At 71.4% G+C, this 45,469-nt stretch carries 50 protein-coding genes and 1 pseudogene; 19 read left to right on the plus strand and 32 right to left on the minus strand.

Going from position 1 to position 45,469, the window contains the following annotated elements; genetic code table 11:
- On the plus strand, positions 1-1,387 hold a 1,387-nt coding region (locus AB0K34_RS29095), incomplete at its 5' end, for a hypothetical protein (RefSeq protein ID WP_364552134.1).
- A gap of 100 nt (positions 1,388-1,487) precedes the next feature.
- Here AB0K34_RS29095 and AB0K34_RS29100 read toward each other — a convergent pair.
- Positions 1,488-1,802, minus strand: a complete 315-nt coding sequence (locus tag AB0K34_RS29100; protein ID WP_138641699.1) for a DUF3817 domain-containing protein — start codon at positions 1,800-1,802, stop codon at positions 1,488-1,490.
- A gap of 142 nt (positions 1,803-1,944) precedes the next feature.
- On the opposite strand from AB0K34_RS29100, the gene AB0K34_RS29105 reads away from it, so the two are divergent.
- A complete protein-coding gene (locus tag AB0K34_RS29105) occupies positions 1,945-2,637 on the plus strand; it encodes a DUF4230 domain-containing protein (protein ID WP_138641698.1) in 693 nt (230 codons plus the stop codon).
- A 13-nt stretch (positions 2,638-2,650) separates the two neighbouring features.
- Here AB0K34_RS29105 and AB0K34_RS29110 read toward each other — a convergent pair whose 3' ends face one another.
- A complete protein-coding gene (locus AB0K34_RS29110; RefSeq protein WP_301175817.1) occupies positions 2,651-3,841 on the minus strand; it encodes an acetyl-CoA C-acetyltransferase in 1,191 nt (396 codons plus the stop codon).
- A gap of 108 nt (positions 3,842-3,949) precedes the next feature.
- Between AB0K34_RS29110 and mce the strand changes: the two genes are divergently transcribed.
- The 3 genes from mce (at position 3,950) to AB0K34_RS29125 (ending at position 7,706) form a co-directional block, all read left to right on the plus strand.
- On the plus strand, positions 3,950-4,384 hold the full coding sequence (mce, locus tag AB0K34_RS29115; protein WP_138641696.1) for a methylmalonyl-CoA epimerase: 435 nt from the start codon (positions 3,950-3,952) through the stop codon (positions 4,382-4,384).
- Between the two features lie 330 nt (positions 4,385-4,714).
- A complete protein-coding gene (locus AB0K34_RS29120; RefSeq protein ID WP_138641695.1) occupies positions 4,715-6,037 on the plus strand; it encodes a DivIVA domain-containing protein in 1,323 nt (440 codons plus the stop codon).
- Positions 6,038-6,194: 157 nt separating this feature from the next.
- Positions 6,195-7,706: an AI-2E family transporter gene (locus AB0K34_RS29125; RefSeq protein ID WP_364552137.1), complete on the plus strand. Its 1,512-nt coding sequence runs from the start codon at positions 6,195-6,197 to the stop codon at positions 7,704-7,706.
- A 28-nt stretch (positions 7,707-7,734) separates the two neighbouring features.
- Here the strand turns inward: AB0K34_RS29125 and AB0K34_RS29130 are convergent, their stop codons facing one another.
- The 4 genes from AB0K34_RS29130 to AB0K34_RS29145 form a co-directional block, all read right to left on the minus strand.
- A complete protein-coding gene (locus AB0K34_RS29130) occupies positions 7,735-8,526 on the minus strand; it encodes an alpha/beta fold hydrolase (RefSeq protein ID WP_138632571.1) in 792 nt (263 codons plus the stop codon).
- A 90-nt stretch (positions 8,527-8,616) separates the two neighbouring features.
- Entirely contained in the window at positions 8,617-9,339 is a 723-nt protein-coding gene (locus AB0K34_RS29135) for an alpha/beta fold hydrolase (RefSeq protein WP_301175819.1), read from the minus strand.
- Positions 9,340-9,347: 8 nt separating this feature from the next.
- Entirely contained in the window at positions 9,348-9,656 is a 309-nt protein-coding gene (locus tag AB0K34_RS29140) for an ATP/GTP-binding protein (protein ID WP_301175820.1), read from the minus strand.
- Between the two features lie 35 nt (positions 9,657-9,691).
- Positions 9,692-11,263 (minus strand): 3-hydroxyacyl-CoA dehydrogenase, encoded by a 1,572-nt coding sequence (locus AB0K34_RS29145; RefSeq protein WP_301175821.1) that lies wholly within the window; start codon positions 11,261-11,263, stop codon positions 9,692-9,694.
- Between the two features lie 56 nt (positions 11,264-11,319).
- Between AB0K34_RS29145 and AB0K34_RS29150 the strand changes: the two genes are divergently transcribed.
- Positions 11,320-12,303, plus strand: a complete 984-nt coding sequence (locus tag AB0K34_RS29150) for an LLM class flavin-dependent oxidoreductase (protein WP_301175822.1) — start codon at positions 11,320-11,322, stop codon at positions 12,301-12,303.
- Positions 12,304-12,388: 85 nt separating this feature from the next.
- Here the strand turns inward: AB0K34_RS29150 and AB0K34_RS29155 are convergent, their stop codons facing one another.
- Entirely contained in the window at positions 12,389-12,775 is a 387-nt protein-coding gene (locus tag AB0K34_RS29155; protein ID WP_138632557.1) for an SCO5389 family protein, read from the minus strand.
- A gap of 144 nt (positions 12,776-12,919) precedes the next feature.
- Positions 12,920-13,123 carry a hypothetical protein gene (locus AB0K34_RS29160; RefSeq protein WP_301175823.1) on the minus strand — a complete coding sequence of 68 codons (204 nt, stop codon included), beginning with the start codon at positions 13,121-13,123 and terminating at the stop codon, positions 12,920-12,922.
- 198 nt (positions 13,124-13,321) lie between these two features.
- Here AB0K34_RS29160 and AB0K34_RS29165 point away from each other — a divergent pair, with 198 nt between their 5' ends.
- From AB0K34_RS29165 to AB0K34_RS29185, 5 genes are all read left to right on the plus strand, one after another.
- Positions 13,322-14,125: a transposase gene (locus AB0K34_RS29165; protein WP_301175824.1), complete on the plus strand. Its 804-nt coding sequence runs from the start codon at positions 13,322-13,324 to the stop codon at positions 14,123-14,125.
- Positions 14,126-14,269: 144 nt separating this feature from the next.
- Positions 14,270-14,950 carry an endonuclease NucS gene (gene nucS / locus AB0K34_RS29170; RefSeq protein ID WP_138632551.1) on the plus strand — a complete coding sequence of 227 codons (681 nt, stop codon included), beginning with the start codon at positions 14,270-14,272 and terminating at the stop codon, positions 14,948-14,950.
- A gap of 92 nt (positions 14,951-15,042) precedes the next feature.
- Entirely contained in the window at positions 15,043-15,450 is a 408-nt protein-coding gene (locus AB0K34_RS29175; RefSeq protein WP_301175825.1) for a DUF3224 domain-containing protein, read from the plus strand.
- Positions 15,451-15,480: 30 nt separating this feature from the next.
- Positions 15,481-16,065, plus strand: coding sequence for a TetR/AcrR family transcriptional regulator (locus AB0K34_RS29180; protein WP_301175826.1), 585 nt, complete (start codon positions 15,481-15,483; stop codon positions 16,063-16,065).
- A gap of 128 nt (positions 16,066-16,193) precedes the next feature.
- Positions 16,194-17,015 carry a site-2 protease family protein gene (locus tag AB0K34_RS29185; RefSeq protein WP_240807062.1) on the plus strand — a complete coding sequence of 274 codons (822 nt, stop codon included), beginning with the start codon at positions 16,194-16,196 and terminating at the stop codon, positions 17,013-17,015.
- Positions 17,016-17,027: 12 nt separating this feature from the next.
- Here the strand turns inward: AB0K34_RS29185 and AB0K34_RS29190 are convergent, their stop codons facing one another.
- Positions 17,028-17,654 carry a TetR family transcriptional regulator gene (locus tag AB0K34_RS29190; protein ID WP_240807060.1) on the minus strand — a complete coding sequence of 209 codons (627 nt, stop codon included), beginning with the start codon at positions 17,652-17,654 and terminating at the stop codon, positions 17,028-17,030.
- A gap of 82 nt (positions 17,655-17,736) precedes the next feature.
- On the opposite strand from AB0K34_RS29190, the gene AB0K34_RS29195 reads away from it, so the two are divergent.
- Positions 17,737-18,558, plus strand: a complete 822-nt coding sequence (locus AB0K34_RS29195; RefSeq protein ID WP_364552143.1) for an NAD(P)H-binding protein — start codon at positions 17,737-17,739, stop codon at positions 18,556-18,558.
- A 45-nt stretch (positions 18,559-18,603) separates the two neighbouring features.
- On the opposite strand, the gene AB0K34_RS29200 is transcribed toward AB0K34_RS29195, so the two are convergent.
- Positions 18,604-19,137 carry a PadR family transcriptional regulator gene (locus AB0K34_RS29200; protein WP_364552145.1) on the minus strand — a complete coding sequence of 178 codons (534 nt, stop codon included), beginning with the start codon at positions 19,135-19,137 and terminating at the stop codon, positions 18,604-18,606.
- 180 nt (positions 19,138-19,317) lie between these two features.
- Between AB0K34_RS29200 and AB0K34_RS29205 the strand changes: the two genes are divergently transcribed.
- The 4 genes from AB0K34_RS29205 to AB0K34_RS29220 all read left to right on the plus strand — a co-directional run bounded on the left by AB0K34_RS29205 (position 19,318) and on the right by AB0K34_RS29220 (position 23,458).
- Positions 19,318-20,673 (plus strand): carotenoid oxygenase family protein, encoded by a 1,356-nt coding sequence (locus AB0K34_RS29205; RefSeq protein WP_364552147.1) that lies wholly within the window; start codon positions 19,318-19,320, stop codon positions 20,671-20,673.
- 64 nt (positions 20,674-20,737) lie between these two features.
- Positions 20,738-22,237, plus strand: coding sequence for an aldehyde dehydrogenase family protein (locus tag AB0K34_RS29210; protein ID WP_138632530.1), 1,500 nt, complete (start codon positions 20,738-20,740; stop codon positions 22,235-22,237).
- Between the two features lie 48 nt (positions 22,238-22,285).
- A complete protein-coding gene (locus AB0K34_RS29215) occupies positions 22,286-22,777 on the plus strand; it encodes a GNAT family N-acetyltransferase (protein WP_364552149.1) in 492 nt (163 codons plus the stop codon).
- A gap of 123 nt (positions 22,778-22,900) precedes the next feature.
- Positions 22,901-23,458: a helix-hairpin-helix domain-containing protein gene (locus AB0K34_RS29220; protein WP_364552151.1), complete on the plus strand. Its 558-nt coding sequence runs from the start codon at positions 22,901-22,903 to the stop codon at positions 23,456-23,458.
- Here AB0K34_RS29220 and AB0K34_RS29225 read toward each other — a convergent pair.
- The 9 genes and pseudogenes from AB0K34_RS29225 to AB0K34_RS29265 form a co-directional block, all read right to left on the minus strand.
- Positions 23,451-23,840, minus strand: coding sequence for a cupin domain-containing protein (locus AB0K34_RS29225; protein WP_301175832.1), 390 nt, complete (start codon positions 23,838-23,840; stop codon positions 23,451-23,453). The genes AB0K34_RS29220 and AB0K34_RS29225 overlap by 8 nt on opposite strands.
- A 13-nt stretch (positions 23,841-23,853) precedes the next feature.
- Positions 23,854-24,315, minus strand: a complete 462-nt coding sequence (locus AB0K34_RS29230) for a hemerythrin domain-containing protein (protein WP_364552154.1) — start codon at positions 24,313-24,315, stop codon at positions 23,854-23,856.
- Positions 24,316-24,559: 244 nt separating this feature from the next.
- The gene (locus tag AB0K34_RS29235; RefSeq protein ID WP_138632518.1) at positions 24,560-25,975 is read right to left on the minus strand and encodes an HNH endonuclease signature motif containing protein; all 1,416 of its coding nucleotides are present in this window, start codon (positions 25,973-25,975) and stop codon (positions 24,560-24,562) included.
- A 587-nt stretch (positions 25,976-26,562) separates the two neighbouring features.
- Complete coding sequence (locus AB0K34_RS29240; RefSeq protein ID WP_364552155.1) at positions 26,563-26,790, minus strand: hypothetical protein; 228 nt, start codon at positions 26,788-26,790, stop codon at positions 26,563-26,565.
- 104 nt (positions 26,791-26,894) lie between these two features.
- Complete coding sequence (locus AB0K34_RS29245) at positions 26,895-27,338, minus strand: hypothetical protein (RefSeq protein ID WP_364552157.1); 444 nt, start codon at positions 27,336-27,338, stop codon at positions 26,895-26,897.
- An 11-nt stretch (positions 27,339-27,349) separates the two neighbouring features.
- Complete coding sequence (locus AB0K34_RS29250) at positions 27,350-28,420, minus strand: DUF6745 domain-containing protein (protein ID WP_364552159.1); 1,071 nt, start codon at positions 28,418-28,420, stop codon at positions 27,350-27,352.
- 31 nt (positions 28,421-28,451) lie between these two features.
- Positions 28,452-29,042 carry a serine hydrolase gene (locus AB0K34_RS29255; protein ID WP_364552161.1) on the minus strand — a complete coding sequence of 197 codons (591 nt, stop codon included), beginning with the start codon at positions 29,040-29,042 and terminating at the stop codon, positions 28,452-28,454.
- A 56-nt stretch (positions 29,043-29,098) separates the two neighbouring features.
- A pseudogene (locus AB0K34_RS29260) lies at positions 29,099-29,548 on the minus strand (serine hydrolase domain-containing protein); the annotation flags it as partial.
- A gap of 365 nt (positions 29,549-29,913) precedes the next feature.
- Positions 29,914-31,506, minus strand: a complete 1,593-nt coding sequence (locus AB0K34_RS29265; protein WP_364552163.1) for a GMC family oxidoreductase N-terminal domain-containing protein — start codon at positions 31,504-31,506, stop codon at positions 29,914-29,916.
- Between the two features lie 71 nt (positions 31,507-31,577).
- Here AB0K34_RS29265 and AB0K34_RS29270 point away from each other — a divergent pair, with 71 nt between their 5' ends.
- Complete coding sequence (locus tag AB0K34_RS29270) at positions 31,578-32,192, plus strand: cob(I)yrinic acid a,c-diamide adenosyltransferase (protein WP_138632497.1); 615 nt, start codon at positions 31,578-31,580, stop codon at positions 32,190-32,192.
- 128 nt (positions 32,193-32,320) lie between these two features.
- Entirely contained in the window at positions 32,321-33,262 is a 942-nt protein-coding gene (locus AB0K34_RS29275) for a DUF4097 family beta strand repeat-containing protein (RefSeq protein ID WP_364552166.1), read from the plus strand.
- A gap of 27 nt (positions 33,263-33,289) precedes the next feature.
- Here AB0K34_RS29275 and AB0K34_RS29280 read toward each other — a convergent pair whose 3' ends face one another.
- The 13 genes from AB0K34_RS29280 to AB0K34_RS29340 form a co-directional block, all read right to left on the minus strand.
- Complete coding sequence (locus AB0K34_RS29280; RefSeq protein WP_364552168.1) at positions 33,290-34,924, minus strand: M28 family peptidase; 1,635 nt, start codon at positions 34,922-34,924, stop codon at positions 33,290-33,292.
- Positions 34,925-35,090: 166 nt separating this feature from the next.
- Positions 35,091-35,555: a DUF2550 domain-containing protein gene (locus tag AB0K34_RS29285; RefSeq protein ID WP_138632492.1), complete on the minus strand. Its 465-nt coding sequence runs from the start codon at positions 35,553-35,555 to the stop codon at positions 35,091-35,093.
- Between the two features lie 137 nt (positions 35,556-35,692).
- Positions 35,693-36,079, minus strand: a complete 387-nt coding sequence (locus AB0K34_RS29290) for a F0F1 ATP synthase subunit epsilon (RefSeq protein WP_138632489.1) — start codon at positions 36,077-36,079, stop codon at positions 35,693-35,695.
- Between the two features lie 82 nt (positions 36,080-36,161).
- Complete coding sequence (atpD, locus tag AB0K34_RS29295) at positions 36,162-37,592, minus strand: F0F1 ATP synthase subunit beta (RefSeq protein WP_138632486.1); 1,431 nt, start codon at positions 37,590-37,592, stop codon at positions 36,162-36,164.
- A gap of 2 nt (positions 37,593-37,594) precedes the next feature.
- Positions 37,595-38,491, minus strand: a complete 897-nt coding sequence (locus tag AB0K34_RS29300; protein WP_138632483.1) for a F0F1 ATP synthase subunit gamma — start codon at positions 38,489-38,491, stop codon at positions 37,595-37,597.
- Positions 38,492-38,496: 5 nt separating this feature from the next.
- Positions 38,497-40,131 carry a F0F1 ATP synthase subunit alpha gene (gene atpA / locus AB0K34_RS29305; protein WP_138632480.1) on the minus strand — a complete coding sequence of 545 codons (1,635 nt, stop codon included), beginning with the start codon at positions 40,129-40,131 and terminating at the stop codon, positions 38,497-38,499.
- A gap of 68 nt (positions 40,132-40,199) precedes the next feature.
- Positions 40,200-41,021 (minus strand): F0F1 ATP synthase subunit delta, encoded by an 822-nt coding sequence (locus AB0K34_RS29310; RefSeq protein WP_364552174.1) that lies wholly within the window; start codon positions 41,019-41,021, stop codon positions 40,200-40,202.
- The gene (locus AB0K34_RS29315; RefSeq protein WP_171068786.1) at positions 41,018-41,575 is read right to left on the minus strand and encodes a F0F1 ATP synthase subunit B; all 558 of its coding nucleotides are present in this window, start codon (positions 41,573-41,575) and stop codon (positions 41,018-41,020) included. The genes AB0K34_RS29310 and AB0K34_RS29315 overlap by 4 nt, the downstream gene beginning before the upstream one ends.
- A 32-nt stretch (positions 41,576-41,607) precedes the next feature.
- On the minus strand, positions 41,608-41,844 hold the full coding sequence (gene atpE, locus AB0K34_RS29320; protein ID WP_089330861.1) for an ATP synthase F0 subunit C: 237 nt from the start codon (positions 41,842-41,844) through the stop codon (positions 41,608-41,610).
- A 100-nt stretch (positions 41,845-41,944) separates the two neighbouring features.
- Positions 41,945-42,739, minus strand: a complete 795-nt coding sequence (gene atpB, locus AB0K34_RS29325; protein ID WP_138632474.1) for a F0F1 ATP synthase subunit A — start codon at positions 42,737-42,739, stop codon at positions 41,945-41,947.
- Positions 42,740-42,809: 70 nt separating this feature from the next.
- Entirely contained in the window at positions 42,810-43,034 is a 225-nt protein-coding gene (locus tag AB0K34_RS29330) for a hypothetical protein (protein ID WP_138632471.1), read from the minus strand.
- 84 nt (positions 43,035-43,118) lie between these two features.
- A complete protein-coding gene (locus AB0K34_RS29335) occupies positions 43,119-43,535 on the minus strand; it encodes a hypothetical protein (RefSeq protein ID WP_364552177.1) in 417 nt (138 codons plus the stop codon).
- Positions 43,536-43,779: 244 nt separating this feature from the next.
- Positions 43,780-44,937 carry an MraY family glycosyltransferase gene (locus AB0K34_RS29340; protein WP_138632465.1) on the minus strand — a complete coding sequence of 386 codons (1,158 nt, stop codon included), beginning with the start codon at positions 44,935-44,937 and terminating at the stop codon, positions 43,780-43,782.
- A gap of 294 nt (positions 44,938-45,231) precedes the next feature.
- On the opposite strand from AB0K34_RS29340, the gene AB0K34_RS29345 reads away from it, so the two are divergent.
- A partial coding sequence (locus AB0K34_RS29345; RefSeq protein WP_364552179.1) for a hypothetical protein occupies positions 45,232-45,469 on the plus strand: 238 nt, incomplete at its 3' end.

A 45,469-nucleotide genomic window follows, 5' to 3' on the forward strand; every position in this document is an offset into this window, starting at 1 on the left:
GAGGCGCTGGAGCGCATCGACGTGCTCGGCGACGGGCGCGGGCCGCTGTCGCCGCTCGTCCTGCGCAGGCACGGCGACCTGGCGCAGGGGCTCGTTCGGGCGGGTGCTCCGGCTGGACGCCCGTCGCACGGCACTGCTGGTCGCGGTGCCGGTCCTCACCCTGGTCGGGACGGCGGCGGCGCTTCCGGCGCTCCGGCCGTCCGCCGCGTACTGGGACAACACGGTCGTCGCGCTGGTCAACGCCGTCCGCTTCCTCGGGCCCGTCGCCGCCGCGCTGGCGGCGTGGGCGGCGGTCCGCGAGCGCCCGCTCGACTACCTGCGCGACCTCACCGCGCGCTCGCCCGCCACGGGCGTGCTGTTCGACCTGCTGCTGCTGTCCTCGGCGGCGCTCGTCTCCTACGCCGCGATCGCGGGCCTCGCCGCCGCCGTCACGCTGGCGCGGGACGGGGCCGGGCACCCGCAGCCGCTGGGCGTCGCCGCGGGGGCGGGCGCGCTCGTCCTGCACGTCGTCGTCGGCTACCTCACGGGCCGCGTCGTCCCGCACCGCGCGACGGCGCCGCTGGCGTTCGGCGCGACGGCGATGTGGGCGGCGCTGCGCATCCCCGGCGTGTCGTGGTGGAGCCTGCTCCCCCCGGCCGCGTTCCCCCGCATCGACCTGTTCACCACCCTGCGCCCCCGGGTGTTCGCCGACCAGGTCGCCTGGACGGCCGGGCTGACGGCCGCGCTGATCCTCGGCTACGTGCTGTGGGCGACGCGGCGGTTCCTGCTCGTCCTGCCGCTGGCCGCCGCGCTCGCCGCGACCGGCACCGCCACGCTCGGCCTGCACGACTCCGGCGGCGCCGCGGTCCGGGCCGCCGACGCCGAGCCCGTCTGCCGGGAGTGGCCGCTGGTCGTGTGCGTGCACCCGGCGCTGCAGAACGCGCTGCCTCGGCTGACGGAGGAGATGGTCCCCCTCGCCGCGCGGCTGAACGGGACCCCCGGCGCGTTCACGGCGGTGCGGCAGCGTCCCGGCTGGGCGCCCGTCGAGGTCACGGGCGGCACCGCCTTCGTCCACCTCGACGAGGGCCTCTCCCCCGGATACGCCGCGCGCGCCGCCCGCCAGATCAGCCACGCCCTCAAGGACCCGAGCATGTGCGCGGCCGCCTCCCCCGGCGGCTACCGGGCGCTGGTCGACGCGTGGCTGCTCGGCGACGATCCCCCGTCCATCGACGACACCCGCGCGGCCCGCCGGTTCGCGTCCTGGAGCGAGCAGTGGCGCCGCGCGTGGCTGCGCCACCACTTCACCGAGTACCGGAACTGCGCCCTCGGCCCGGACGACTTCCGCCCGACCCGGCCCAAGAAGCACCGCGCGCCGGAGATGTCCCGCCGGACGCTCAACCGGACGTGAACCTCAATCTCACGTGAAGGTCAGCCGGACATGAAAAGGGTTTGTCCCCTGCGTGACCGCGGCGGCCACCCCCAGCCTGCCGCGGCCACGCAGGAGTCTTTCAGGCCCGCCCGGCCGGCTGCGGCTCGGCGGCGGGCGTCACGGGCCGGGCCCAGTGGCGTTCCACGAAGAACGGGGCCACCGGAAGGACGGCGGCTCCGAGGGCCAGGACCGTGCGCTTGATGTCCCACTGGAGCTGCTCCCGGACGAGGAAGACGAGCCCCACGTAGGCGATGAACAGGACTCCGTGCACCGGCCCCATCAGCTGGACGCCCACCGGCGCGTCCGCGCCGTACTTCAGCGGCATCGCGACCAGCAGCAGGAGAAGGAACGAGATCGCCTCCGCGACGGAGACGAACCGGAAAACACGAATCATGTCCACGTCCCGTCAACGGTCGATCGCGGCACGGGGTTTCGGCCGTACCTATGGCCTTGATCACACCCGGGACCACGTGGGAACACGCCGACGTCACCGCCTTGCCGGATAGGAGGACCGGGATGCCGGGAATGTGAGGGGCATGGCCGACGCCGAACCGAAGAACGACGCACCCCCCACGCCGTCCCGCGCTCCCCGGCGCGGCCTGGTGACCCCCCTCGTCCTGGTCGTCGCGACCGTCGCTCTGGTGCTGCTCGCGCAGCAGGCGCTGCGCGGCCTGCCGGGGTGGCTGAACCCGTTCGCCGAGGAGACGAAGGACCGCAGCGGGCCCGTCCTGCTGAAGTCGATCCGCGACCTGCACCGCTACGAGGCGGCGAGCGGCAGCTTCCAGGTCATCGTCGACCTGGAGAAGGACGCGAAGTTCCTGCCCGGCTCGCTGCGCGGCAAGCGGACGCTGTTCGTCGGGAACGGCACGGTCGACGCCTACGTGGACTTCTCCCAGCTCGCCTCGGGCGCCGTCAAGGTCAACGAGGACCGGACGGCCGCGACCATCACGCTTCCGCGCGCGCAGCTGGAGAAGACGAACCTGGACCCGAAGACCAGCTACGTCTACGCCACCGAGCGCGGCCTCATCGACCGCTTCGGCGACTTCTTCAGCAGCAACCCGAACAACCAGCAGCAGCTCTACGTCCTCGCGTCCCAGAAGATCCAGACGGCCGCGGCGCAGAGCGGGCTGACGCAGCGCGCGGATGCCAACACCAAGACGATGCTGGAGAACATGCTCAAGGCGCTGGGCTTCACGACGGTGACCGTCCAGCAGCCCAGCGCCCAGTGAGCGGTGGCGGGCGTTACGCGGTGGGCACGCGGATGATCAGCGCGTCGCCCTGACCGCCGCCGCCGCACAGGCCCGCGGCGCCGGTGCCGCCGCCGCGGCGCTTCAGCTCGTAGGCGAGGTGCAGGACGATCCGCGCGCCGGACATCCCGACCGGGTGGCCGAGCGCGATGGCGCCGCCGTTGACGTTGACCTTCTCCGCGGAGACGCCGAGGTCGCGCATCGACTGGATGCCCACGGACGCGAACGCCTCGTTGATCTCGATCAGGTCGAGGTCGTCGACGGTGAGGCCCGCCTTGCCGAGCGCGTGCTTGATGGCGTTGGACGGCTGCGACTGCAGCGAGTTGTCGGGGCCCGCGACGTTGCCGTGCGCGCCGATCTCGGCGATCCAGGAGAGGCCCAGCTCCTCGGCCTTGGCCTTGGACATCACGACGACCGCGGCGGCGCCGTCGGAGATCTGCGAGGACGAGCCGGCCGTGATCGTGCCGTCCTTGCTGAACGCGGGGCGCAGCCGGGCCAGGCCCTCGGCCGTGGTGTCGGCGCGGACGCCCTCGTCCTTGGCGAACACGATCGGGTCGCCCTTGCGCTGCGGGATCTCGACCGGCGCGATCTCGTCGTCGAACACGCCGTTCTTGATGGCGGCGGCGGCGCGCTGGTGGGACCGCGCGGAGAACTCGTCCTGCTCCTCGCGGGAGATGCCGAGCCTGGCGTTGTGGTGCTCGGTCGACTCGCCCATGGCGATGCCGTCGAAGGCGTCGGTGAGCGCGTCGTAGGCCATGTGGTCGAGGACCTCGACGGAGCCGTACTTGTAGCCGCCGCGCGACTTCGGCAGCAGGTGCGGGGCCTGGGTCATCGACTCCATGCCGCCCGCCACGACGATGTCGAACTCGCCGGCCCGGATGAGCTGGTCGGCGAGCGCGATCGCGTCCAGCCCGGACAGGCACACCTTGTTGATCGTGATCGACGGGACGCTCATCGGGATGCCCGCCTTGACCGCCGCCTGCCGGGACGGGATCTGCCCCGCGCCGGCCTGCAGCACCTGGCCGAGGATCACGTACTGCACCTGGTCGCCGGCGACCCCGGCCCGCTCCAGCGCGGCCTTGATCGCGTGCGCGCCGAGGTCGGCCGCGGAGAAGTCCTTCAGCGAGCCCATCAGGCGCCCGACGGGGGTGCGCGCACCGGCGACGATCACGGACGTAGCGGTCATGTTGGGGGCCCTCCAGGTGGTGCTGCGCCGACGTTTGCCACCATACCCAGGGGAACGCCGACCGGTTCGGTTCGCCCCCGCCTGGCCGTCCTAGTAGGGAGAAAGCCCATGCTGACCCGTATCGACCACATCGGCATCGCCTGTCACGACCTGGACGCGACCGTGGAGTTCTACAAGGCCACCTACGGCTTCACCGACGCGCACTTCGAGGTGAACGAGGAGCAGGGCGTCCGGGAGTGCATGCTCAAGATCAACGAGACCGGGGACGGGGCGGCGAGCTACCTGCAGCTGATCGAGCCGATCCGGGAGGACTCGGCGGTCGCCAAGTGGCTGGCGAAGAACGGCGAGGGCGTCCACCACATCGCGTTCGGGACGGACGGGACCGTCGCCGACGAGGCGGCCGGCATCGCGGGCAAGGGCGTGCGTGTGCTGTACGACGCGCCGCGCAACGGATCCATGGGATCCTTGATCAACTTTTTGCACCCGAAGGACTGCCACGGCGTGCTGACGGAGCTCGTGCAGAAGCGCCGCGACGCGGAATGATCACGCGCGCCGGGCGCGGCCGGGGGCGCGACCGGATCGTGACGTGTTCGATATCACGGCGGGCGGCGGCGGGCCCGTGACCGCCGCTCTGTGACCGTTCGGACACATCTGGTGCATTTGCCCCCCAGGTACCTGGGCACCCTTCCCGCACCCGAACACGGCAACAAACCGGACATTCCACGCAGCGCGTCAAGATGAGCCCCCAACACGGCAGTGTCCGGAGTACGCTTCATTCGCCGGAAGAGGTCCTGGGGCACTGCGCCGTTCATGCCAGGCGTTCAACCGGTCCCCGGAACCACCCGTAGCCCCGTCACATCAGGATTGAGCCACATGCAGTCCGACATCGACGCCCAGCTCAGCAACTTCTTTGAAGACACGCCCCCGCGCGAGTTCGACGTGGTGCTTCGCGGCTACGACCGGCACCAGGTCGACGAGCACATCAAGCAGCTCGACAACGAGGTGCGGCAGACCCGCGAGCAGACACAGGCCCTGCAGCGGGAGCTGTCGGACGCCCATCGTCAGCTGCAAGAGCAGGAACGTCCCACGTACTCCGGTCTCGGTGCCCGCATCGAGCAGCTGCTGCGGCTCGCCGAGGAGCAGGCCACCGAGCTCGTGCAGGCCGCCCGCTCCGAGGCGAACGAGATCAAGGCCGCGGCCAAGGTCGACGCCGCCGAGCAGCGCGCCACGGCCGAGAACGACGCCGCCGAGCTGCGCGCCACCGCCCAGCGCGAGGGCGACGACATGCGCAACGCGGCCGAGCGCGAGGCCGAGGAGGTGCGCACCTCGGCCCGCCGCGAGGCCGACGAGCTGACCTCCACGACCGAGCGCGAGGTCGCCAAGCTGCGCGCCACCGCCGACCACGAGGTCGCCGAGAAGCGGGCGGGCGCCGAGCGCGAGATCGCCAAGCTGCGCACCACCACCGAGCGCGAGGTCGCGCAGCTGCGCGCGTCCACCAAGCGCGAGCGCGACGAGATCCTCACCACGGCCAAGCGGCAGGCCGACGAGATGCGCGCGCAGGCCCAGCGCATCCTGGAGGAGAGCGAGGCCCAGCGCGCCCAGGCCGAGGCCGAGTTCGAGATCCAGCTCGCCGCCCGCCGCGAGGAGGCCGACCGGCAGGACGCCGAGCGGCACTCCGCGGCGCAGGCCGCCACGCAGAAGCTGGTCGCCGAGGCCGAGCAGCGCGCCGCGTCCGCCGAGCAGCGCGCCGCGAAGGCGACCCAGCAGGCCGAGCAGACCCGGCGCGAGGCCGACTCGCACGCCAAGCAGCTGATGGCCAACGCGCGCAAGAACTCCGACAACGTGATCGCCGAGGCCAAGGCGCAGGCCGAGCAGCTGCTCGCCGAGACCAAGGCCGAGGCCGACCGCGTCCGGACGGCGGCGCAGCGCCAGGTCGACGAGCTCACCCGGCAGCGCGACAGCATCACCAGCCACCTCAACCAGCTGCGCCAGCTCATCGGCGGCGTCGCGCCGACGATGGGCGGCGAGCCCGAGCTGGCCGCGCCCCCGGAGAAGGCCGCGATCCCGGCGGCCGAGCCCAAGCCGGCCCCGGCGCAGCAGAAGCAGCAGCAGCCGGCCGCCGCGAAGGCCGCGCCCGCCAAGCAGGCCCAGGCCAAGAAGTCCGAGGAGGACGACGAGGACTGGTGGCAGGAGTGAGTTCCTGAGCACGGCGTCGAGGAGAGCCTAGAGGCGGTGAACGCCTCTAGGCTTTCCTTCGTCTTACCACCGTGGGACGTCGGTCCGACGGCCCCGAACCATGACCCGCGCGTGACCACGTCGCATCGGCGAGGCAGAGGACGAAGAGGAGAGCGGCGTGCCCGACGAGACCTCCCGCGAAGACGAGCCGGAGGCGGCGCCCGGCACGGGACGGCCGGCGGGCGAGCACCGCGTCCCCGCCCCCACCCCGCCCCCCGACGACGACACGGTCACCGATGACCACACCGGCACCTCGGGCGACGGCGAGGGCGACGAGAGCGGCGACGAGAGCGGGAAAGACGGCAGCGCCGGGAAAGACGGCGGCGGCGGGAAAGACGGCGGCGCCGGTGACAGCGGGAAAGGCGGCGACGGCGCTGAGAGCGTCGCGCCGAGCGGTGCGCTGACGCCCGAGGAGGCCGCCGAGCCCGTGGGCGAGCGCGACCCCGCGACCGGCGCCCCGGTCGCCCTGCCCGCGCCTGTGGCGGTCGCCGAGCAGGCCCCCGCCGGGCCGGACGCGCCCGACCCCGCGCACGACGTCGAGCAGCGCCGCCGCGAGGCCGGCGTCGACCACCGGTTCCCGTTCGGCCGGCCCGGGGAGCCGCTCGGCCGCGCGCACCCGTTCGTGTTCGGCTTCACCGCCGCGCTCGGCGTCATGACGGCCTGGCTGCTCGTGCGGGCGGCCACCAACGCCAAGTCGACGATCGTGATGCTCGTCGTCGCGATGTTCCTCGCGGTCGGCCTCAACCCGGCGGTGGAGCGGCTGCGCCGGTTCGGGTTCCCGCGCAGCGCCGCGGTCGCGACGGTGTTCCTCGTCGTCATCATGTTCTTCGCGGGGTTCGTCGCCTCGCTCGTCCAGCCGGTGTCGGAGCAGGTCACCGAGCTGCGGCACAACATCCCCGAGTACGTCCAGCAGCTGCAGGACAACAAGACCCTCGCCGAGTGGGACAAGCGCTACGGGCTGCTGGAGCGCGCCGAGAAGGCGGTGAACAGCGAGGGCTTCCAGAAGGGCCTCACCGACACCGCCACCGGCATCGGCAAGGTCGCGATCAGCGGCATCTTCCAGACGATCACGATCCTGATCCTGACGCTGTACTTCCTCAGCTCGCTGCCGCAGATCAAGACGTTCTTCTACAAGCTGGCACCGCGCTCCCGCCGCGCCCGCGTCGCCCTGCTCGGCGACGAGATCCTGGACCGGATCGGCGGCTACGTCGCCGGGCAGTTCACGATCGCGTTCATCGCGGGCGTCTGCTCGTACATCTTCCTGTCGATCCTCGGGGTGAAGTACGCGCTCGCGCTGGCGCTGATCGTCGCGGTGACCGACCTGATCCCGCTGATCGGCGCGACGATCGGCGCGGTGATCGTGTGCCTGGTCGCGTTCCTCACCGGGAACACCACCGACCTGATCGCCTGCGTGATCTTCTACGTGATCTACCAGCAGGTGGAGAACTACCTGGTCTACCCGCGCGTGATGAAGCGGACGGTGGACGTGCAGCCCGCGGTGACGATCGTGGCGGCGCTGGTCGGCGCGGCGCTGCTCGGCGTGGTCGGCGCGCTGCTGGCGATCCCGACGGCGGCGGCGATCTCGCTGCTGGTCCGCGAGGTCGTCATGCCGCGCCAGGAGACGCTGTAGCGCGGCGGGCGCTCCGCGCGGGGACGGGTCAGCGGGCGGTCCGGGCGAGGGCGGCGGCGAACTCGGCCACCGCCTGGTTGAACAGGTCCGGCTGCTCGATCGCGCACAGGTGCCCGGCGCGCGGGACGACCATCAGTTCGGCGTTCGGCAGCGCGTCCGCCATGGCGCGGGCCTCCGCCTCGGTGGCGAGCGCGTCCTCGTCGCCGACCATGACGAGGGCGGGCACCCGCACCTCGCGCAGCGTGCCGAACGCGTCGGGGCGTCCGGCCATGGCGCGCTGGGCCCACGCGGCGGCGCGCGGCGGCGTCGCCTGGACGAGGCCGCGCACCCGCCCGTAGACGAGGGCGCGCTGCCGGTAGGTGGTGGGCCCGACGAGGCCGGGCAGCACCTCCTCCACCAGCACCTGCGGGCCGCCGTCGAGGTCGAGCCGGTCGGCCTGCCGGAGCCGGTTCGCGCGGACCTGCTCGGTGTCGGCGGCGGCGCGGGTGGCGGCGAGCACCAGCCCGAGGACGAGGTCGGGGTGGCGGCGGCACAGCGCCATCGCGACGTACCCGCCCATGGACAGGCCGCCGATGACGGCGCGCCGCACGCCGAGGGCGCGGCAGGCGCGGGCGACGTCGTCGGCCATCGCGTCGATCGAGGGCTCGTCGTCGCCGAGCACGGATCCGCCGAAGCCGCGCAGGTCGGGGGTGATGACGCGGAACCGGCCGGCGAGCCCCTCCCGCTGGGCGAGCCACATCGCCGACGAGAGCGGGAAGGCGTGCAGCAGGACGAGCGGGGTTCCGGTGCCGACGTCCCTGGCGTACAGCTGCACGGTCACGGGCGGTCCTCCCGGTCGGCGTCCACGAAGCAGATCCTTACCCGCTCTGGAGCCGGTGGGACGGGAGTGGCCGTGACTGGCCGCATGTGGCTATCTGTCCGGTTCGTCCCATTCAGTGGGGAGCGGGTGGGCGGCCGGCGCGACCCGCTTGACGATCTCGTTCAGCACGATCCGGACGTAGGGCTCGCCCACCCACAGGTGCTTGGCCTTGTCCACCGCGACGACCTCGGCCTGCGGGACGCGCTTGAACCGCTCCTGCGCCTCGGCCGGGCGCAGGTAGTCGTCGAACTCCGGCACGAGCGCCACCAGGGGACGGCCGTCCTCGGCCCACGCGTCCAGGTCCGCGTCGTCCGCCCGCTTCAGTGGCGGGGACAGCAGGATCGCGCCCTCCACCAGCGGGTCGCGGCCCCACTTCAGCGCCAGCTCGGTGCCGAACGACCAGCCGAGCAGCCACGGCCGCGGCAGGTCGTGGTACTCGGTGTACTCCAGCGCCGCCGCGACGTCGAACCGCTCGGTCTCGCCGTCGCCGAACTCGCCCTCGCTCGTGCCGCGCGCCGACGTCGTCCCCCGCGTGTTGAACCGCAGCACGGCGACGTCGGCGAGGGCGGGCAGCCGGTAGGACGCCTTGCGCAGGACGTGGCTGTCCATCATGCCCTCGGCCGTCGGCAGCGGGTGCAGGCACACCAGCGTCGCGACCGGCGGCCGCTCCGGCGGCAGCGCCAGCTCACCGACCAGCTCCAGCCCGTCGGACGTGTGCAGCACGATGTCCTCGCGCCGCGCCGGCAGCACCGTCGCCGCCCTGATCTCCGCCATGGGTCTCCTTAGTAACGCGGGGCGTTGCGCGACCGCTGGACGCGGGGGCCGCGCCGGGTGCGGGCCTGCCAGCACGGGCGGTGCCAGTGCCGCCGGTCGTCGCCGCCCTCGCCGGCCCGCCAGGCGACGAGATGCCCGACGCCGGGCGGGATCTCCTGGTCGCAGCCGGGGCACCGGTACGCCTTGGCCGAACCGGCGCCCGAGATCGTCCGGACGATCCACTCGCCGTCCGGCCCCTCCTCGGTCTCCTGCGCCCACGACCCGCCGCCCGTCTGGGGACGTCCGGAAACGGCACGGCGGTTCTTGCGGGGGCTCATGCCTTCGAGGATATGTGGGCGGGGCTGGAGGACGGTTATCGCAGCGGGCGGCCCGCCGTCACGTGCTCGGCGAGGAGCGGCACCGGGGCCAGCGCCGGCTCGCGCGTCTCGGCGTGCAGGGCGCGCAGGACGGTCACGGCGCGGTCCAGGCCGAGGCGGTCGAGGTCGGCGATCGGGCCGGTCGGGTAGCCGCAGCCGAGCGTCATCGCGGCGTCGATCGAGTCGGCGTCGGCGTATCCGGCGCCGAGCATGGCGGCGGCGTCGTTCAGGTACGGGAAGCGCAGCGCGTCCACGATGAACCCGGCGCGGTCGCGGCAGCGGACGGTGGTGAGGCCGAGCCCGGCGAGCAGGGCGGCGGCGCGGTCGGCGACGTCCGGCCCGGTCGCGACCGTCGCGGCGATCTCGGCGAGGGTCCCGGCGGGGTCGGGCAGGTGCAGCCCGACGACGTCGGCGGGACGCCCGGTGGCCATGGCCTGCTCGATCACCGAGCCGCCCACGGACGTGACCAGCAGCACGGCGTCCGGCTTGGCGGCCTGCGCGGCGGCCGACAGCAGCGCCCGCGCGGCCTCGGTGTCCTCCGCGGCCTCGACGACCAGGTCGCAGCCGGCGAGGTCGGCGGCGGAGTCGCGGACGGACGCGCCCGCCCGGTCGCACAGCGCGGCGAGCGCGTCGGCGAGCGGGCCGACGCCGACGATGCCGACGACCGGCGGCTCCCCGGCCGCCGCCGCGGGCTCGTCGCCCCCGGACGCGTCGTAGGAGTAGAAGCCGCGGCCGGTCTTGCGGCCGAGCAGCCCGGCGGTGACGAGCTCGCGCAGCACCGGGGAGGCGGCGTGGCGGCGGTCGCGCGACTCGGCGTAGATCGCGTCGAGCACCTCCAGGCAGGTGTCGAGGCCGATCAGGTCCATGAGGGTGAACGGGCCCATCGGCAGGCCGGCGCCGGCCGTCATCGCGGTGTCGATGTCGTCGCGGGTCGCGTGCCCGGACTCCAGCATCCCGGCGGCCTGGTTCAGGTACCCGAACAGCAGCCGGTTGGCGACGAACCCGGCCCGGTCGCCGATCGTCACCGGGGTCTTGCCGAGGCCCTTCACCAGGGCGGCGACGCGGGCGACGGCGTCCGGCTCGGTCAGCACGGTGGCGATGACCTCGACCAGCTTCATCACCGGCGCCGGGTTGAAGAAGTGCACGCCGACGATCTTGCTGGGGCGGCCGGTGGTGACCGCGATGTCGGTGACCGACAGCGAGGAGGTGTTCGTGGCGAGGACGGCGTCCTCGCGGCAGACCTTGTCCAGCTCGGCGAAGACCTTGCGCTTGAGGTCGAGCCGCTCCGGCACCGCCTCGATCACCAGGTCGCACTCGCCGAGGTCGGCGAAGTCGGTGGTCAGCGCCACCCGGCCGAGGATCTCGCGCTGCGCGTCCGCGGTGAGCTTGCCGCGCTTCACGGCCCGGCCGGTCGAGCGCTCCAGGTGCCCGCGCCCGCGTTCCAGCGCGTCCTGATTCACCTCGACGCCCACGACCGCGAGGCCGCCGCGCGCCAGCACCTCGGCGATGCCCGCGCCCATCGTGCCCAGTCCGACGACCCCGACCCTGCTGAACGAACCCTCACTCATGATTCGCAGTCTTGCAGAGGGCGCGGGGAGGCGCGCTCCCGGGTACGACAGGGGACGTGCGCCTAGGAATCTTCCTCCTCGCGGCCCGTGCCCCCGGACAGGACGACCACGCCGCGCTCTCCCGCACCGTAGAAGCCGCCGTCGCCGCCGAACGCGCCGGTTTCGACGACGTGTGGCTGGCCGAGCACCACTTCATGTCGTACGGGGTCGTCCCGTCCGCGACACTCCTGGCGGGACATCTGCTGGGCGTCACCCAGCGGATCGACGTGGGGACGGCGGTGAGCGTGCTCTCCACCCGGCATCCGGTCGCGCTGGCGGAGGAGGCGGCGATGCTGGCGCTGCTGTCGGGCGGCCGGTTCCGCCTCGGCGTCGGGCGTGGCGGCCCGTGGCGGGACCTAGAGGTGTTCGGCACCGGGCTCCCCCGCTACGAGCACGGCTTCGCCGAGTCCCTGGACCTCCTCCTTACCTGGCTGCGATCTGACCGTGTCTCCTGGGAGGGGGAACACTTCCGCTTCCGTGAGGTACCGGTCGTCCCGCGCGCGCTTGCCCCGCCCCCGGTGACGGTCGCCTGCACCTCCCCCGAGACCGAGGCGCTCGCCGCCGAGCGCGGCCTGCCGATGCTGCTCGGCATGCACGTGGACGCGGACGAGAAGGCGGCCGCCGTCGCCCGGCACGGCGACCCCGCCCTCCCGCACATCTCCACCCACGTCGCGCAGGTGGCCGACACCCGCGACGAGGCCGTCGGCACGCTGATGGCGGAGATGCCCCGCTGGCTCGGCCCCGGCCTGGCCGGATACGTCGCCGTGGACGACCGTCCGCGCCCCACCCCCGACCCCGCCGGCTACGTGCGCCGCATGTGCGGCATCCATCCCGTCGGCTCGCCGGACGACTGCGTCGAGTCGCTGGTGACCACGGTCGAGAAGACGGGGATCAGGCATCTGATCCTGCTGGTTGAGGCGACCGGTTCCCGTGCCGGCACCTTGGAGAACATCGCCCGCCTCGGCGCCGACGTCCTCCCCAAGGTCCGCGCCGCACTCTGAGGCCGCATTCTGAGGCCCGCACAACGAGAACGTGCGGCGCACCGAGGGGATCGGCGCGCCGCACGTCTCGGCAGGAGCGGGCGGGTCAGCAGTCGCGGAGTTCGGGAGACTGGTTGAGGATCTGTTCGCGGGCCGTCACGAACGTCCGGTAGGCGCTGGAGTCGCCGGTCGGGAAGACGGCGACCCGGTGGCAGTTCTGGAAGGCCAGCTTCACGCCGAAGTGGCGCTCCATCGCGCCGCGCATCGCGTCGCTCGCGAGGACGCGGAGCAGCTGGCCGCGGGCCTGCTCGTCCGGGGGCGGGGTGAGGTTGTCGGCGTAGTCGCCGCCGTCCACCTGGAGCCGCGCCACCAGGCCGCTGATCATGTCCCACGCGTAGGGCAGGGACGTCTTGATGCACTCGACGAAGGCGGCGTCGCCGACCTCGCCCTGCTGCGCCGTCTCGAGCAGTTCCGGAGTCACGTCGAGAGACATTGCGGGGGTTCCTTTCGCCGGTGGTGGATGAACACCCACCCGCCGACGCTAATCACGGCCCCCGGAGAATTCCAGGCTTGACAAAGATTTTCATTCCGCTAGGCGCCGCCTCCGGTCGTTCCCCCGCCCCGGCCGGGGCCGGGGTCACCGCGCCGGCGCCGGGCCCTGCTGGCACGCGCTCCGGACGTCGCGCCGCACGTTCCGCCGGACGGCGAACCGCTCGGCGCGCTCGGCCCAGAACTCGCGGGCCCGCCGCGCGAACCGCGCGTCACGCTCGGCCGCGGCGCGGGCCCGCAGCTCGCGGCTCCGCTCGGTCATGACCGACCGCATGATGTCGTGGTGGAACACGGCCCCTCCCCCTATGTCCCGGGCCGCTCGGCACGACCCGACATCCAAGAGACTCGTCCTAAGGACCCCGCCCGGACATCGGCAGCACGCCTTATCTGTGCCGATTCGAGGGCCTTAGGCGCGCCGGTCCGGCATGATCGCGGTTTCTGGAACGGATGCCCCGTTCCGGATCGTCGGGGAATGCGGCCGACATGGGACGTGCGGCGCCTGTCGCGCAAGACCGGTGAGGTGCAGATCCCGAAGGTGGGGCGGGTGCGGTTCCGCTGGTCCCGGCCCGTCCCCAGCGGGGTCAAGTCGTTCCGTGTCACCCGTGACCGTGCCCGACGCTGGCATGTGGCCTTCGCGCACATCCCCGCCCCGGGCAATGGGCAGGCGGTGGGTGTGGACCGGGGCGTGACCGTGTCGGCGGCGCTGTCCACCGGCGAACTCCTGCACGGTCCTTCCCTCACCGCCTGGGAGGCAGGGCGGTTGCGTCGGCTCCAGCGCAAACTCGCGCGCGCGAAACGGGGTTCGAACCGACGCGCGCACATCAGAGCCCTCATCGCGCGGCTCAGAGCGCGGGAGGCCGACCGGCGCCGCGACTGGGTGGAGAAGACCACCACCCGCCTGGCCGCCGGCTTTGATTTGATCGCGGTCGAGGACTTGAACGTGCGGGCAATGACCCGGTCCGCCAAGGGCACCATCGACGCGCCCGGCACGGGCGTGCGCGCCAAGACCGGCCTCAACCGGGCGATCCTGGCCGCCGGGTGGGGGCGGCTCGTCCAGCGGCTGGAGCACAAAGCCCCCGGCCGCCTCATCAAGGTCGATCCACGCCACACCTCGCAGACCTGCCACGCCTGCGGGCACCGCGCCCCGGAAAACCGCGAGAGCCAAGCGGTGTTCCGGTGCGTGGCCTGCGGGCACCGGGCCAACGCCGACATCAACGCCGCCCGCAACATCCAAGACAACATCTACCACCAGGCCTGTCGACCGGTATTCGTGTCGGCGGCCGCTCCACGCTAACCCTGGACGGGGTTCCGCCCGGCGCGGTCGAGGCCGTTCTCGAAGGGCTGGCCAGGACGTCCGACGCCGAGTGACCACGACGACTGCCGCCGGTACGCCGGTCTGGCCTGAAGCAGGCGGGGCGCCGCACTAAGGTGAGGCAGCGTGCGTCTCGTTATCGCCCGCTGCAGCGTCGACTACGCCGGCAAGCTCACCGCCCATCTGCCGATGGCCCCCCGCCTGATCCTCATCAAGGCGGACGGGAGCGTGAGCATCCACGCCGACGACCGCGCCTACAAGCCCCTCAACTGGATGAACCCGCCCTGTTCGCTGCGCGAGGAGAGCTACACCGAGAACGGCGCCACCGCGCGCTGGACGGTCACGCACGGCAAGTCGGGCGAGCGGCTCATCCTCACCATCGAGGAGGTCCTGCACGACACCAGCCACGAGCTGGGCATCGACCCGGGCCTGCAGAAGGACGGCGTCGAGGCGCACCTCCAGGAACTGCTCGCCGAGCACATCACCACGCTCGGCGAGGGCTACACGCTGATCCGCCGCGAGTTCCCCACCGCGATCGGCCCCGTCGACATCCTGTGCCGGGACGCCGACAGCGCCACCGTCGCGATCGAGATCAAGCGGCGCGGCGAGATCGACGGCGTCGAGCAGCTCACCCGCTACCTGGAGCTGCTCAACCGGGACCCGCACCTCGCGCCCGTCCGCGGCGTGTTCGCGGCGCAGGAGATCAAGCCGCAGGCCCGCGTCCTCGCCACCGACCGCGGCATCGACTGCGTCACGCTCGACTACGACGCGCTGCGCGGCATCGAACACGAGGGCACCCTCTTCTAGCCCGATCCGCCCTGCCCGCCGATTCCGCCCCGTCGCCCATTCCGCCCCGTCGCCCATTCCGCACTGTCGGATGTGACGTGCATCATGGCGGGATGACCTTCCAAGCGAGCGGCACCTTCGACATCGAGGCTTGGGAAGCCGAGAAGCCCTACGAGGAACTGGACGGCGGCAAGCTCACCCGCGTCCATGTGGGCAAGCACTTCCACGGCGACCTGGTCGGGACGAGCACCACCGAGCTGATCACCGTGGAGACGCCCGCCGGCCCCGCCGCCTACGTGGGGATCGAGCGCGTCCAGGGCATCCTGCACGGCCGCGAGGGGACGTTCGTGCTCCAGCACAGCGCGGGCAGCGAGGACGGGACGTCCGACACCCAGTGGCTGCGCTGGCTGATCGTCCCCACGTCCGGCACCGGGGAGCTCGCGGGCATCCGCGGCCTCGGCCAGATCACCGTCACCGCGGACGGCGGGCACAGCTGGACCCTGGAGTACACCCTGGACTGACGGGCCGCTCGCGGCCGGTAATGTGCTGCCATGCCCCCGGTCACCACCGACACGACGCGCGAGCGGATCATCGACGCGGCCGAGGAGTGCTTCGGCCGCTTCGGCGTCGCGAAGACGACCGTCGAGGACATCGCCGCCGCCGCGCGGCTGTCGCGCGCCACCGTGTACCGGAGCGTCACCGGCGGGCGGGACGAGCTGATCCTCGCCGTGGTGGTGCGCGACCTGCACCGCTTCCTGGACCGGCTCGCCGAGCGGCTGCGCCGCGAGCGGTCGGTGCCGGAGGCGATCGTCGAGGGCACGATGGACGCGGTCGAGTACGTGCGCGGCGAGCCGACCATCGCGCACTTCCTCGTGCCGGAGGCGGCGGGGCACATGCAGGCGGCGGTCGCGGGCGCGGCCGAGCACGTCCTCGCGCTGTGCTGCGACTACGTCCGCCCGTACTTCGAGCAGGCGCAGCGGCAGCGGATGCTGCGGGCCGACATCGAGGTGGAGGGGACGGTCGAGTTCCTCTTCCGGATCATCACCTCGCTGATCGTGATGGACCGGGACCGGGACGCCGACGGGCTGCGCCGCTTCCTGCGCACCTACGTCGTCCCGGTGATCGCGGCGCCGTGACCGGGCGCCGCGGTCCCGGCGCCCGGAACTCCGGTGCGCGGGAACTCCGTTGAGCAGGTAGCTTCCGAGTTGACGATCAGGCGGGACGGTGCGCCGGGGGAACGGCGGCGCGGTGAGAGGGGCCGGGAATGAACGGGACTGCACACGAGGCGCGGGGGAGCGCGGCCGTCCGGCCGAGCCCGGTGTTCCTCGCGGTCGTGGCGGCGACCGTGCTGTGCGGCCTGATCGCCTGGCGGTACGGGACGATCCTGGAGCGCCCCGGCCGGATCGCGGTGTTCGGGTTCGTGATCTCGGCGTGGATCCTGTCGCTGTGCCTGCACGAGTTCGGGCACGCCTACATGGCCTACCGGTCGGGTGACCGCAGCGTCGCCGCCAAGGGCTACCTGACGCTGAACCCGCTGAAGTACTCCGACATCACGCTGAGCTTCCTCATCCCGGTCGTGTTCATCGTGCTGGGCGGCATCGGGCTGCCCGGCGGCGCGGTGTGGATCGAGCGGCACGCGATCCGCGGCCGGCTGCGGCACAGCCTGATCTCGGCGGCGGGCCCGCTGTCGAACGCGCTGTTCGCCGTGATGCTCGCGGTGATCTTCAAGAACTTCGCCGACAAGGACCACGCGCTGTTCTGGTCGGGCCTGGCGTTCCTGGCGTTCCTCCAGGTCACGGCCGCGGTGCTGAACCTGCTGCCGATCCCCGGGCTGGACGGCTTCGGGATCATCGAGCCGTACCTGCCGCGCCGGTTCGCGGCACAGGCGAGCGCGTACGGCGGCTACGCCTTCCTGATCCTGATCGCGCTGCTGTGGCTGGGCCCGATCAACGAGGGCTTCTTCAACGTCATCTTCTACATCACCGACGCGATCGGCCTGGACGGGTTCCCGTTCCGGGTGAGCGGCTCGGTCGACAACTTCCCGATCGAACTCGGCCACTACCTGTTCCAGTTCTGGCGGAACTGACCCCGCGCCCGCTCAGGGCCCGGCCAGGTGCCGGACGATCCGGCGCAGCTGCTCGGCGTAGCGCTCCCGGAACTCCGGTGACCGCGGGTCGAGGCCGAACACGCGCCGGACGGCGTGCGGCATCGTGACGGGCGCCGCGGTCATCGCCATCAGCACCAGCCGAACCGCGGCCGGGTCCAGGTCGCCGGCCAGCTCGCCCGCCTCCTGGCGCCGCTCGACGTCGGACAGGTCCTCGGCGAGGCCGCACGGGTCGTCCCCGGGGTCGGACGCGCCGTCCGCCGCGTCCAGGCCGCGCCAGGCGCTCAGCCGCGTGCCGCGCGGATCGTCCAGGATGTGCCGCAGGTACCCGACCGCCACCTCCTCCATCGGGAGGGACGGGTCGTTGATCTCGCCCTTCCGGGTGCCCCAGAGCGCGAGCAGTTCGCGGTACAGCCCCGCCTTGCCGCCGAAGTAGTAGTTGATCAGCTGCTTGTTCAGCCCGGCGCGGTCGGCGATGTCCTGGACGCGGGCGCCGGCGTAGCCCTTGGCGGCGAACTCGTCCAGCGCGGCGTCCAGCAGCAGGCGCCGCGAGCGGTCGGCGTCGAGCGTGCGCTCGTCGGGCGCGGGGGCGCGGCGCGGCCGTTTCGTCGTGTCCGTCACGGCGCCCATCGTATCCGTCCTGCTGACGCGGTCAACCATTCAGCTGTTTGACAAGTTCATCCATCTGGTTGAACCTGGCCGCATGATTCTCGTCACCGGAGCCACCGGAAACGTCGGACGGCATCTCGTCGCCGAACTGCTCACCGCCGGCGCGAAGGTCCGCGCGCTGACCCGCGATCCCGCGACCGCCCGCCTGCCCACCGAAGCGGAGGTCGCCCGCACCGCCGACATGCCGCTGGACGGCATAGCGGCGCTCTTCCTCAACCCTGCCGTGTTCTGGCACGGCCTGGACGACCTGCTCCCCCGCGCCGCCGACCACGGCGTGCGACGCGTCGTCATGCTGTCGTCCTCCGCCGCACTGGACGACGACCCGTCGAACGACCTCGCGGTGCACCATCTGGAGATCGAGCGGGCGATCGAGGCGTCCGGCCTGGAGTGGACGTTCCTGCGCCCCGGCGAGTTCGCGTCCAACGCGCTCGGCTGGCGGAAGGAGATCCGCGCGGGCGAACCCGTCCGCGAACCGTACGCGGCGGCGCGCTTCGCCCCCATCCACGAACGTGACATCGCGGCCGTCGCCGCGAAGGCGCTGCTCACCGACGCACTCATCGGCGCCCGGCCGGTGCTGAGCGGGCCCGAGCAGCTCACGCAGCCGGAGAAGGCCGCGCTCATCGGCGCGGCGATCGGCCGTCCGGTGCGCTTCGAGGAGATCGACCCGGCGGAGGCGCGCGAGGAGATGCTCGCGCGCCCCTACATGCGCGAGGGCATGGTGGACGTCCTGCTCCGCCGGCGCGCGAGCGCCGTCGACCACCCGACCGAGGTGTCCCCCGAGGTCGAGCGCATCACCGGCCGCCCGGCCCGCACGTTCGCCGAGTGGGCCGCCGACCACGCCGACGACTTCCGCTGACCGGCGGAGCACTCCACGTGGGGCGCGGGCCGGACGACCCGCGCCCTACTCGCGCCGCTCCAGGGCCTCGATCTCCTGGAGGGCCCAGTCGAACCAGTCGCGGCGCATCGCGGCGAACCGCTTGCCGTACTCGATGACCAGCCGCCCGTACACGGACAGGTTGTCGTCGTCCCACTCCACCCGGTCCTCCAGGGCGAGCAGTTCCCCCAGGTACTCGCCCAGCCCGTCGGAGTGCCCGCGCATGTAGCGCTGCGCCTCGCCCGGGTCGACGAGCCCGAGGAAGAAGACGCGCAGCAGCGCGTCGTCCCGCCGGTTGTCCTTGGCGGGCACGTCGACGATCCAGTGGTGCAGTTCCGCGCGCCCCGCCTTGGTGATGCGGTACTCCTTGCGCCCGCGCGGCCCCTCCTCGGCGACCTCGATGAGCCCGGCCTCGGTGAGCTTGCCGAGTTCGCCGTAGAGCTGGCTCTGCCGGGCCGGCCAGACGTTCCCGAGCGAGAGCTCGAACATCCGCAGCAGGTCGTACCCGCTGGCACCGTCCATCTCGGCGATGAGCCCGAGCATCGCGTGTCGCAAACTCATGCCGGGGAGCCTACCACTCACTATTGACATGTCTAAGTTGGAACGTCTAGCTTCGACGTGTCAGAAGTGGAATGTCAGTGCGAGGGGCTCCCCCGGCATGCCGGCGTACCCGCCGTCCGAGGCGGCCCGCGAGCACCACTTCGCCGGGCTCGGCCGCCCGCTTCCCGAGGAGCACACCGCATGAGCGAGCACACCGAAGAACGCCCCGCCGCCTGGATGGACGGTCCACTGGCCCCCGTCCCCGACGAGACCGACGCCTACGACCTGCCCGTCACCGGCGCGCTGCCGACCGAGCTGACCGGGCGGTACTTCCGCAACGGCCCGAACCCCAAGCCGGGCGAGCCGAGCCGGCACTGGTTCACCGGCCACGGCATGATCCACGGCGTGCGGCTGCGCGACGGCCGGGCCGAGTGGTACCGCAACCGCTGGGTCCGGACGGACGCGTTCACCAAGGGCGCGCCCTACCTCCGCGACGACCTCACCTTCGACCGGTGCGCGGTGCAGGCCAACACGCACGTCGTCCCGCACGCGGGCAAGATCTGGGCGCTGGTGGAGGCCGGGTTCCCCTACGAGGTCACCCCGGAGCTGGAGACGGCCGGGCCGTGCGACTTCGGCGGGCGGCTCACCTCCGCGATGACCGCGCACCCCAAGGAGGACCCGGTCACCGGCGACCTGCTGTTCTTCGGCTACGGCGTGTTCCCGCCCTACCTCGTCTTCCACCGGCTGTCGGCGGACGGGACGCTGGTCGAGAGCCGCGAGATCGAGGTGCCCGGCCCGACGATGATGCACGACTTCGCGATCACCGAGCACCATGTCGTCTGGCTCGACCTGCCGGTGGTGTTCGACGTGGACCTGGCACTGTCCGGCGCGTCCGGCCTGCCCTACCGGTGGGACGACGGGTACGGCGCGCGGCTCGGCGTGATGCCGCGCGACGGGTCCGGCGGCGTCCGCTGGTTCGAAGTGGACCCGTGCTACGTCTTCCACGTCGGCAACGCGCACGAGGACGCCGCCGGGCGCGTGGTGCTGGACGGCGCGCGCTACGCCCCGGAGACCTTCGCCGCGCTCTGGGGCGAGGTCGGCGGCACCGTGGACCCGGCGACCGAGGCGGTGAGCACGGAGAGCGCGCACCTGCACCGCTGGGTGCTCGACCCCGCCACCGGCACGGCGTCCGAGGAGCGGCTCGACGACCGGAACGTGGAGTTCCCGACCCACGACGACACCCGGACGGGCCGCGAGCACCGCTACCTCTACACGGTCGCCGGGAGCTCGATCGTGAAGTACGACCTGCGCGGCGGCGCGTCGGCCCGCGACTGCGGGGAGGGCGCGCACGTCGGCGAGGCGGTGTTCGTCCCCGCCGAGGGCGCCCGCGCCGAGGACGAGGGCTGGCTGCTGTCGATCGTGTCCGGCGGGTCCGGCTCCGAACTGCTGGTGCTGGACGCCGCCGACCTGTCGCACACGGCGACCGTCCGGCTCCCGCGCCGGGTCCCGGCCGGATTCCACGGCAGCTGGATCCCGGACTCCCCGTCGGACGCCTAGGGTGGTTTACTAGCCGGTACCACACTGCAAGTACTCACTTACGGCCCCTCCCGGGAGGTTCCCCATGTCCGTGGCCACGGAGAGCGCCGAGACGTTCGCGTCCCTGAATCCGGCCACCGGCGAGGTCGTCGCCGAGCACCCCGTCCAGGACGGCGCCGCGGTGGCGGCGGCGATCGAGCGCGCCCGGGAGGCCGCCGAGTGGTGGCGGGCCCTCGGCTGGAAGGAGCGCCGGCTCCGGCTGCTCAACGTCAAGGGGTCCCTCGCCCGGAACCTGAACCGGATGGCCGAGCTCATCCACCAGGAGACCGGCAAGCCGGTGCAGGACGCCCAGCTTGAGACGATCATGGCGATCACCCACCTGGACTGGGCCGCCCGCAACGCGCAGAAGGTCCTCGGGCCGCGCAGCGTCTACCCCGGCCTGATGGCCGTCAACCAGAAGTGCGTGCTGGAGTACCAGCCGCTCGGCGTCGTCGGCGTCATCGGCCCGTGGAACTACCCGATCTTCACCCCGATGGGCTCGATCGGCTACGCGCTCGCCGCCGGCAACGCCGTGGTGTTCAAGCCGTCGGAGTTCACCCCGGGCGTCGGCGTGTTCCTCGCCGAGCTGTTCGACGCGGTGATCCCCGAGCACCCCGTGCTGCAGACGGTCACCGGCCTCGGCGCGACCGGCGCGGCGCTCGCCTCGTCCCCGCACGTCGACAAGATCGCCTTCACCGGCTCGGCCCGCACCGCCAAGCGCGTGATGGCGGCCTGCGCCGAGAACCTCACCCCGATCGTCGCCGAGTGCGGCGGCAAGGACGCCTGCATCGTCGACTCCGACGCCGACCTCGACGCCGCCGCCGACGCCGCACTGTGGGGCGCCATGTCGAACGCGGGCCAGACCTGCATCGGCGTCGAGCGCATCTACGTCGTGGACGAGGCGTACGACAAGTTCCTCGGCAAGCTCACCGAGAAGGCCAAGGACCTGCGCCCCGGCTTCGACCGCGAGGCGGCCTACGGCCCGATCACGATGCCCTCGCAGCTCGACATCATCGAGCGGCACATCAAGGACGCCCTCGACAAGGGCGGCAAGGCGGTCGTCGGCGGCGCCGAGTCCGTGCGCAAGCCCTACGTGGAGCCCGTGGTGCTGACCAACGTGCCGGACGACTCGTCCGCCGTCTGCGAGGAGACGTTCGGCCCGACGATCACCGTCCACCGCGTCAAGGACCTCGACGAGGCGGTGGACAAGGCCAACCGCACCAGCTACGGCCTCGCCGGGACGATCTTCTCCGGCGACAAGTCCCGCGCGCTGGACGTCGCCCGCCGGATGCGCTCCGGCATGACGTCCATCAACGCCTTCGCCGCGTTCGCCCAGGTCGCCGCCCTGCCGTTCGGCGGCGTCGGCGAGTCCGGCTTCGGCCGCATCCACGGCGCGGACGGCCTGCGCGAGTTCACCCGCCCGAAGGCCATCACCCGGCAGCGGTTCGCGACGATGAACCTCACCACGTTCGCGCGCACCGAGAAGGAGATGGCCCGCGTCCTCGGCCTGATCAACATGATCCACGGCCGCCGCTACAAGCGCTGACCCATGCCGGGCGCCCCCGGCCGGGGGCGCCCGCCTAGACTCGAAACCATGACATCCGGGACGTTCGGCGCACCCGTGCGCAGCCGCCTCCAGGCGACCCTGGACGCCACGCCCCCGCTCCCGTCCGGGGTCCGCCCGTTCACCGAGGCCGACCTGCCGGCCCTCGCCGCCGCCATGTGGGACGCCTACCGCGGCACCCCCGACCAGGCCGACGTCGGCGACCTCCCCGGCGCCGCACGCGAGATCCAGCTCACCCTGGACGGCGAGTACGGGAAGTTCCTCCCGGAAGCCTCATTCGTCACCGACCACGACGGCCGCCCGATAGGCGCCGCCCTGGTCACCCTCTACAAGCAGGAACCCCTCCTGGCCTTCCTCTTCACCGCCCCGTCCCACGCGGGCCAGGGCGTCGGCCGAACCCTGGTCCAGGCGGTCATGCACGTCCTGGCCCCGGACCACACCACGCTCTCCCTGGCCGTGACCCGCCGCAACCGCCGCGCCCGCCGCCTCTACGACCACCTCGGCTTCGTCGAAGTCCCCTGACACCCGCCCAGTTCCGAACGTCAGACCGGCAACGACTCAGGGGAAACCATGGCCAGAACCGCGGCAAGTTACGCATGGGCTCTAAGCCCACTCCTCACTCTCGGCTACGCCACGCCCATCACGATGGGATACGCGGCCGCCCGCACAAAGAGCATCGTCCTGTGGGCGGCAACGATCCCCTACCTCGCCCTCGTCACGGCGATGCTCGCGACGGCGAAGAGCGAGAACGGCAGCACCGCCGACTCCGTCTTCGTCCTGACGTGGACCGTGTCATGGCTCGGCGGAACGCTCCACGCCCTCGCCGTCAGGCGCCGGGTGTTCGGACCGACCACACCCTCCCGCACCCTCGCACGGGCCGAACAGGAGGCCCGCGACCGCCGCGACCTGCGCGCCCGAGCAGCCGCCATCGCCCGCGACGACCCCCGAACGGCACTGGAGATGCACATCGGCCGACCCGACCTGCCGAGGACCTTCGACGACGGCGGCCTCGTCGACATCAACCACGCCCCCGCGTCCGTGATCGCGACCATCCCCGGCATCACCCCGGAGATGGCCGAACGCATCGTGCGCCTGCGCGAGGACCTGCAGACCTTCACCTCGGCCGAGGAGGTCTCGGCCATGGCGGACCTTCCCCCGCACCTGACCCCGACCCTCGCCGAGCACACCGTCTACCTCAACTGACGGAGGACTCACCGGCGACCGGCCACGGACGCCGCTCGACCTCGTGGTCCGCCGCAGTCGGGGGCGGCGACACGACGTTCATGAAGACCAGCCGCCCACCACGAGCCCGCACACCCCGAGTCGTCCCAGCGGGAATCACCACGACGTCACCCGCCGCAACAGCATGCGGACCGTCCCCGACCCACACCTCCCCGGCCCCCTCAAGGATCGCCAGGGCCAGCTCCACACCCGGCGTGTGCAGCGGGATCTCCTGCCCGTCCTCCATACCGACGAGCATCACCTTGGTGAGGTCGGTCGCCGACAGCACCTTCGGGCAGAACGAGTCGGCGCGGAACTCCGCGAGCGCGGACGCACTGCCGACGACGGGCTTCTTCTCCACCATGCTCTCCGTTCGCTCAGCCGCGGGCCCGCACGCACACCCAGTCCGCAGGCATCTCCCCGGTCTGCAGGAAGGCCCGCAGCCGCTCCTCCTGCGGCTCCGGCACGACCCGCTGCAGCTCCGGGTAGAGGATCTTCTCTTCCTTCATGTTGTGGTGCAGGAGCTGGACGTTCAGGCGCCGGCACAGCGTGAGCGCGGCATCGTCGTCCGGCGCGTCATCGAGGGCGTCGAGCGTCCCCCACATCTCCCCGTGCTCCCGCAGCATCACCAGGACCGGCGCCATCAGCCCCGCCGCGTGCAGCGCCGGGAACAGGAACTCCTCTTCGAGGTAGATGTGCCGACGCAGCGCACGCACGGCACGCGCCAGCGGCTCCCGGTCCCGCTCCCCGGCCACCGGATCGGCCGTGAACACCTCGATCCCCTCGTCGATCTCGTGGTGCTCCCGCTCCAGCGCCGCCGCCAGCGACTCGATCTCCATGTTCCGCAACCCCAACGCCACGTCAGGACGGCACTCAGACCGCCACCGGTCGCCCCAGCAAGCCACCTCGCCGGAACGCTGAGCCCCGATATTAATACATGTGCAGCTTGTAAATAATCGAAGCTGATGTGAGAAATCAGCCACCGCCGCGCTTACCCACCCACCGAGCTGCTCGACTCCCCAGCACGGACGCCGCCGCATGGACCCCATCCCGGCCGACGAGGGCATCGGACTGGACGCGGAGTTACTGGCGGTCGGGCCGGACGATGTACCAGCCTCCGGACGGCGTGATCCAGATGAGCAACCCGGGCCAGATCTGGTGGAGTTTCCAACCCGGGGACTGTTTCAGCCGGTGGTGGCGTCTGCAGAGCGGGGCGAGGTTGCAACGGCAGGTCAGGCCCGGCCGCCACGGGATCGTGTGGTCAAGGTCGCAGCGCCGCGAAGGCTGATTGCAGGTGGGGAACACACACCTGCTGTGGCGGGCCTCGATCTCCTGGCGCATGGCGACGGGCGGCCGATAACCGGGGCTGCCGTGGCGCTCCTCGTCACCTTGGCACGCAACGTCGCGGGCACCTGCGAGCTGGTCACGTATCCGCCCCGCTGCCTGCCGGATGGCATGTGGCAGGTCGCGGGGATGGACGCGTCCGCGCACGTGGTTCAGACGCCGATCCACCTCGTCCGCGAGACCCACAAGCTGCGCATCGGCAACACCGGACTCGTCATCGAGCCGAGCACCGATCGCCTCGCCCTGGTCCGTCACGCTGAGGACGCTCACCGGCCCGATCGGCCGGGACTGTGCATCAGTCTCGTCGCACGTCTGGGAAAGAAGGGTGCGGACGGCTTCGGGAAGCTCGACACCGTGCAGGAGCCGAGTGGCGAGGTCGGCGCGTACGGTGCTCAGCGGACGCGGGTCACCTTCGGCCTTGATGCCGTTCGCCGCAGCAGTGATCTTGTTGAAGATGGCGTGGGCATCCTCGGTCGCCAGATCGCACAGCGACAGATCCGAGGTGCCGGACGGCGTGTCCCACAGTTCCAGGCGCCGACGCCGGACCGCTTCGCGCTTACGCTCTTCGATCGCCTCGGGTGCGAGTCGCTGCGCGAGTCGCTTGATCCGGCGGCGGAGCTGCCCGGTGGTCTGCTCAGGCGCCTTCTCCAGGGCAACGCACTGGACCTTCCTCGCCACGTCACCAGGAAGGTTCTCGGTGACGTCGCAGATCACGCGGGCCTTCGCCATGTCGACGTGACCGGCGGCCAGCGCCTCTCCAGTTCGTGCAAGCGGGCCGGTCAACTGTTCAGCCAAATGGACCAGGGTGGCGGCGGCGTTCCCAGTGACGGTGAGAGCGACGGCGACCTCTTCGGCCACCGATTCGCGGGCCGAGAGGACCCGGTACTCGGGGTCACCGGACTCCTCGGTGCCAGAGTCTTCCTCGGATGTGCGGCGGCGGGTGAGTTCGGCGATCGCGGCCAACTCCCGCGCCTGCGCCCAGGAGGTCTGCCGACGAGCGGCCGCTGCGACCTGGAGGAGCTCGTCATCGGTCAGATCCGCCAGGCGCTCTTTCGTACCCGACAGGCAGACCGCCAATTGCGGGCCGGGCGGGAACCACGCCCGGTCTTCCCATTCACGCTGCCCACCACCGATTGTGGCGACCTGAGCGGACATGGACACGGGGGTTCACCTCCCAACCCGAATTGCCACCTCAATTATAGCGCGACCCACCCCCAATACCACCGGACAATTCAGACACTTCCAATTACGATCACCATCTTTTTCGCCACCCCACAAAAGGACGCTCCTTACGGCCACCGATCATCCAACGGTCGGCGCGGGCTGAGCACGGCTTCATCGGATTGGGGTGGTTGCGCCAAGTGGACGGCTGAGGCGCCTCCCGAAGCAAAGATGCGCACCTCACACCAAGTCGCCGGTTACTGTCACGTTGGTTGCGGTCAGAGACACGAAGCCAGGTGCACAGGTGGAAGGCAAGCGCGGGTCAGGACCCGAGCGCGCGCTCCGCGCGCGCCATCACCGACGACCCCCACCATCACCCGCCCTCGCCGACCGCTTTTCCGCGCGAAGCGCGGCACCGACAGCACCCCGCACGAACCCGCAGATCAAACACCCCACCCCAACCGACAACCGCAACCAACGTGACAGCAACCGGCAGCACACCTGAACTCGCACACCCACCTTCGGAAGGCCACCGCAACCGCCCACCCACCGGAACCACATAAAACCGATAAAAAGGGACCTCAGCCACGCGCCGACCGCAGGCCAACCAGCAACGACCAGCCGACTAAAGCGAAAGCCTCACGCCGACCTGTACCGGAAACCCGAAACACCATCACATAACCGATTAACCGATGAACAACAGCGATCACAAAACTGGCATTGACGATCACAAGGCAGATTCGAAAGAACAACGCCGAGCCCGTGCCCGCAAGACCGCTAGAGAAACAGCCGCCCACCAGAAGGCCCACACAGGTCAGCGCCCCCGCCCATCAAGACGGAGGCGCTTTCCCTTACGTCCAACTCCGCTGCAGCCAGTTTCGATGCGCTGCAGTCAGTCTCCTCGCGGCAGGAACTAGTCGGCGACGAGTCGCGACCCCCACCCACCAACCGTGTACTCGCGCTGCCGCCTCACCACATAGCGCCCCGGCGTGCAGCCAGAAGCGCCATGCTCGGGATGCAGCAAGTACACGGTGGCGGACGCCTCGAAGACGCCGATCGCGAGGCCGGTGGAGTCCCCCGCCCGCCTCGTCCAGCGGCAGGTGCCGGGGTCGGCGACGAGCGTATGCGGGTTGCCGCCCGCCTCGCCCCGCAGCAGTTCGACGCCCTCGGGCGGGACGTCCTGCCATTCGGCGTCCGGCCGGAGCGACAGGGAGGCGGAGACTTCGGCGAAGGGGATGACGATCAGGTCGCCCTGGGCCTGGAGCCCGTCGACGACGGGGATGCTCACCGACTGCTCGAGATGGTCGAGCACGGCGAGTCCGGTCTGCTGCGAAAGGGACGCGAGAGTCACGGTCATGTGATTCACCTTCAGGTTCGGCGGACGAGGCGTGAGTACTGGTCGGCGGACAGCCCGTAGGTCCAGCCGGCGGCGGCGACCGGGTCCGGAATGGCGGCCGGCACGGTCAGCCCGTAGCGGCGGCGGTGCCCGTCGCGCTCGACGGAGCCGTTGACGGCGAGCAGCACCCTGGTCTGCTCGCGCAGGTCGTAGAGGCGCAGTTCGGAGCCGGGGTTGCCGGGGTCGGGCGCGACGGCGACGAGCCGGAGCCCGGCCCGGTCGATGTAGTCGCCCCACCCCATGTTCTCGATGGCGCACCGCCGGACCTCGACGTTGGTCTCCCGTTCGATCCGTCCGACGTCCGGGTCGTCGATCACCCATGCGGGCACCCGCGTGCCGTGCCAGGCGTGGACGTCCCACCCGTCGCCGTACCGGAGCGCGGGACCGTCCGAGCGGTGCAGCCGCACCCGCCCGTCGTCGTCCCAGATCTCGGTGTGCAGTTCGACGGGACGCTCGGAGACGACGCACACGTGCTCGCGCGGCCACCACCAGCCGCACGACCGGACCAGCGCCCCCCACAGGCCGAGCAGCCGTCCCTGCTCGGGCGTGAACACCACACCGGACGTCCGGCGGATGGCGTCGTAGTGGGCGACCCTGGAGAGGCACCAGGCCGAGTACCAGTCGAGCACCCGTCCAGCCCTCTCACGGCCGCCAAGCGCCGGCCGCAGCGTGCTGCGCACGGACGCCATGAGCGGATCTCTCACGGACTGGCCCACGCTCCGCTCCACCAGCGGATGGCCGCGCGCGACCGTCGCATCGAGCCCCACGGTCAGCTCGCCGAGCAGGCGGCGGAAACGCGGCGGCAGCGGCCAGTCGGGGAAACGATCTGGAGCCTCGGATGCCCGTACGCCGAGCGGGACGGTCTCCAGCGCGGCCACCGGCGAAGCCACCCAGTGGAAACGAGGCGGGCCGAGGCCGATCAGGCGGTAGAACTCAGAGATGGCCGCTTCGGCGGCCGGACGGTCGGCGGGCTCGGTGGACAGCAGGTGCCCGAGCCATTCCGAGCGGACGTTCGCAGCTTCCCGCTGCGCGTAACCGCTCACCGGACGAGGGCGGCGACGCCCCTTTCATCGATCATGTGCCGGATGATCGCAGATCCCGCTCCCACCCGTCCACCCTTTTGCGCCGCCTCGCGACGCGTCTGCGGATGCGGCGTGCCGCGCGTTCCCCCATCCTCCTCCTGATCGCCTGGATCATCCCGGTCTCCAGGCCGAGCGCGAGCCGAACCTCGTCGGCGACCCGGTAGGCACTGCCCAGCGGCGCGTCCGTCAGGAGGTTGTGCATGCAGGCGAGGGCGAGCCCGCGCCCGGGGTCGGCGAACATGAGGCCGTCGCCGCCCTGCCACCCGAAGGCGATGGTGTTCCCCATCGGCACGAGCCCGACCTGGTAGCCGAGCCCCTTCGGGATGGACGCCCTCGTCACCCTGTCCTCCCAGGTCGTGACGGCCTCCGAGAACCGACCGGCCGTGGCGGGGCCGACAAGGCGGACACCGTCCACCTCCCCGATGAGCGCGGCGAACATTCGGGCGAGAGCATCGGCCGTCGCCGCGCTTCCGGCCGGGCCCGGCAGCATCCAGCTTTCAGGCCGGTTCCCCATCTCCGCGCCTGCCCACAGCCAAGCCGGGACGACCTCATAGAACAGCGAGCCAGGCGGGAAGTCGCCCAACAGGTCTGAGCAACCCGCCGGACGACCTCACCCAGGATGAAACCGAAGGTCAGGGCGTGCCATCCGGTCGCGCTGCCGGGCCGCCAGAGCGGTCGAAGGTCGGCGATCCGCGCGCACATCCCGTCCCAGTCAGCGAGGTCCTCCAGGGCGACGCCGGGCGGCGTCTGCGGTACCCCGGCGGTGTGCGTGAGGACGTGGGCGAGGGTGATCCCGACCTTTTCGTGGGCGGCGAACTCCGGCCAGTAGGCGGCGACCGGGACGCCGTAGTCGAGCTGCCCGCGGTCGGCGAGCACATGGACGAGCGTTGAGATCAGACCTGCGGCCGGAAAGAGGGTGCGCTTGTCGACCAGACGGCCGGTGGTCGAGTCCGCGACGCCGGCGCACACGTTCACCACCCGTTCGCCGTCGAGGTAGGCGGCGATCTGGAGACCGACCTCCTCGCCGGAGGCGGTACCCGGCGCGGTAAGGCGGTCGGCGAGCTCCTGGATGCGCGACTGAGCGTCCAACTCAGGCCCTTCGGGCTCGTAGGCCGCGCACTAAGGCGGTCTTAGGCGGCGGATATAAGGCGTCGTCCCCATGTGGGGGGTGGGGGCTTAGGACGAACCTTGTACATGTCAGGCCACAAGGGCCCGGCGGGAACGAGGAGTCAGACATGATCCGCCCGGAGATCGACAAGGTCATCATCAACGACCGCGTACGCGTACTGCGCAACGAGGCCAAGGACGCGCGCCGCGTCCGGATTGCGAAGGCCCTGAAGCGGTGACGCCCGCCGCCTGTACGCAGCGCACGCCCCCGTCCGAAGAGGACGGGGGCGTTCTTCTTTTCCAGACTCGCCGCCAGCCGCGCTGCTAGACCCGCTGCCAGACGCGGGCTACGTCCCAGCGTTGGCGGGCGCCAGCGGCGTACGTCCACGGATCAGATCGGCAGCACGCTCCGCGATCGCAATGGTCGGCGCGTTCGTGTTGCCCCGGGGAACCGTAGGCATGACGGAAGCGTCCACAACCCGCAGCCCCTCAACCCCCCGCACCCGCAGCTCCGCATCGCAGACCGCACCGTCCCCGCCCATGGCGCACGTGCTGGTCGGATGGAACAGCGTCGCGACCTCGCGGCGGACGAACTCGGTGACGGCCTCGTCGGAGTCGGCCTGCTCCCCCGGCGCCCACTCGCCGCCGACCAGCGACGCGAGCGGCCCGGACGCGGCGATCTCGCGGGCCTGCCGGACGCCCGCGACCAGGATGTCCAGGTCCGCCTTCGCGGCGAGGTAGGCCGGGTCGATCAGCGGCTTGGCGTACGGGCTGGCCGACCGCAGCGTCAGCGCGCCGCGGCTCTCCACCGCGATCGCGGTGACCATGACCGACAGCAGCCGCTCGGTCACGTCGACGAGCCCCTGGTTCACGAACGGCGTCGGCAGGACGTGGTACTGGAGGTCGGGCGCGGGCAGCCCCTCGACCGTCCGGACGAACCCGCCCGCCTCGGCCACGTTCGACGCGTAGGGGCCGCGCGCCAGCGCCTGGTACAGGGCGAACGCGCGCGCGTTGGCCTGCTCCCACAGCACCTTCGTCCGCGGCGTGGCGAACATGACGTTCACGAACGGGTGGTCCTGGAGGCCCTGCCCCACCGGCGAGTCGACCAGGACGTCGATGCCCAGCGAGCGCAGGTGGTCGGCGGGGCCGACGCCCGACAGCATGAGCAGCTGCGGGCTGTTCACCGCGCCGCCGGACAGGATGACCTCCGCCTCGGCGCGCGCCGAGTGCGTCTCGCCGCGCGCCTCGTAGCGGACGCCGACGGCCCGCCCGTCCTCGATCACCACGCGGGTGGCGAGGGCGTCGGTGACGACGGTGAGGTTCGGCCGGTTCTCGATCGGGTGCAGGTACCCGGCGGCGGTCGACCAGCGCCGGCCGCGCTTGTGGGTGACCTGGTAGAAGCCCACGCCGTCCTGGTCGGCGCCGTTGAAGTCGGGGTTGGCGGCGAGGCCGTACGCCTTCGCCGACTGCACCCAGGCGCGGGTCAGCGGGTGCTTGTAGCGCAGGTCCTCGACGCGGAGGGGGCCGCCGACGCCGTGGTAGGGGAGGTCGCCGCGCTGCTGGTCCTCGGCACGCTGGAAGTACGGGAGCAGGTCCTCGTAGCCCCAGCCGTCGCAGCCGTGCGCGTCGCGCCAGGTGTCGTAGTCGTACCGGGCGCCGCGGATGTAGATCATCGCGTTGGTGGACGAGCTGCCGCCGAGCGTCCGCCCGCGCGGCCAGTACACGCTGCGGCCCGCCGCGTGCTCCTGCGGGACGGTCGCGTAGTCCCAGTCGTAGGGGCCCTTGATCAGCGCCGCCACGGCGGCCGGGATGTGGATCTCCGGCGCGTCGTCGGGCGGGCCCGCCTCCAGCAGCAGGACCTTTACGGAGGGGTCCTCGGTCAGTCTTGCGGCGAGGACGCAGCCCGCGCTCCCCGCTCCCACGATGATGTAGTCGTACACGGCGGCCTCCGGGGTCTTTCCGGAACCCTACCGAACGAGCTTCGGAGAACGGCAGGGCTAGGCTGCGGGACATGGCGAAGAACAGGGACAACCCCGTCGTACTCTCGCGCATCTACACCCGGACGGGCGACGACGGCACCACCGCGCTCGGCGACGCGTCGCGGACCCGCAAGACCGATCCGCGCCTCGCCGCCTACGCCGACGTCGAGGAGGCCAACGCCGCGATCGGCGCGGCCCTCGCGCTCGGCTCGCTGCCGGACGACGTCGCGACGCTGCTGGTCCGCGTCCAGAACGACCTGTTCGACGTGGGCGCCGACCTGTGCGCGCCGGTCGTCCCCGACCCGCAGTACCCGCCGCTGCGCGTCGAGCCGTCCTACATCGAGCGGCTGGAGGCGGCGTGCGACGAGCACAACGCCGAGCTTCCGGCGCTGCGCAGCTTCATCCTCCCGGGCGGGACGCCGGGCGCGGCGCTACTGCACGTCGCGCGGACGGTGGCGCGGCGCGCCGAGCGCACCACCTGGGCGGCGATCGAGGCGCACGGCAGCGCCGACGAGGTCGCCGAGGGCGGCGTGAACCCGCTCACCGCCAAGTACCTCAACCGGCTGTCGGACCTGCTGTTCATCCTGTGCCGCGTGGCGAACGCCGGGCACGGCGACGTCCTGTGGAAGCCGGGCGGGGAGCGCTGACCCCTCCGTGCGGGCGCCGGGGGTGGGGCTAACCCCACCACCGGCTCACCGGCTCCCCACCTGGTACCGCCGCCCCGTACCGGACAGGCTGGTCATGTACGGGGCACGGCGACAACGGGAGAGACCACGTGAGGACCCTGACGGGCACGGCAGCGCTGGCGGCGGTGGCGGCGGCGACGCTGACCGCCTGCGGCAACGTGAGCTTCGGCACCGGCCACGAGGACCGCTCCTACACGGTGCCGGCCGGCGTCGCCAAACTGACGATCGCGGGGAACGGGAACCGCGTCGTGGTGACCGCGTCCGACTCCCCCGGCATCGAGGTCAACGAGCGGCTGCGCTGGTCCAACGACAGGAACAAGCCGCGGGTGAAGCACGTCACCGAGGGCACCACGCTGAAGCTCACGGCCAAGTGCGGCGGCCAGGCGATCGGGTTCGGGTCCTCCTCGTGCGGCGTCTCCTACCGCGTCCGGGTGCCGCGCTCGATGCCGGTGGAGATCGAGAGCCGGGACGGGCGGATCGACGCGTCCGGGCTCGGCGGGACGGTGCGGCTGCACACCCAGAACGGCTCGATCAAGGCGACGGACCTGCGCGCGTCCAACGTCTCCCTCAGCTCGCAGGACGGGTCGGTGCGCGTCTCCGGCCGCGTCACCACCGCCGACGTGCGCAGCGAGAACGGCTCCGTGGACGCGACCGGGCTCACCGCCGGGAAGCTGACGGTCCGCTCCGCCGACGGAAGCCTCCGGCTCAGCGGGACCGCCACCGTCGCCGACCTCCGCAGCGACAACGGCGGCATCGACGCGCAGGGGCTGACCACTGAGCGGCTCACCGCCCGCACCAGGGACGGCGGCATCGACCTGCGGCTCGCCGCGCCGCCCGCGAGCGTCGACGCCGACACCGACAACGGCTCCATCAAGCTCTGCCTGCCGCCCACCGGCGAGAGCTACGCCATCAGCGCGGCCACCGACAACGGCGGCAAGGAGATCGACCCCGCCATCCACGAGGACTCCCGGTCCGAGCGCAAGATCAAGCTCGCCACCCGCGACGGCGGCATCCTGGTCGCGCCCTACTAACCGACCAAGTAGACGACCGCGCCGGTCTCAGCGGACCTGGTAGGGCCCCTCCCAGACAGGCGCACGCCCGGACGGGATGAGCGGCAGCACCAACCGGGCGCCGCCGTTGACCGCGACCGTCGTCCGGGCGAGATGCTGGAGGACGTGGGCGACGCCGTCGGTGTTGGTGTCGAGGAGCTTGAGGTTCACGTTCTTCACCCGGTCGCAGCGGGCGTGGTAGCAGGGGTCGTACGCCTTGCCGGCCCGGCCGCCGAACGCCTTCGCCTCGGCGGCGGTCTTCACGCCCTCGGCGCCGGTCGCGATGCCGCCGGCCGGGATGCCCTTCGCGATGAACGGCCCGTAGTCGGAGCGCCCGTCGAACGCGCCCTCGACGGTCGGCAGGCGGCGGCTCTTGAAGTAGTCGCGGAACATCTTCTCGATCGCCCCGGACCCGGCGGGCGCCCGCGTCCCGGCGCCGGTGGAGCCGTCGCCGTCGTACACGCCGCGGACGCCGTTGGGCGAGCCCAGCATGTCGAAGTTGAGGTTCAGCGCGATCTTCTCCCGTTCGGACGCCCGCAGCGACTTCACGTAGTGCGCGGACCCCCGCAGGCCCTCCTCCTCGGCGCCCCACCAGGCGAACCGCACCCGGTTGCGCAGCCCGCCCTTGCCGAGCTCCTTGATCTTCCCGGCGATGGCGAGCAGCGCCGCGGCGCCGGTGCCGTTGTCGTTGATCCCCGCGCCCTCCGGGACGCTGTCGAGGTGCGCCCCGGCGACCACCACGTTGTCGGGGTCGCCGCGCTCGGTGTCGGCGATGACGTTGGACGACGACCGCTTCCCGTGGACGGCGTCGACCTTCACCCGCAGCCGCAGACCGGCCTTCGCACCCTTCCCGGCCTTCGCGCCCTTCCCGGCCTTCGCGCCCTGCGCGGTCTTCCCGCCCTTCTCGGTCTTCCCGCCCTGGGCGATCTTCCCGCCCCTGGCGCCCTTGGCGGCCTTCGCCAGCGCGGTACCCAGTTCGTGCGTGACGCCGATGACCGGGATCGCGGCGGTCTTCGACACCGTCCCGTTCACCGGCCCCTTCTCCTTCGCCGTGTTCGCGACGACCACGGCGGACGCGCCCGCCGCCCGCGCCCGCTCCGCCTTCACCGCGAACGTGCACGTGCCGCGCTGGACGACGGCGATCGAGCCCTTCGCGAAGCCGTCGAAGTCGCTCTTCTCGCAGCCGCTCGTCCCGTCGCCCTTGGCCGGGTAGTCGACGGCGACCGCGGCCGCGGTGACGTCCCCGGCCCCCGAGTAGGCGAACGTCAGGAAGTCCTTCTCCCGCTCGTAGGACTTCTTCGACGGCCCCGTCCGCGCGAACACCGCGTCGGACCTCTCCGCCCAGTACGGGTAGGTGAACTTCTGCACCTTCGGGGAGAAGCCCGCCTTGCGGAGGCGTCCGACCACGTACTTCACCGACACCCCGTAGCCCGAGGTGCCCGCCGCGCGGTTGCCGCCGTTGTAGTCGGCGATCTCCTGGAACGCGGCCAGGTGCGCCTGGACGTCCTTCAGCGTCACCAGCTTCGCGAGGTCGGGGCGTTCCGGCGCGGCGCCCGCCGCCGGAAGGGCCGCCGGCAGGAACAGCGCGGGCAGCGCCACAGCGGTGCCGGTGAGGAGGTTGCGGCCGGTGATCAGCTTGCGCACGTGCACTCCAGCGGACGAGGACCGAGCGGACCAGGAGCGATCCTGGTCCCGCGCCCCGGGCGCCTCAAGCAGCGCCGCCGCCGCCAGGACGATTCGATACCGGCGCCTTACCAGGCCATGCCGCACCGCCGCCCGCAGGGCACCCGCCGGCCCCACAAAGCGGAGCTCACTCCGGTGGGCGCAGATCCACCGGAAGTCCGGGCGGGGCCGCCTCCAGCCACGACAGGAAGCCGGTCAGCGCCTCCGCGCCCATCGCCAGCTCGACGGTCAGCTCCCCGTCCCGCACCTCGATGACGCTCACCTCCGGGAGCAGGCCCTCGGCCTCCTCCGGGCCGGGCAGCCGCCGGTTGGACACGACGAGGCCCCGGCGGTGGATCACCTGCCGGGGCCGTCTGCGGAAACCGAACACGCGGTGCCAGTGGAGCTCATCGCCCTTGTACCGGCCGATGCCGAGCCGCCACACCCCCGGAGCTCCGCCCTCCCGGGACAGTTCACGCAGGCTGCACTCCACGGTGCCGCCGCCGCGCGTGAACAACCAGCGGCGCACCGCCATGCAGACGAACAGCAGGGCAGCCAGCAGGACGAGCGCGGTGAGCGCACCGCCCACCTCCACTGCCAGCTGCTCGCCCAAGTCCCCCGCCGTCCGTCGAACTCCGGACCTCGATGTCAGACCACGATCTCAGGCCCCGACCCCAGGCTACGATCCCGGGCCACGACCCATGGCCACGATCCCGGGCCATGGTGCCGAGCCTGATCTTAGGCCCGATGTTAGGCCTCGATGCCCGCCGCGCGCAGCCGCGCCCGGGCGCGCCGCTCCGGCGTCGCGTCCTCGCCCGCCAGTTCGAGCGCCGAGTCCAGCGCCCGCCGGGCCTCGTCGACGTCGATCTCGCCGCCCAGCTCGGCCTGCTCCGCCAGCACCGACACCTTGTCGGCCGCGACCGAGAAGAAGCCGCTGCCGACCGCCGCCGTGACCGGCTCGCCGCCGTCCGCCGGCTCGATCTTCACCACACTGCCGTCCAGCAGGACGCCCAGCACCGGGGCGTGGCCCGGCAGGATGCCGAGCGACCCCTCGATGGTCTGGGCGACCACCATCTTGGCCTCGCCGGTCCAGATCTCGCGCTCCGGCGAGACCAGCCCGACCCGTAGGGTTGCCACGTCTGTTTCCTCCGAATACTGGAGCGGTACCGGCGGGGCCGCCCCCGGACGCACGGCCCGGGTGCGGCCCCGCCGGTGCGGACTACTTCTCCAGCTCCTTGGCCTTCTTCTCGACGTCCTCGATGCCACCGCACATGAAGAACGCCTGCTCGGGCAGGTGGTCGTACTTGCCCTCGGCCAGCGCCTTGAACGAGGCGACCGTCTCGTCCTTGGAGACCGTCACACCGGGCTGCCCGGTGAACTGCTCGGCCACGTACATCGGGTGCGACAGGAAGCGCTCGATGCGCCGCGCCCGCTGGACGGTGACCTTGTCCTCCTCGGACAGCTCGTCGATACCGAGGATCGCGATGATGTCCTGCAGCTCCTTGTACTTCTGCAGGATCCGCACGACCTCCTGGGCGACCTCGTAGTGCTCGTTCCCCAGGATCTGCGGGTCCATGATCCGCGAGGTGGAGTCGAGCGGGTCGACCGCCGGGAAGATGCCCTTCTCGGAGATGCTCCGGGAGAGCGTCGTCGTGGCGTCCAGGTGCGCGAACGTGGTGTGCGGCGCCGGGTCGGTGATGTCGTCGGCGGGCACGTAGATCGCCTGCATCGAGGTGATCGAGTGACCGCGCGTCGAGGTGATCCGCTCCTGCAGCACGCCCATCTCGTCGGCCAGCGTCGGCTGGTACCCCACCGCGGACGGCATGCGCCCGAGCAGCGTGGAGACCTCCGAACCGGCCTGCGTGAACCGGAAGATGTTGTCGATGAACAGCAGCACGTCCTGGCCCTGGACGTCGCGGAAGTACTCCGCCATCGTCAGCGCGGACAGCGCCACGCGCAGCCGGGTGCCCGGCGGCTCGTCCATCTGGCCGAAGACGAGGGCGGTGTCCTTGAGGACGTCCGCCTCGTCCATCTCCACCCAGAGGTCGTTGCCCTCACGGGTGCGCTCGCCGACGCCGGCGAACACCGAGGTGCCGCCGAAGTTGCGCGCGACACGGCGGATCATCTCCTGGATGAGGACGGTCTTGCCCACACCCGCGCCGCCGAACAGGCCGATCTTCCCGCCCTTGACGTACGGGGCGAGCAGGTCGATGACCTTGATGCCGGTCTCCAGCATCTCGGTCTTGGACTCCAGCTGGTCGAACGCCGGGGCCTTGCGGTGGATGCCCCAGCGCTCGTTGATCTCCAGCGACGCGGTCGGGGCGTCCAGCGCCTCGCCGAGGGCGTTCCACACGTGGCCCTTGGTGATGTCACCGACGGGGACGGCGATGGACTCGCCGCTGTCGGTCACCGGGGCGCCGCGGACCAGGCCGTCCGTCGGCTGCATGGAGATGGCCCGGATCATGTTGTCGCCCAGGTGCTGGGCGACCTCGAAGGTCAGGGTCTTCTCCTCGCCGCCGAGCGTGACCTGCACGTTCAGGGCGTTGTAGATGTCCGGGAGGGCGTCGGCGGGGAACTCCACGTCGACGACCGGGCCGATGACGCGCGCGACGCGCCCGGTCGCGGTCGCCGTCTCTACCTGTGCAGTCATTATCACTCCCCGCCAGACTCGGCGAGCGCGTCAGCGCCACCGACGATCTCGCTGATTTCCTGGGTGATCGCGGCCTGCCGCGCCTGGTTCATCTGGCGCGTGTAGACCCCGAGCAGTTCGTTGGCATTGTCGGTCGCCGACTTCATCGCCCGCCGGACCGACGCCTGGAAGGACGCCGCCGACTGGAGCAGCATGTGGAAGATGCGGCTCTCGATGTAGTTGGGCAGCAGCAGGTCGAGCGCCGCCTGCGCGGACGGCTCGAACTCGTACGCCGGCGGGACCTTGGCGGACTCGCTCTCCTCGATCTCCAGCGGCACCAGCCGCTTGACCTGGACGGCCTGGGTCAGCATCGAGACGAACTCGGTGTAGACCACGTGGATCTCGCCGACGCCGCCCTCGGCGTCGGTCTTGAGGAAGTCCTGGGTGAGCCGGCGGCCGATCTCCTCCGCGTTCGCGAAGTTCGGACGGTCGCTGAACCCGTTCCAGGTCTGCGCGACCTCCCGGCCCCGGAACCGGTACCAGGTGATGCCCTTGTTGCCCACCACGTACGGGACCGGCTCGCGGCCCTCGTCCCGCAGCGCCCGGATCAGCGACTCGGCCTCGCGGATCACGTTGGCGTTGTAGGCGCCGCAGAACCCGCGATCGCTCGTGACGATCAGGACGGCGCTGCGGGTGTCGGCCGGCTGCTCCTGCAGGAGCGGGTGGTCGATCCCCACATGGTGGCTCACCAGCGCGGTCAGGGCCTGCGTGATCTGGTCGGCGTACGGCTTGGACGCCGCCACCGCCTGCTGGGCCTTGACGATCCGCGACGTGGCGATCATCTCCTGGGCACGCGTGATCTTGGCGGTCGACTTGACCGTCTTGATCTGCTGCCGGAGTTGGCGAAGCTGTGCGGCCATCGGCGTCAGTCCTTCTTGACGCGGGTGATGGTCTCCTGCTCGACGTCCTCGGCCTCGATCGGTTCCACGGGCTCCTCGGCCAGCATCTCGCCCTCGCTGGTCTGGAAGCCCTTCTTGAACTCCGTGATGGCGTTCTTGAGGCTGGTGAGGCCGTCGTCGGAGAGCTGCCCCGTCTCGCGGATGGCGGTCAGCAGGCCGCCCTCCTCGCGCTCGATGTAGTCGAGGAACTCGCGCTCGAAGCGGCGGATGTCGGCGACCGGGACGTCGTCCAGCTCGCCGGAGGTGCCCGCCCACACGGACACGACCTCCTGCTCGGCCGGGAACGGCGCGCCCTGCGGCTGCTTCAGCAGCTCGACCAGGCGGGCGCCGCGCTCCAGCTGGGCGCGGGACGCCGCGTCCAGGTCGGACGCGAAGGCGGCGAACGCCTCCAGGTCGCGGAACTGCGACAGCGCCAGGCGCAGCGTGCCGGCGACCTTGCGCATCGCCTTGATCTGCGCGGAGCCGCCGACCCGGGAGACCGAGATACCGACGTTGATCGCCGGCCGGACGCCCTGGTTGAACAGGTCCGTCTCCAGGAAGCACTGCCCGTCGGTGATCGAGATGACGTTCGTCGGGATGTACGCCGACACGTCGTTGCCCTTGGTCTCGATGATCGGCAGGCCGGTCATCGAGCCGCCGCCCAGGTCGTCCGACAGCTTCGCGCAGCGCTCCAGCAGACGCGAGTGCAGGTAGAAGACGTCACCGGGGTAGGCCTCGCGGCCCGGCGGGCGGCGCAGCAGCAGCGACACCGCGCGGTAGGCCTCGGCCTGCTTCGACAGGTCGTCGAACACGATCAGGACGTGCTTGCCCTGGTACATCCAGTGCTGCCCGATCGCGGACCCGGTGTAGGGGGCGATGTACTTGTAGCCCGCCGGGTCGGACGCCGGAGCCGCCACGATCGTGGTGTACTCCAGCGCGCCGGCCTCCTCCAGGGAGCGGCGGACGTTGGCGATCGTGGAGCCCTTCTGGCCGACCGCGACGTAGATGCAGCGCACCTGCTTGTTCGGGTCGCCCGTGTCCCAGGCTTCCTTCTGGTTGATGATGGTGTCCACGCAGACCGTCGTCTTGCCGGTCTGCCGGTCACCGATGATCAGCTGCCGCTGGCCCCGGCCGATCGGCGTCATCGCGTCGATCGCCTTGATGCCGGTCTGCAGCGGCTCCTTCACCGACTGCCGCTGCACGACCGTGGGGGCCTGCAGCTCCAGCGCGCGGCGCTCGGTCGTCTCGACCGGGCCGAGGCCGTCCAGCGGGTTGCCCAGCGCGTCCACGACGCGACCGAGGAAGGCGTCGCCGACCGGCGCCGACAGGACCTCGCCCGTCCGCCGGACCTTCTGGCCCTCCTCGATTCCGCTGAAGTCACCCAGGACAACGGCGCCGATCTCACGCACGTCCAGGTTCAGAGCCAGGCCACGGGTACCGTCCTCGAACTCCAGGAGTTCGTTCGCCATCGCGGAGGGCAGGCCCTCGATGTGGGCGATGCCGTCGCCGGCATCGACGACGGTGCCGACCTCCTCGCGCGCGGCGGCCTCGGGCTCGTACGACTGGACGAAGCGCTCCAGCGCGTTCCGGATCTCGTCCGGACGGATCGTCAGCTCCGCCATGATTCCTCTCTTGCTCCCTTAAGGGTCGGCTTTACCGGCACTCGGCGTTGGAGCCAGCTCTACCGGCCTCAGCCGGCGCCGAGCCTCCGGCGGACGTCGTCCAGCCGTCCGGCGATCGTGCCGTCGATGATCTCGTCCCCGATCTCGATCGACAGTCCGCCGATCGTGCTCGGGTCGAGCTCGATGTTCAGGTGTACTTCGTGTCCGTACGCGGCGGCGAGCACCTCGGCGAGCCGCGCCCGCTGCCGCGCCGACAACTCGGTCGGCGTCCGCACCAGCGCGACCAGCCGCCGCCGGCGCTGGGCGACGAGCTTGCCGAACTCGGCGAGCCCGCCTTCCAGGCTACGTCCTCGCGGGCGCAGCACGAGCTCGGTGACCAGCGTCAGCGTGGCCGGCGTGACCTTGCCGTCCAGCAGCGCGTTGAGCAGGCCGAGCTTGCGGTCGTCCGGCAGGCCCGGACCGGCGAGGGCGGAGCGCAGCGCGACCTCCCCCTCGACGACCCGGGAGAACCGGAACAGCTCGTCCTCCAGGTCGTCGATCTGCCCGTCGGCCTCGGCGCGGGCGGCCTCGGCGGTGACCGCGAGGGTCTCCACCGCGTCCGCCAGCTCCGACGGCTTGGACCAGCGCAGCCGGACGACGTCGGCGACCAGCCCGAGAGCGGCCGGCGACACCTTGCCCTCCAGCAGGATCTGGACGAGCTGCGCCTTGTCGGCACCGTCCCGCGCCGGGTCGGACACCGCCCGGCGCAGGCCGTGCTCGCGGTCGATCAGGTGCAGCACCGCGAACAGGTCGGCGCCCAGCCCGGCCAGGTCGGCGGAGGGAATGACGGCCTCCAGCCGGGTCCTGGCCTCGGCGAGCGACGCCCTGCTCACCGCTCCCGTGATGGTCATGATGTGATCTGCTCCTGCGTGCGAGCGCGGCTCTCCAGCTCCTCGAGGAACCGGTCGACGACCCGGCTCTGCCGCGCGCTGTCCTCAAGGGACTCGCCCACGACGCGACCGGCGAGGTCGACCGACATGGCGCCGATCTCGGCGCGCAGCGACTGCAGCGCCTGCTGCCGCTCGGCCTCGATCTGCTTCTTCGCGTCCTCGACGATCTTGCGAGCCTCCGCCTGGGCCTTCTCCTTGGCCTCGGCGATGATCTGCGCGCCCTGCTCCTCGGCCTTGCGCCGCTCGTTGGACGCCTCGACCGCGGCCGCCTTCTGCTGGGACTTGTACTGATCGAGGACCTGCTGGGCCTCTTTCTGCGCCTGCTCTGCCCGCTCGAGGCCGCCCTCGATCGCCTGGGTGCGCTCCTCCAGCGTCTTCTGCAGACGCGGAACGAGGATGCGCCCCAGGACGATCATGACGACGAGGAACGAGAAGATGCCGACGACCAGCTCGTACGGGTGCGGGACGAGAGGGTTGTTCTCCTCCGCCGCTAGGACGGAAGCTGCTGTGATCATGTCTGCAGCCCTTCCTCAGTTGGAACCCGTGGTCAGATGCCCTGGAAGATGAAGGGCGCGACCAGACCGATGAGGGCCAGCGCCTCGGTGAGGACGAAGCCCAGCAGCATGTTGGTGCGGATGACGCCGGTGAGCTCCGGCTGGCGGGCGATGGCGTTCACGCCCTGACCGAAGATGATGCCGATGCCGATGCCCGGGCCGATGGCCGCGAGGCCGTAGCCGATCGAGGTGACGTTGCCTTCGACTGCGGCGAGGACGGCTCCCGTCATGGGTTCATTCCTTTTCTGTCGGCCGGCGGAGGCTCCGCCGGTCTGGGCTAACGAGGGTGTCTGGACGAGCCCGGCACCGGAGCGCACGGACTCCGGGGGTCTAGTGGTCCGCTTCGAGGCCGCTCTGGATGTACATCGCGGCGAGCATCGCGAACAGGAACGCCTGCAGGAACTGAATCAGCAGTTCCAGCGCGGTGAGCAGGATCGTGACGATGACGCCGACGATGCCGACGCCGAAGCCGAGCGCGGTGGGCTTCTCGAAGAGGAACCAGAAGCCGACGAGGCTGAAGAACGCCAGGATCGTGTGGCCGGCGAACATGTTGGCGAAGAGCCGGACCGCGTGGGTGAAGGGCGCCAGGATGAACGTCGAGAGGTACTCGATCGGCACCAGCAGGAAGTAGACCGGGAGCGGCAGGCCCTTGGGGATCATGTTGGTGAAGTACTTCACCGGGCCCTGGTGCTTGAAGCCCAGGTACACCTTGACGATGTAGACGAACACCGCCAGCACGATCGGGAACGCGATGTGCGACGCGACCGGGAACTGGATGATCGGGATGACCGCGAAGATGTTCCAGAACCAGATCAGGAAGAACAGCGACATGAGCATCGGCATCCACCGGTCGGTGTTCTTGCCGAGGAACGGGCGGGCGATCTCGTCCCGCACGAACATGTAGCCGATCTCACCGATGTTCTGCATGCCGCGCGGCACGAGCTTCGGCTTGGCGAACGCCGTCCAGAACAGGCCGCAGACCACCAGCGCGCCGACGACCGCGAAGACGACGGGCTTGGTCAGCCACTCCGGGCCGCCGGCGAACAGGGGCGGGAAGTCGAACAGCTCCGGGCCCGGGGCTTTGAACTCGTCTCCCCCGGTGGCGAGGACCGTCAGCGCGTTCACGCGGCGTTCCCTTCATCAATGTGGTGATGTTTCACGAAGGCTTCCTCGGCGGCTTCCTCGGCGGGGCCGCTCAGGAGGAGTGGCTGCCGTACTTCAGGTAGACCAGGTAGATGGCGAGCCCGGCACCGATGATCAGGCCGATGGGGATCAGCCAGGTCTGGTGCGTCCATTCGGACAGCAGCCACCCGATGCCGCCCCAGATGATCATCCCGGAGAGAAGGTAGCTGGGCACGGACCAGGCGACGTCGGCGAATTCCCGCTGGCCGTCCTCCGGCCGGGGCTTCTGCTCGCTCATCGCGCTCCGGACGATAGCAGGCCACCCGTGCGGTGGTCATATTGGAGTAGTCCCGGGGGCCCGGCACCGTCCGCGAGGCGTGCATCACGGACTCCGGTCCAGGACGTTCTCGGGTTCGTCAATGTAGGGCCTCCGCTGCAGCACGACCCGGAACTCGGCGGCGATCCAGAGCAGCGCGAGCCCGATGACCGTCCAGCCGAACACCTTGGTGTCCCAGATCGAGACGCCGTCCATCGTCGTGACCAGCACCATCACCGCGAGGATCTTCACCATGTAGCTGGCCAGCGCGGCCAGCATCATCGTCTGCGCGGAGTACCGGGCGGCCCAGGAGACCACCAGGGCGCTGATCGAGAAGAAGGCGATCACCACGACGGAGCCCAGTGCCGCCGCCAGAGCGCCCTTGGCGCCGGCGGCCAGCAGGCCGATCAGCACGGCGCCCACCCCGACGACCGATGTCGGGATCGCTGCGCCGCGGAGCATCCGAGCGTCGGAGGTTTGCATGAGGGCTCCGGCTGGTCACGGTCAGTGGTCGTTTCTTGTTCGTGAAAGGTATCACAAGCGTCCGGATTGTCCACAATTACCCTAGAGGTAATGCGAATGCGGGGCCGCGGAGGCCGCCGCCGGTCACGCTCGCACCTGGACTTTAGCCCAGCTCAGGGCCTGCTTTTACCACATCGGGCAACGACGTGCCGGGGCCTGTGTACCGCCTGCGGCCGCGTCCGGCCGGGAACGGGGCGTGACCGGGTCAGACCCGCATCGGCGGGCGGCGGACCGGCTGGTCGCCGGCGCCCCCGTCGTCCGCGACCGGCTTCTTGCGGCCCGGCTTGCGGAGCATCAGCACGACGCCGGCGACCGCGACCAGCAGCGTCACCCCGAGGGTGATCCACGCGGCGTCGAACAGCGCCAGCCCGACCAGCCCGGAGGCCAGCAGCCCGACCCAGAAGTACATGATCAGCACGGCCCGGCGGGTGGAGTGGCCGAGCTGCAGCAGCCGGTGGTGCAGGTGCTGCTTGTCCGGGGAGAACGGCGACCGGCCCTGGCTGGTGCGCCGCAGCACCGCGAGCAGCATGTCCATGAACGGGACCGCGGCCACCGCCGGGATCAGCAGCACCGGGACGAAGAACGGGAACAGCCCGTTGGCGAGGACGGCCGGGTCGAACTGCCCGGTCAGCATGATCGTGGACGCGCTGAGCAGCAGCCCGATCAGCATCGAGCCGGTGTCGCCCATGAAGATCTTGGCGGGGCTGAAGTTGTGCGGCAGGAACCCCGCGCACATCCCGAACAGGACCGCGGCGATGAGCGTCGCGCCCGTCAGCGTGGTCAGCCCGTTGGACTTCGACAGCAGGTAGGCGTAGGAGAACAGGGCCAGCGCGGCGATCCCGACGACGCCCGCGGCGAGGCCGTCCAGGCCGTCGATGAAGTTCACCGCGTTGATCGTCGCGACCACGACGAAGACGGTCAGCGGCACCCCGTAGGCGGGCGGCAGCGACAGCGACTCGCCGGTCGGCAGCGGGATCACGTAGATCTGGATGCCCTGCATGATGAAGATCCCGGCGGCCGCGACCTGCCCGGCGAACTTGGTGAGCGCGTCCACCTCCCACCGGTCGTCGGCGATGCCGATCAGCACGATCAGCCCGCCGGACAGCAGCAGCGCCTTCGCCACGCTGATGTCGCCGTCCGAGAGGACCTTGCGCATCTCCGGCAGACCGGTCGCCACCACCAGCGCCGACACCATGCCGCCGAACATCGCCAGGCCGCCGAGCCGGGGCGTCGGGATCACGTGCACGTCGCGGTCGCGGGGGACGGCCTGCGCCCCGAACCAGACGGCGAACCTGCGCACCGAGGGGGTCAGCAGGTAGGCGACGAGGGCGGCGACAAGGATCGTGAGCAGGTATTCCCGCACTCGCCTGCGCCCCCTTCACCGATCGCCGCCGCCGTGGTACCCCGTCCGGCGCGCCCCATCCACGTGACCCGTCCACATGAACCGTCCGCATGGGCCCGTCCACATGGCCCGTACGGCCCGTCGTCTCCGTTAGACGAACGATCCGGCGGATGTGTTCGCGCCGCGACCGACCAACTGTAGACCCACTCGGCCGCCGTCCGCTGCCGATCGGCCCGCGCGAGTCAGCGCGGGCGAACGGCCTCCCGCACCCCCCGGACCGGGCGGAGGCGGTGCGCGCAGAGTATCCCGGTTCCGATGATCATCAGCGCGAGCCCGCCGAGGCAGGTGTTCCCCAGCGAGAACGCCCACAACCCGCGGCCCGCGACCTCCTCCCCCGCGTCGGCGGCGACGGCCAGCAGCCCGGCCGCGACCAGCGCCGCGCCGGCCCGCCGGCGCGGCGGCCAGCCACAGCGGCGGCTCCATGATGCCGCGCCGCTGCACGAGCTCGGCGACCTCCTGGGCGGCGTCGCGCTTGCCGGTGCCGTCCGGGCCG

It is taken from the genome of Actinomadura sp. NPDC049382 (assembly GCF_040677125.1).
Taxonomy (GTDB): domain Bacteria; phylum Actinomycetota; class Actinomycetes; order Streptosporangiales; family Streptosporangiaceae; genus Spirillospora; species Spirillospora geliboluensis.

Excerpts from the sequence above, each read along its gene's own strand:
- AB0K34_RS29100 (WP_138641699.1), bottom strand. The coding sequence starts at position 1,802 with ATGATTCGTGTTTTCCGGTTCGTCTCCGTCGCGGAGGCGATCTCGTTC.
- AB0K34_RS29105 (WP_138641698.1), top strand. The coding sequence starts at position 1,945 with ATGGCCGACGCCGAACCGAAGAACGACGCACCCCCCACGCCGTCCCGC.
- AB0K34_RS29110 (WP_301175817.1), bottom strand. The coding sequence starts at position 3,841 with ATGACCGCTACGTCCGTGATCGTCGCCGGTGCGCGCACCCCCGTCGGG.
- mce (WP_138641696.1), top strand. The coding sequence starts at position 3,950 with ATGCTGACCCGTATCGACCACATCGGCATCGCCTGTCACGACCTGGAC.
- AB0K34_RS29120 (WP_138641695.1), top strand. The coding sequence starts at position 4,715 with ATGCAGTCCGACATCGACGCCCAGCTCAGCAACTTCTTTGAAGACACG.
- AB0K34_RS29135 (WP_301175819.1), bottom strand. The coding sequence starts at position 9,339 with ATGGCGGAGATCAGGGCGGCGACGGTGCTGCCGGCGCGGCGCGAGGAC.
- AB0K34_RS29140 (WP_301175820.1), bottom strand. The coding sequence starts at position 9,656 with ATGAGCCCCCGCAAGAACCGCCGTGCCGTTTCCGGACGTCCCCAGACG.
- AB0K34_RS29145 (WP_301175821.1), bottom strand. The coding sequence starts at position 11,263 with ATGAGTGAGGGTTCGTTCAGCAGGGTCGGGGTCGTCGGACTGGGCACG.
- AB0K34_RS29155 (WP_138632557.1), bottom strand. The coding sequence starts at position 12,775 with ATGTCTCTCGACGTGACTCCGGAACTGCTCGAGACGGCGCAGCAGGGC.
- AB0K34_RS29175 (WP_301175825.1), top strand. The coding sequence starts at position 15,043 with ATGACCTTCCAAGCGAGCGGCACCTTCGACATCGAGGCTTGGGAAGCC.
- AB0K34_RS29180 (WP_301175826.1), top strand. The coding sequence starts at position 15,481 with ATGCCCCCGGTCACCACCGACACGACGCGCGAGCGGATCATCGACGCG.
- AB0K34_RS29185 (WP_240807062.1), top strand. The coding sequence starts at position 16,194 with ATGAACGGGACTGCACACGAGGCGCGGGGGAGCGCGGCCGTCCGGCCG.
- AB0K34_RS29195 (WP_364552143.1), top strand. The coding sequence starts at position 17,737 with ATGATTCTCGTCACCGGAGCCACCGGAAACGTCGGACGGCATCTCGTC.
- AB0K34_RS29200 (WP_364552145.1), bottom strand. The coding sequence starts at position 19,137 with ATGAGTTTGCGACACGCGATGCTCGGGCTCATCGCCGAGATGGACGGT.
- AB0K34_RS29205 (WP_364552147.1), top strand. The coding sequence starts at position 19,318 with ATGAGCGAGCACACCGAAGAACGCCCCGCCGCCTGGATGGACGGTCCA.
- AB0K34_RS29210 (WP_138632530.1), top strand. The coding sequence starts at position 20,738 with ATGTCCGTGGCCACGGAGAGCGCCGAGACGTTCGCGTCCCTGAATCCG.
- AB0K34_RS29215 (WP_364552149.1), top strand. The coding sequence starts at position 22,286 with ATGACATCCGGGACGTTCGGCGCACCCGTGCGCAGCCGCCTCCAGGCG.
- AB0K34_RS29220 (WP_364552151.1), top strand. The coding sequence starts at position 22,901 with ATGGGATACGCGGCCGCCCGCACAAAGAGCATCGTCCTGTGGGCGGCA.
- AB0K34_RS29225 (WP_301175832.1), bottom strand. The coding sequence starts at position 23,840 with ATGGTGGAGAAGAAGCCCGTCGTCGGCAGTGCGTCCGCGCTCGCGGAG.
- AB0K34_RS29230 (WP_364552154.1), bottom strand. The coding sequence starts at position 24,315 with ATGGAGATCGAGTCGCTGGCGGCGGCGCTGGAGCGGGAGCACCACGAG.
- AB0K34_RS29235 (WP_138632518.1), bottom strand. The coding sequence starts at position 25,975 with ATGTCCGCTCAGGTCGCCACAATCGGTGGTGGGCAGCGTGAATGGGAA.
- AB0K34_RS29245 (WP_364552157.1), bottom strand. The coding sequence starts at position 27,338 with ATGACCGTGACTCTCGCGTCCCTTTCGCAGCAGACCGGACTCGCCGTG.
- AB0K34_RS29270 (WP_138632497.1), top strand. The coding sequence starts at position 31,578 with ATGGCGAAGAACAGGGACAACCCCGTCGTACTCTCGCGCATCTACACC.
- atpD (WP_138632486.1), bottom strand. The coding sequence starts at position 37,592 with ATGACTGCACAGGTAGAGACGGCGACCGCGACCGGGCGCGTCGCGCGC.
- AB0K34_RS29300 (WP_138632483.1), bottom strand. The coding sequence starts at position 38,491 with ATGGCCGCACAGCTTCGCCAACTCCGGCAGCAGATCAAGACGGTCAAG.
- atpA (WP_138632480.1), bottom strand. The coding sequence starts at position 40,131 with ATGGCGGAGCTGACGATCCGTCCGGACGAGATCCGGAACGCGCTGGAG.
- AB0K34_RS29310 (WP_364552174.1), bottom strand. The coding sequence starts at position 41,021 with ATGACCATCACGGGAGCGGTGAGCAGGGCGTCGCTCGCCGAGGCCAGG.
- AB0K34_RS29315 (WP_171068786.1), bottom strand. The coding sequence starts at position 41,575 with ATGATCACAGCAGCTTCCGTCCTAGCGGCGGAGGAGAACAACCCTCTC.
- atpE (WP_089330861.1), bottom strand. The coding sequence starts at position 41,844 with ATGACGGGAGCCGTCCTCGCCGCAGTCGAAGGCAACGTCACCTCGATC.
- AB0K34_RS29330 (WP_138632471.1), bottom strand. The coding sequence starts at position 43,034 with ATGAGCGAGCAGAAGCCCCGGCCGGAGGACGGCCAGCGGGAATTCGCC.
- AB0K34_RS29335 (WP_364552177.1), bottom strand. The coding sequence starts at position 43,535 with ATGCAAACCTCCGACGCTCGGATGCTCCGCGGCGCAGCGATCCCGACA.